Genomic DNA, 57,671 nt, shown 5'->3' with positions numbered 1-57,671 from the left:
TTCTCCGGCGCGGCGATCGCCCGCACGATCGTGTCGGAGGCGATCTCGCCTCCCGTCAGCTCCGCGACGTGGCGGCGGTCGCGCACCACGATGACACGGTCCGAAACGGCGATGAGTTCGTCGAGCTCGGAGGAGATGACGAGGATCGCCATCCCCTTCTCCTCGGTGACGGCCTGGATCAGGCGCAGGATCTCGGCGTGGGCGCCGACGTCGATGCCCCGGGTCGGCTCGTCGAGGATGAGGAAGCGCGGGTTCATGGCGAGCCATCGCGCGAGGACGGCCTTCTGCTGGTTCCCGCCGGACAGCTCGCCGATCGGCTTCTCGGCACTGGATGTGCGGATGTCGAGCCTGGCGATGTACTCGTCCGCGAGCCGCTGCTGCTCGGCGCGGGGGATCGGCCGCGCCCACCCCCGCCGCGCCTGCAGCGCCAGGACGATGTTTTCGCGCACCGAGAGGTCGGCGACGATCCCGTCGGCCTTGCGCTCCTCCGGCGCGAAGCCGAACCCGGCGGCAATGGCGGCCCGCGGCGAGGAGAGGTCGAGCGGCCCGGACGCATCGCGCGCGGTGCCGGAGTGGGCATGTGCGACACCGAACATGAGCTCGGCGGTCTCCGTCCGCCCCGAGCCCAGGAGCCCCGCGAGGCCCAGCACCTCCCCGCGCCCGACAGTGAGGTCGAACGGTTCGACATGGCCGCGGCGGCCGAAATTCTCGAACCGCAGCAGCTCGGGGCGCGTCACGCTGGCGTCGTGGGCCTTGGCGTGGTCCGTCACCTCCTCCTCGAGGGCGCGGCCGAGCATGTGCTCGATGAGGCGGACACGGTCGAGGTCGGCGGTCCGCTCCGTCGCTACCTTGCGCCCGTTGCGCAGGACCGTCACCCGGTCGGTCAGCGCGAACACCTGGTCGAGGAAGTGCGACACGAAGACGATGCCGAGTCCACGCGCACGCAGCCCCCGGACCACGTCGAACAGCATCCGCACCTCTCGCGCGTCGAGGCTCGCGGTCGGCTCGTCGAGGATCAGCACCTTGCCGGACAGCGCGACGGCGCGGGCGATGGCGACGATCTGGCGGATCGCCACCGAGTAGGCCGACAGGTCCCGCCGAACGTCAATGTCGAGGCCGTAGCCCTCCAGCATTGCCTCCGCCTGGCGGCGCTGGGCCCCGGCGTCGACCATGCCGAAGCGCGTCGGCTCGCGGCCGAAGGTGAGGTTCTGCGCCACCGTCAGGTTCGGCAGGAGGTTCACCTCCTGGTAGACGGTGCCGATGCCGAGGTCCTGCGCCTCCGAGGTCGAGCGCGGCGAGATCGGCTCGCCGTCCAGCACGATCTCGCCCGCGTCGCGGCGGTAGGCGCCGGTGAGGCACTTGATGAGGGTGGACTTGCCCGCCCCGTTCTCGCCGAGCAGCGCGTGGATCTCGCCCGCCGCCAGGTCGAAGTCGACCCCGTCGAGGGCGACGGTGCCGGGAAAGGTCTTGGTGAGCGAGCGGATGGTCAGGAGCATGGCGTCACTCCGCAGAGGGGGCGGGGTTGTGGCGCGGACGAGATCGCCCGCGCCGGCGCGTCAGTAGCCGAGACCCTTGCGGGCTTCGTACTGGCCCTTCGGGTCGTCCGAAGCGGTGTAGAGTTTCGATTCCGTCTGGATGAACTTCTCCGGCGCCTCGCCGCTGTCCCAGTAGGTTTTTAGCGCGTCGAAGGCGGGGCCGGCCATGTTCGGCGTCAGCTCCACCGTGGCGTTCGCCTCGCCGTTCGCCATCGCCTGGAAGATGTCGGGCACGGCGTCGATCGAGACGACGAGGATGTCCTCGCCCGGCTTCAGCCCGGCTTCCTTGATGGCCTGGATGGCGCCGACGGCCATGTCGTCGTTATGGGCGTAGAGGGCGCAGATGTCCTTGCCGCCGTTCTCGGCCTGCAGGAAGCTCTCCATCACCTCCTTGCCCTGGGCGCGCGTGAAGTCGCCGGTCTGGCTGCGGATGATCTCGATGTTGTCATGACCCTTGATGGCGTTCTCGAACCCGGTCTTGCGGTCGATGGCGGGCGAGGAGCCGGTCGTGCCCTGCAGCTCGACGACGCGGCAGTCCTTGCCGTCGACGGCGTCCACCAGCCACTGCCCGGCCACCTCGCCCTCGTGGACGAGGTCGGAGCCGACGGCGGTGAGGTAGAGGTCGTCATCCGAGTCCACCTGCCGGTCGAGGAGCACCACGGGGATCTCCGCGTCCTTGGCCTCCTCCAGCACGCTGTCCCACCCGGTGGCGACGACCGGCGCCAGGAGGATGGCGTCGACGCCCTGGGCGATGAAGGAGCGGATGGCGGCGATCTGGTTCTCCTGCTTCTGCTGCGCGTCGGAGAACTTGAGGTCGATGCCGCGCTCGTCGGCCTGCTGCCTGGTGATGGTCGTCTCGGCCGCGCGCCAGCCCGATTCCGAGCCGATCTGCGCGAAGCCCACGGTCTGGGCCGACGCCGCGGCGGTCCCGAACGCGAGAGCCGCAACCGTCGTCATGAACAGTGATTTCATTGTTTTCTTTTCCTCCCGGTTGCTGGCGGCGCAGCGTTCGCCACCGCCCCGCCCCCGGCACCGGACCACCCGGCACCGGTATTCGTGCCCCGTCGCCGCCGGATCGACCTGGTGTCGCCAATCCGGAGCGCCGTGGGATGTTCAGGCCGCACCACCGCTCGCGTCGCAGCGTCGTGCCCGTCGCCGGGCCGTGCCCGGACCGCCCTGCGCCACGATCCCGGTCCCTCCGACCGCGCGGCGATGACCGCCGGCGGCGTCCATGTCAGCGGTCCCCGGCGAGGGCGGGATCGACGAATGCGGGCGCGTCCACCCGCCGGCCGAGCGTGAAGGCGTCGGCGACGAGGACCATCGGGCGGAGGTCCACTTCACAGGTGCGCGCCGCCAGCAGCTCCGCAAATCGCGCGTAGAGCGACGGGTATTCGCCCTCGATGCCGGGCGCGGACCACGCCTCGCCCTGCTGCGCCCCGCCGTCGACGCTCATGATCGCCCCGCCCTGGTCGAGGGTGAGCGTGCCGGCGTCCGTCTCGACCACCTGCCGCCACATCGGATCGCCCTCGTGGAGGAAGTCGAGAGCGGCGAGGACCCGTTCGCCGCGCGGGCCCGCCATCTCCACCTCGGCGGCAATCGGTGTCTCGCAGTTCACCGGAAAGCGAAGCTCGGCGGCGGTCACGTGGACCGGCACCGGCAGGATCTCGGTGAGGATGGAGAAGGCGTTGATCGCCGGGTCGAAGACGCCGAGGCCGCCCGCCTGCCAGATCCACTGCTGGCCGGGGTGCCAGACGCGGACGTCCTCCTTCCAGTCGATCCGCACCAAGCGGATCCGCCGTCCCGCCAGGAACGCCTTGGCCGCCGCGACCGATGCCGCATGGCGCGAGTGCCAGGTCGCCTGAAGGGTGAGCCCCCTCGCCTCGGCCAGCGCCGCGAGGTCGTGGACCTCCGAGAGGCTCGCGCCCGGCGGCTTCTCCAGCATCACGTGCCGTCCGGCCTCGAGGGCGGCGCGGGCGCCCGCGTAACGGACCTGCGGCGGATTGCAGAAGCTGATCGCCGGGATGTCCGGCCGCGCGGCGAGGAGCGCGTCGAGGGTGGCGAAATTGTCCACCCCGTCGACGCCGCCCGAGCGGCTGACGGTGGCGGCGAGGCGGAAGTCCCCGCTCGCCTCGATCGCCGGGACATGCTGGTCGCGGGCGATCTTGCCGACACCCACGATCGCGACGTCAGTGACTGTCACGGGGGACCTCCCGGCCGCGGCAGCCCTTCAGGAAGTCGAAGTCCGCTCCGGTGTCCGCCCCCTCGACGTGGTCGACGTAGAGCCGCGTGTAGCCGCCGTTGGCGCCCGGCGGGGTCGGCGGCGACCAGACCGCGAGGCGCGCGGCGATCTCCTCTTCCGGCACGTCGAGGTGCAGGCGCCGCGCCTCGACGTCGAGCTCGATCATGTCGCCCGTCCGCACCACCGCGAGCGGCCCGCCGGCGGCGGCCTCGGGCGTCGTGTGGAGGACGACGGTGCCGTACGCGGTGCCGGACATGCGCGCGTCGGAGATGCGCACCATGTCGGTGATGCCCTTCTTCAGCACCTTGGGCGGCAGGCCCATGTTGCCGACCTCGGACATGCCGGGATAACCCTTCGGCCCGCAGTTCTTCAGCACCATGACGCACGTCTCGTCGATGTCGAGCGCGTCGTCGTCGATCTTCGCCTTGTAGTCGTCGATGTCCTCGAAGACGACGGCGCGGCCGCGGTGCCGCATCAGTGCCGGCGTCGCGGCGGAGGGCTTCAGCACCGCCCCGCCGGGCGCGAGGTTGCCCTTCAGCACCGCGATGCCGCCGGAGGCGGTGAGCGCCCCGTCGGCGGGACGGATGACGTCCTCGTTCCAGTTCACCGCGTCCTTCACCTCCTCCCAGATCGGTCCGCCGGAGACGGTGATGGCGTCCTTGTGGAGCATCCCCGCCTCGCCGAGCCGCTTCAGCACCACCGGAAGCCCGCCGGCGTAGAAGAACTCCTCCATCAGGTACTTGCCCGACGGCATCAGGTTCACGATCGTCGGCACATCCCGCCCCAGCCGGTCCCAGTCGTCGAGCGAGAGATCGACCTCGACGCGGCCGGCCAGCGCCAGCAGGTGGACCACGGCGTTGTTAGAGCCGCCGATGGCCCCGTTGGTGCGGATGGCGTTCTCGAACGCCGCCTTGGTGAGGATGTCGGACGGCTTCAGGTCGTCCTTCACCATCTCCACGATCCGCCGGCCGGAGAGTTGCGCCATCACCCGCCGCCGCGCGTCGACGCCTGGGATCGCCGCGTTGCCGGAGAGCGCCATGCCGAGCGCCTCGGCCATCGAGGCCATCGTCGAGGCGGTGCCCATCGTGTTGCAGGTGCCCGACGAGCGGCTCATCGCCTGCTCGGCCTCGAGGAAATCGGCCTGCGTCATCTTCCCGGCCTTGATGTCCTCGCTCATCTGCCAGAGCGCGGTGCCCGAGCCGACGCGCTCGTTGCGGAACCAGCCGTTCAGCATCGGCCCGCCGGTGACGACGATGGACGGGATGTCGGTGGAGGCCGCGCCCATCATCAGCGACGGGGTGGTCTTGTCGCAGCCCACGAGCAGCACGGCGCCGTCGATCGGCTGGGCGCGCATCGTCTCCTCGACCGCCATCGCGGCGAGGTTGCGGTACATCATCGCCGTCGGTCGGTAGGTGTTCTCCGACGCGGAGAAGACCGGCACCTCGAGCGGAAAGCCGCCCGCCTCCCAGACCCCCGCCTTCACCTTCTGCGCCAGCTCGCGAAGGTGGCCGTTGCAGGGGGTCAGCTCGGACCATGTGTTGAGGATGCCGATGACCGGCCGCCCGTCGAACAGGTCGTGCGGATAGCCCTGATTCTTGAGCCAGCCGCGGTGGTAGATGTTGTCGCGAGAGGTGCCGCCGTACCACTCCTGCGATCTCAGACGGCGCGGCCATTCGGCTTTCTTGAAGGTCATCGTTCTCTACAGGGCCCGGATTTCGGTGCGCGGCTCCGCCGTGCCGCGCGGGGTGAAGACGAGGGCGTTGCGCAAGGGCAGCCCGAATGGCGCGGCCTCGATCTCGAACACGTCCCCGTCGCGCGCCGTCACGCCCTCCGAGAAGGAGATCGTCGCGGTGCCGAACATATGGACGTGCAGATCACCCGGCTGGCGGAACAGCGGGTATTTGAAATGATGGTGCTCGAGGTTGGCAAGGCTGTGGCTCATGTTCGCCTCGCCCGACAGGAAGGGCTTCTCGAAGATCACCGCCGCGCCGCGGCGGATGCGCGAGACGCCCTCGACATGCCGCGGCAGCTCGCCGACGAGAAGCTCCGGCCCGATGGAGGCCGGCCGCAGCTTGGAATGGGCGAGGTAGAGGTAGTTGCGCCGCTCCATCACGTGGTCGGAGAACTCGTTGGCGAGCGCAAAGCCGAGACGCACCGGCGTCGTGTCCGGCGCGATCAGGTAGACGCCGGCGATCTCGGGCTCCTCGCCGCCGTCCTCGGCGAAATCCGGCGCGGTCAGCGGCGCGCCGGGCGCGGCGAGCGCGGTGCCGTTGCCCTTGTAGAACCATTCCGGCTGCACGCCCGCATGCCCGTTCGCGGGCTTGCCGCCTTCGAGGCCCAAGCGGAACATGCGCATCGAATCGGTCTCCCCGCCCGCCGCCGTCCGGTGCATCTCCGCCCGGGTCGAGGCCGATCCCACGTGGGTGAGGCCTGTCCCGGTGAGGTGCAGGTGCGCGGGGTCCGGGTGGGTGACGGGCGGCAGCAGCCGGCCCGCCGCGTAGATTGCCTCGAGGTCGACGGCGGAGCCGAGCCCCAGCGCCAGGATCCGCTCCTTGAGCGTCGCCCCCTCCTCGATGCAGCGCTGCGCGAGGCGGTAGAGGGTGTCGCGGGTGCGCACCTCGTAAGCCTCCGTGCCGTGGCGCGCGATGATCTGCACGCCCCCGTCCTCGCGCCGGCATTGGGAGAGGAGCATCGGCCCTATCCCTTCTTCTTGTTCATCACGTCGAAGATGACGGCGGCGAGCAGCACGAGGCCCTTGATGACCTGCTGCCAGTCGATGCCGATGCCGAGGATCGACATGCCGTTGTTCATGACGCCCATGATGAAGGCGCCGACCACGGCCCCGACGACGGTGCCGACGCCGCCCGACATCGACGCGCCGCCGATGAAGACCGCCGCGATGACGTCGAGCTCGAAGCCGATGCCGGCCTTGGGCGTCGCGGTGTTGAGCCGCGCGGCGAAGACGAGGCCGGCGAGCGCGGCCAGCATCCCCATGTTGGCGAAGGTGAGGAAGACGAGCCGCCTCGAGTTGATGCCCGACAGCGACGCCGCCTTCTCGTTGCCGCCGATGGCGTAGATGCGCCGGCCGAGCGTCGTGCGGCTGGTGATGAAGGAATAGACGGCGATGAGGAGCGCCATCACGATGAAGACGTTCGGCAGGCCGCGGAAGTCCGCCATCAGCCACGACATGTAGACGAGCGCGGCGAAGATCACCGCGTTGCGGGCGACGAACAGCGCGAACGGCTCCTCCACGAAGCCGGCCTTCTGCTGCCGCTGGCGCTGCCGCACGCCGAGCCAGACGAGGATCGTCGCCACGGCGACGCCGGCGAACAGCGAGAAGAGGTTGAGGCCCGATCCGCCGAAGATATCCGGCACGAAGCCCGACGCGATCAGCCGGAACTGCGGCGGGAACGGGCCGACCGACTGCCCCTCCAGCAGGCCGAGGGTCAGCCCCTTGAAGACGAGCATGCCCGCCAGCGTGACGATGAACGAGGGGATCCGGAAATAGGCGACCCAGAACCCCTGCGCCATGCCGATCATCGCGCCGACGCCGAGGCACAGGACACCGGCGAGGAGCCAGGGCATGTTCCACTCGACGATCATCACCGCCGCCAGCGCGCCGACGAAGCCCATCACCGAGCCGACCGAGAGGTCGATGTGGCCGGAGACGATCACCAGCAGCATCCCCACCGCCATGATGACGACGTAGGAGTTCTGCAGGATGAGGTTGGTGAGGTTCACCGGCTTCAGCAGGATGCCGCCGGTCGCGATCTGGAAGAAGGCCATGATCACGACCAGCGCGATCAGGATGCCGTATTCCCTGAGGTGGCCCTTCAGGAATTCGCCGAGGGACTTGCCGGCGGGGCGTTCGGGATGGCCCGCGACGGCGGTTGTCGTTTCGCTCATGCGGGTTCTCCCGACTTGATGATGGTGGCCATGATCCGCTCCTGGCTCGCCTCGGCGGTCGCCATCTCACCGACGAAGCGCCCCTCGTTCATGACGTAGAGGCGATCGGTGATGCCCAGGAGCTCGGGAAGCTCGGAGGAGATGACGATGATCGCCTTCCCCTGCGCCGCGAGATCGCGGATGACCGTGTAGATCTCGAACTTGGCGCCGACGTCGATCCCGCGCGTCGGCTCGTCGAGGATGAGGATGTCCGGGTCGGCGAACAGCCACTTGGACAGGACGACCTTCTGCTGGTTGCCGCCGGAGAGGTTGACCGTCGCCTGCTCGATGGAGCTCGACTTGATGGCGAGGCGGCTCCGGTAGGTCGTCGCCACCTCCGCCTCGCGGTGGCGGTCCACCACGCCGTTGTTGGCGATCGCCTCGAGGTGGGCGAGCGGGACGTTGCGGCGGATCGTGTCGTCGAGGATGAGGCCCAGCGTCTTGCGGTCCTCGGTGGCGTAGGCGAGCCCGGCGTTGATCGCGCTCCGGACGGAGGAGAGGTCCGCCCTGACGCCGTTGATCGTCACCTCGCCGGAGATGTCGCGACCGTAGCTGCGGCCGAAGAGGCTCATCGCGAGCTCCGTCCGCCCCGCGCCCATGAGGCCGGCGATCCCCAGCACCTCGCCGCGGCGCACGGTGAAGCTGACGTCGTCGACGACGCGCCGCTCGGAGTGCAGCGGGTGATGGACGGTCCAGTTGCGGACCTCCATCACGACCTCGCCGGGGTCGTGCGGGACCCGCGCCGGGTAGCGGTCCTCAAGCGAGCGGCCGACCATGTTGCGGATGATCTCGTCCTCGTCGACACCGGCACCCTCGGCGGCGGCACCCGGGGCATCTGCGCCGGCGCCGCCGGCATCCGCGTCGCGGCGGCGGCAGTCCATCCGCGCCACCGCCGCGCCGTCACGCAACACGGTGATGGTGTCGGCGACCTTCGCGATCTCGTTCAGCTTGTGGGAGATGAGGATCGAGGTGATCCCGCGCTTGCGGAAGTCCAGCAGGAGCTCGAGCAGCTTGGCGCTGTCGGTCTCGTTGAGGGAGGACGTCGGCTCGTCGAGGATGAGGAGGCGCACGTTCTTCGACAGCGCCTTGGCGATCTCCACGAGCTGCTGCTTGCCGAGGCCGAGCTCGTCGACCAGCACCTCGGGGTTTTCCTTCAGCCCCACCCGCGCCATCAGCTCGGCCGCCCGGTCGTGCGTCTCGTGCCAGTCGATGATGCCGCGGCGCGCACGCTCGTTGCCGAGAAAGATGTTCTCGGCCACCGAGAGCAGCGGGATGAGCGCCAGCTCCTGGTGGATGATGATGATGCCGAGGTCTTCGCTGTCGCGGATGCCGCGGAAGGCGCGCACCTTGCCATCGAAGACGATGTCGCCGGTGTAGGTGCCGTGCGGATAGACGCCGGAGAGCACCTTCATGAGGGTGGATTTTCCGGCCCCGTTCTCGCCGACGAGGGCGTGGATCTCGCCCTCGGCCACCGACAGGGAGACGTTGTCGAGCGCCTTCACACCAGGGAATTCCTTGGTGATCCCGCGCATCTCCAGGATGACGGACATGAGTGTGCCTCGCCTAGAATGAAAGGCCGCCCGCCGGATCCGGACCGGCGGACGAGGTGGGCCGGCGCGTCAGGCGCCGGCCGCGGGAGGAACGGTCAGTCGATCTGGCCCTTGTCGTAGTAGCCGCTGTCGACGAGCACCTTCTCCCAGTTCTCGGCGGTCACCGGGACCGGCTCCAGGAGGTAGGACGGGACGACCTTGACGCCGTTGTCGTAGGTCTCGGTGTCGTTGATCTCCGGCTCCGAGCCTTCGAGCAGGGCGTCGACCATGCCGACCGTCACGCGGGCGAGCTCGCGCGTGTCCTTGAAGATGGTCGAGTACTGGTCGCCGCGCAGGATCGCCTTGACGGACGGCACCTCCGCGTCCTGCCCGGTCACGATCGGCATCTTCTGGTCGCCCGAGCCGTAGCCGACGCCGGTCAGCGAGGAGATGATCCCGATGGACAGTCCGTCGTACGGCGAGAGCACGCCGTGGATCGTCTTGTCGGTGTAGTTGGCGGAGAGGAGGTTATCCATGCGCGACTGGGCGACCGAGCCGTCCCAGCGCAGGGTGCCGACGGTGTCCATGCCCGTCTGCCCGGAGGGAATGGCGATCTTGCCCTCGTCGATGAGCGGCTGCAGCACGCTCATGGCGCCGTTGTAGAAGAAGTAGGCGTTGTTGTCGTCAGGCGAGCCGCCGAACAGCTCGACGTTCCAGGGCGACACGTCCGGGAAGCGCTCCTTCAGCCCGTCCACCAGGGTCTGCGCCTGCTGCACGCCGACCTTGAAGTTGTCGAAGGTGGCGTAGTAGTCGACGTCCCCCGAATCGCGGATGAGGCGGTCGTAGGCGACGATCTTGATGTCGGCCGCGGCCGCGTTCGCCAGCGCGTCGGAGAGCGTGGTTCCGTCGATCGCCGCGATCACCAGCACGTTGACGCCCTTGGTGATCATGTTCTCGATCTGGGCGAGCTGGTTGGGAATGTCGTCTTCGGCGTACTGGAGGTCCGTGGTGTAGCCGGCCTCCTCGAACTGCTTGACCATGTTGTTGCCGTCGTCGATCCAGCGGGCCGACGACTTGGTGGGCATGGCGATGCCGACATATCCCTTGTCCTGGGCCAACGAGGGCGTGGCGATCAACAGGGCGAGCGCCGTCGCGCCCAGAACACGTCTGGTGAAACGCATGGATTGTCCTCCCTCAGCCGGACGCTCGCCCCCGTCCCGGGATGGCCGCGCCGACGATTATTTTCATGTCCCGCAACTGATGCGTGCGAGCGGTGGTGCCCGACCTTGCGCCGTTGCGCTATACCGAGCAAATAAGAATTTGTGGCTGTGATATAGCAATTTTGGGATAACACCTATGGATGTCGCATCCGGCGCGGCCCGTGGACACCTGCTGCGGGACGAGTTGCTGCGCCGCGGATTGCGCCTGCCGCAGCTTCGCCTCCTGGTCGCGCTGCAGGACACAGGACAAGTGTCCGGCGCGGCGGCGCAGATGTCGATGACGCAGCCTGCCGCCTCCCGCCTGTTGTCGGAGCTGGAGCGGATGGTGGACGCCCGCCTCTACGACCGCCACGCCCGTGGCGTGACCCTGACGCCGGCCGGCGAGACCCTCGCCGCCCGCGCCCGCGAGATCCTCTACCGCCTCGACCAGGTGCAGACCGAGATCGCCGCGCTGACGAGCGGCGTGCACGGCCTGGTGCGCATCGGCAGCGTCACGGGTCCCGCAGTGGACCTCATCCTGCCGCTCATCAGGGACCTTCGCATCGCCTATCCGGAGATCGAGCTGTCGGTCCATGTCGACACCAGCGACAAGCTCGGCGAGGCGCTCCTGTCGCGCGATCTCGACTTCTACATCGGCCGCGTGATGGAGGGGGTGGACCGGCGCGCGATCCGGCTCGAGCCCATCGGGCCGGAGCCGGTGTCGCTCATCGTGCGCAACGGACACCCGCTCACCCGGCGCGAGGACATCACCCTCGCCGACTGCCTGCACTACGACTGGATCATGCAGGAGGAAGGCGGCCTGCTGCGGCGCACCGCGCGCGACTACCTGCTGAGCCACGGCTATGAGCAGCCCAAGCGCATCCTCAGCACCTCGTCGACGCTGCTGACGCTCGCCATCATCAGCGAGACCAACGCCATCGCCCCCATCGCCACCGCGGCGAGCAACTTCTACGCCTCGCCGAGCGCGTTCGGCGGCGGCATCCACCGCCTGAAGGTGGCGCAGGACATGGTGGTCGACCCCTACTCGCTGGTGCTCCTGCGCGACCACGAGGCCTCGCCCGCGATGCTGCGGGTGCTGGACCTCCTGCGCCAGAAGATCCGCCGCCGCTATGGCGGGGACGGAACGCTCCCCGCCACCGGCGACCTGATCGCGCCCGCTACATGATGAAGTCCGACGCGGTCACCTCGGCGATCACCGTGTCCTGAAGCGTGATCGAGACGCTGTCGGCGACCGCGTCGCCGTCGAGGTCGACCGTATCGGCCACCAGGTTGCGGTCGAAGTCGAACTCGATCACCACGTCGCTGCCGGAGGTGGTGAGGAGAAGGTCGGCCATCTTGATCGCCCCGCCCTTCACCGCGCGGAAGGTGCCGAGGTTGATCTGGTCGCCGTGCAGCATCGAGACGATCGTGTCGTGCCCGAAGTCGCCGGAGAACATGTAGATGTCCTTGTGTGCGCCGCCGTCGAGCGTGTCGTCGCCGGCAGCGCCGGTGAGCGTGTCGAGGCCGACGCCGCCGAGGAGCACGTCGTCGCCCTCCCCGCCGTCGAGCCGGTCGTTGTCGCGCCCGCCGTCCAGCGTGTCGCCGCCGCCGCTGCCGAGAAGCTGGTCGCGTCCGTCGTCGCCGAAGAGCAGGTCGTCGCCGTCCTCGCCGTCGACGATGTCGTTGTCGCGTCCGCCGGAGAGGCTGTCGCCGTCCGCGCCGCCGAGGATCCGGTCCGTGCCGACGCCGCCGTCGACGGTGTCGCTGCCGGCGCCGCCGTCCAGCGTGTCGTTGAACGTTCCGCCGAGGATGAGGTCGTCCCCGTCGCCGCCCTCGCACAGGTCGTAGCCGGCGCCGCCGTCCAGCGTATCGTTGCCGTCCTCGCCGTAGAGCCTGTCGTTGTTCTGGTCGCCGGTGATGCTGTCGTCGCCGGCGCCGCCGTAAAGCGTGTCGTTGCCGGAGTAGCCGACGAGCGTGTCGTCGCCGCCCAGCGCGCTCGCCACGTCGTTGCCCGCGCCGGAGTTGATCATCTCGGACGAGGTGGTCCCGGTGAGCGCGTCGGACCCCCGCCCGCCGATGATCGGCGCAGGTGTCGGATCCGGAGCCGGATCCGGCGTCGGGTCGGGGTCGGCGGCGAAGAGGTCGGTCGTCAGGTCGATGCTTCCGCCGCCGCCCGCGGACCAGACGATGGACCCGAAGCCGGCGCCGCCGGCCTGCGCCGTGGCCCATCCCGCAAGCAGGATCGTCCCGCTCTGCGTCGTGCCGCCGGAGCCGCCCGCCACCGTCACCAGCAGGTCGTCGTTGTTGGCCGCGAGCGCCGTCGTGATCATCGCCTCGGTGACGAGGCTGCCGAAGCTGATGACGTTCGCCGTCTCGCCGAGGTCGGCTGCGCCGGAAAGCGTGTCGTTGCCGAAGACGCCCTCGAAGGTGAACGTATCGGTCCCGGATCCGCCGTCGAGGACGTCGTCGCCGGCATCGCCGACGAGCGTGTCGTTGTCGGCCCCGCCGCTGATGCTGTCGCCGTCCGCCCCGCCGTCCAGCGTGTCGGCGCCGGCTCCGCCGAGGAGCGTGTCCGCGCCCGCGTCGCCGGCGACACTGTCCGCCCCGCCGAGCCCGGAGAGCGCGTTCGCCGCGCCGTTGCCGATGATCGCGTCGTCGAGGCTGCCGCCGGTCGCGTTCTCGATGACGACGCCGTTGGCGATGGTGAAGCCGCCGAACACCCCGTTGGCGTACGACACGAAACCGCCGCCGCCGACCTCGTCACCGAGGGTCGCCGCGCGCAGGTCGATGAGGTTTGCAACGCTCGCCGCGCCGACGATCTCGTCCGTGCCACCCGCGTCCCAGATGCAGGAATAGTACGTGCCGGCGACGTTGGAGCCGGACAGCGTATAGGTGTCGTCCCCCGTCGCCGTCGTCATGTTGGCGCCGTACATGAGCTGCAGCGCGGCGATGTCGAGCGCCATCGGCGTCCCCTCCCAGCCGAGATCGGCGTAGTAGGAGCTGCCGGCCGGGGCGGTCTGCCAGCCGTCGTTGTAGGACATCATCGTGTAGACGCCCTGGTTCATGTCGTAGTCGCCGTAGTCGCCGAACGGGCCCGACACGCTCGGGAAGATGCTCGACAGGCCGGCATTGTCGTGCGGGTGCGCGAGGCCCAGGGCGTGGCCGAGCTCGTGGATGAAGGTGATGTAGTCGTAGCCGCCGACCTCGATCGCCGGGCCGACATAGGCGTCCTGGTTGACCGTGATGACGCTCTGGTAGTCGCCGTGGATCGAGCTGTAGGCGCCGCCGGGAAAGTTGGCCCAGCCGAGCGCGCCCTGCCCGTCCACGTTGTCGACGCACGCCCAGATGAGGTCGGCGTCCGCCTGGCTCGCGACGGCCGTGAAGGTGATGTTGCAGACGTCGGCGATCATCGACATCGCCTCGTTCATCGCATCGATCTCAGCCTGCGTGATCGAATCCTGCGCGGTGATGCTCTGCGCGCCGTGGGTGAGCGTCTCGTCCCCGCTCGTCCCGGCGATGTAGACGCTGATGGTGGTCGGGGAGCCTCCGGAGGACCACTGCACCCCGGAGAGAAGGCCGCTGAGCCAGGTGTTGCCCGACGACGGGCCGTTGGTCGGCGTTGCTGTTCCAGCCATGATCTACTCGTTACTCGGTACACGTTACGCTGCCGGTGGGACGACGGGTCGCCGCCGGGCGGCCCTCGGAGCGGCGACGGCCGCGCGTCAGGGCATCCGCACGAGAGTGTCAGGCGAGGCTGGGACGGGACTGGCGGGGCTGCCGGCGACGCTCTGTCGCTTCTGCAGCAGCCCCTTGCGCGGCGGCGGTCAGACCGCCTCGACGCTGCGGCGGAAGGCGAGGCGCATCTGCTTGTCGGTCTCGATCAGCGCGAGATAGACGGCGCCGACCGCGACGATGAGCACGCCGTCGAAGAACGGCACCGCCGTCGTCCCGAACAGCGTCTGCATCGGCGGCAGGTAGGTGATCAGGAACTGCCCGAGCGTCACCACGACGACGCACAGCCACACCACCTTGGTGCCGCGCGCCGCATCCCATCGCAGCGACGCGCCGTAGATGTTGCGCACGAAGAAGAGGTGGAAGATCTCGAGCACGACCAGCGTGTTCATCGCCATCGTCTGCGCGAGCGCCAGCGGATAGCCCTGGCCGAGGGCGTAGACGTAGATCCCGAACACGCCGCACAGGAAGAACGCGGACGCCAGCGCGATGGACCATATCTGCCCGCCGTCCAGCAGCGGCGCATGCCGGGCGCGCGGCGGCCGGCGCATGGTGTTGGGCTCGGACGGCTCGAACGCGAGCGCGACGCCGAGCGTGACGCCGGTGATGAGGTTCACCCACAGGATCTGCACCGCCGTGATCGGCAGCGACATGCCGATGAAGAGCGCGATCACGATGGTCATCGCCTCGCCCGCGTTGGTGGGCAGCGTCCAGATGATCACCTTCTTGATGTTGTCGTAGACCGTCCGGCCTTCACGCACGGCCGCGACGATGGAGGCGAAGTTGTCGTCGGCGAGGACCAGCTCGGCCGCCTCCTTGGCGGCCTCGCTCCCCTTCTGGCCCATGGCGATGCCGGCGTCCGCGCGCTTCAGCGCCGGCGCGTCGTTCACCCCGTCGCCGGTCATCGCGACGGTCAGGCCGCGCGCCTGCAGCGCCGTCACGAGGCGCAGCTTGTGGGCGGGCGAGGTGCGGGCGAAGACGTCGGTGACGAGCGCCGCCTCCGAGAGCTCGGCGTCGTTCATCACCTCGATGTCGGCGCCCGTCAGCACGCTGTCGGTGTTGGTGAGGCCGATCATGGCGCCGATGGCGCGCGCCGTCGCGCTGTGGTCGCCGGTGATCATCTTCACGCGGATGCCGGCGGCATGGCACTCGGCGACCGCGGCGATCGCCTCCGGCCGCGGCGGGTCGATCAGGCCGACGAGGCCGATCAGCGTGAGGTGGTGGGCGAGGTGGCCGGGGTCGAGGGCCTCGCCGTCCGGCGCGGCGCGGCGGACGGCGAGGGCAAGCACGCGCTGGCCGTTCTCGGCCAGCCGCTCCACCGTCTCGTGCCAGGCGGAGGGGTCGATCGGCGCGGTCCCGGCGGCGCAGAGCTGGTCGGCGCACATGGCGATCAGCACCTCCGGCGCGCCCTTGACGTAGATCGTGGCGCTGCCGTCGGTCTCCTCGTGCAGCACGGCCATGTAGCGGTGGGCGGCATCGAAGGGGATCGCGTCGAGACGGCGCCCGCCGGCGAACGGGCGCGCCCCCTCGCCCGAGACCTTGCCCGCGAACGCCATCAGCGCGCCCTCCATCGGGTCGCCCTCGATGCGCCAGTCCGTCTCGCCCTGCGCGAGGACCGCGTCGTTGCAGAGGGCGGCGGCGCGGGCGAACTCGGCGAGGATCGGATGGCTCGCAGCGTCGACCGTCTCGTGGCCGACCTGGATGACGCCTTCCGGCGAATAGCCGTCGCCGTCGACCGTGTAGATGGCGTCGGAGGACGCCAGCGCGGCGACCATCATCTCGTTGCGCGTCAGCGTGCCGGTTTTGTCCGAACAAATGACAGAAACCGAACCGAGGGTCTCGATGGCCGGCAGCCGGCGCACGATGGCGTTGCGACGCGCCATCGCCTGGACGCCGACCGCGAGGGTGATCGTCAGGACCGCCGGGAGCCCCTCCGGGATCGCCGCCACCGAGAGGCCGACGACGGCCATGAAGAACTCGGCGAAGCCGCGGTGGTCGACGAAATAGCCGTAGGCGAGGAGGAGCGCGGCGAGGAGCAGGATGAAGATGCTGAGCCAGCGGGCGAAGACGTCCATCTGGCGCACCAGCGGCGTCGTCAGCGTCTCCACCTCGGCGAGCATGCCGCTGATGTGGCCGATCTGCGTGTGGACCCCCGTCGCCGCGACGACGCCGCGCGCGGTTCCGGCGGCGACGAGCGTGCCGCTGAACAGCATCGAGGTGCGGTCGCCGAGGGCAGCGTCCGCTGCCACCGGCCCACTGCTCTTCTCCACAGGGACGGACTCGCCGGTAAGAATTGCTTCCTCGGCCTTCAGCCCGCGTGCTTCGATCAGGCGCAGGTCCGCCGGCACCCGGTCGCCGGCCTCGACCAGCACGATATCGCCGGGGACGAGGTCGTCGGCGTCCACGCTCTGGCGTGCCCCGTCGCGCAGGACCGCCGAGTGCGGCGCCAGCATGCCGCGGATCGCCGCCATAGCCTCCTCGGCGCGCCCCTCCTGGATGTAGCCGATCAGCGCGTTGACGATGACGACGGCGAGGATGACGCCGGTGTCGATCCAGTGCGCGAGTGCCGCCGTCACCACCGCCGAGCCGAGCAGGACGTAAATCAGGACGTTGTGAAACTGGGAAACGAAGCGCAGCAGCGCGCTGCGCTTCGGCGGCTCCGGAAGTCGGTTCGGCCCGTAGGTCGCCAGCCGGCGCCGCACCTCGTCGCTGGCGAGACCGTCCGGCGAGGCGCCTGTCGCCGTCAGGGCATCCTGGACCGTCAGGGCGTGGGTTTCGGGAAGCTGAGGGTCCGTTGCCATGGCGAGCCGTCCTGTCGTTTATCCGGCGCTCAATTTCACACTCTCGTTTATCGCGAGGATGAAGACGCCGGTTCAAGTCTCGCCGAAGACCACCGCGGCGGCGCTGCTTTAGATCAACCGATCATGCAGGAATATAAGCCGATGATAGCCTCGCGGGTTTGCATGCCCATGCGGCATTCACTATAATGCCGGCCTATATTGATCCAAAGATTGGGGAATAGTGCCATGCGCCTCTCGTCGAATGGCTTTCGGCGAGCGCTTGCGGCCCATGGGCAAGTCTCACGACGCACCGTGCTGGCGTCTGCGGTCGGGGCCCTCGTCACCGCGTCCGCGGTGAAGGCCAGGGCGCAGGCGCCTCGCGTTCTCCATGTCGACAGCTACCATCAGGGCAACGAGTGGAACGACCGGATCGCCGCCGAGTGCCGCCGCATCATCGAGGGCGCGGGCGGGCAGTGGCGCATCTTCCACCTCGACGCCAAGCGCCGCCCCGCGCCGGAGCAGATCGAGGAGGCCGCCCGCCGCGCCACCGAGATCGTCGCCGAATGGAAGCCGGACGTGCTGACCACCTCGGACGACCCGGCCGCCGAGTACCTCATCATGCGCTACTACCGGGACGCCGACCTGCCGGTCGTCTTCTGCGGCGTGAACTGGGACGCCTCGGTCTACGGCCTGCCCTACACCAACACCGCCGGCATGGTTGAGGTGTCGGCGATCCCGCAGATCATCTCGCTGATGCGCCCGCTGGCGAAGGGCGACCGCCTCGGCCTCATCACCGAGGAGACGCCCACCAAGCGCAAGGAGATGAAGGAGCACATCCGCCTCTTCGACCTGCACTACGACAGGACCTGGTTCGTCTCCGACTTCGAGGCGTGGACCGAGGGCTTCCTCGAGGCGCAGGAGCAGGTGGACATGCTCCTCCTCCTGGGCGTCGGCGCGGTCACCGACTGGGACGACCGGGCGGCGCGCCGGCTGGCGCAGACGCGCACCGCGATCCCCACCGGGACGGACTTTCCGTGGCTGATGCCCTACGCCCTCCTCGGCGTCGGCAAGCGGCCGGAGGAGCAGGGCCGGTTCGCCGCCGAGACCGCGCTCGCCATCGCCGCCGGCACCGATCCTCGCGACATCCCGATCGCCTACAACACCGAGGGCGACCTGCTCTTCAATCCGCTCATCGCGCGCCACCTCGGCGTCGCCAAGATCCCTCCCCTCGCCACGCTGGTGGACTAGCGTGACCGCCGCGAGGGTCCGCATCACCACGGCACGACCGGTCGCCCGGCCGTGCGCGCGGACGAGCTTGCCGGCACCGGTCAGCTCGACCGCACGTTAGGCGCGCGCCCGTGGGCTGGGCGGGTTTCGGCACGATCTTCCCGCGGCGCAACTCGCTCGCCGCACGCACGCTGGCGCGCGTTGCGACGCGGATCGCCATCGTCGTCCTCATCGGCGCGGTGATCACCTCCTACAAGGTGCACAGCGGACTGGAGTCGGAGGCGGTCGCCGGCCTCGAGCGGTACGCCCTCGAACGGCGCGCGCGGGAAAGCCAGGTGCTGCTCGAGGCCGAGGACGGCGTGGCGATGTTCGCGCGCGAGTACCGCGCTGCCTACCTGAGGACGGCCGACGACGGCGACCGCTTCTCCGCGCTCTTCGCGGCGGGGGAAAACGGCGCGACCCGCACCCGACCGGAAGTGTTCGAGAGCGACGCGGTGAGCGGCTTCATCGGCCGCCGCGTGCGCATCGACGACGATACAAGGCGCACCCTTCTCGCCGGTTACGAAGTGCTGCAACGCTTCGCACCGGCATGGCGCAACCGCTTCGCCAACGCCTACGTGGTGACCCCGCAGAACGCGGTGCTGATGTTCTGGCCCGGCCGCTCCTGGGCCGCCGAGGGCAGCGAATGGGGCATCTACGGCAAGATCGACCTCATCCAGGGCGGCACGTCGCCGTCGGCCGCCACCGAGGACGAGCGCGACCACCCGCACTGGTCGCGCCTCTATTTCGACTACGGGATGAATGAGTGGGTCGTTTCCGTCACCCAGGCCGTCTGGGACGGTGACCGCTACGTCGCCCTCGTCGGCCACGACCTCCTCCTGGCGGAACTGATCGAGCGCGTGGTGAGCGAGGACAAGTCGGGCATCTACAACCTGCTGTTCGACCCCGAGGGCAACCTCCTCGCCCATCCCCGCTTCATGGAGGCGATCCAGGCCAGCGGCGGCGCGCTCCCCGTCCGCGAGACCGAGGACGAGCACCTCAAGGCGGTGTTCCAGTCCGCCGCGCGTCTGGCGCCGACGTCCGGCATCGCCGAGCTGATCGGTCACAACGAGATCATCGCCGCCTCGGTGCTCAACGGCACCGGCTGGTACCTCGTGACCATCTTCCCGAAGGCGATCATCAACTCGCAGGCGCAATGGATCGGCTGGCTGGTGCTCGCCCTCGGCTTCGGCGCGCTCCTGATCGAGCTGTCGATCCTCTCCACCATGCTGAGCCGGCACGTCGGCGAGCCGCTCGCCGCGCTGGTGCGCACGGCGGACAAGCTGCGCCTCGGCCGGTCGGAGGCGGAGGGCGCCCTCACCGAGCTCGACCCGGAGCGGCCCGACGAGCTCGGCACCCTGTCGCGCGCCTTCCGGGGCATGGCGCGGGCGCTGGAGAAGCGCGAGGCGGACCTCTCCAGCGGCAACGCCGAGCTGACGCGCCTCGCCGCCGAGCTCAGGCGCGAGTTGGCCGAGCGCGAGCGGGCCGAGAGCGAGCTCGCCCGCCAGCGCGACTTCGAGGCGCTGCTCAACAGCGTCGACCACGGCGTCCTCTTCCTCGACGCCAACCTCAACGTCCGGACGGCGAACCCGGCCTACAGGCGCATCTGGCAGACGCCGGCCGACTTCTACGACGTGCCGCGCACCCTGCGGGACGACATGGAGCAGAGCCGCAACCAGGGCCTCTACATCCAGTCCGACGAGGTATGGCCGGCGTGGCGGGAGAAGCGGATCGAGCGGGTGAAGGCCGGCGACATTCCCGCCTACGAGCTCGAGCTCTCCAACGGCACCGTGCTCGAATACCAGTGCATCGCGCTGCCGGACGGCGGGCGGATGCTGACCTACTACGACATCACCGCGCTCAAGAACTCCGCCTCGCGGCTGCGGACCTTCCTGCACGGCATGGAAGCCTCGATGGACGGCATGGCGCTCGCCGACAGCGCCGGCTGCTACCGCTGGGTCAACGAATCGCACGCCCGCGTCTACGGCTTCGCCCGCGAGGAGATGATCGGGATAAGCTGGACGGAGCTCTACGACCAGTCCGAGCTGAAGCGCTTCCAGGAGGACATCATGCCGGCCCTCAGCAGCGCCCGGACCTGGCGCGGCGAGGCGACCGGGCGGCGCAGCGACGGTTCGCTCTTCCCGCAGGACCTCTCGCTCAGCGTGACCGAGGACGGGGGCATCGTGTGCGTCGTGCGGGACGTGACCGAGCGCAAGACGCGCGAGCGCGCGCTCGACCGCGCGCTCGCCGAGGCGGAAAGCTCCAACGCCGCCAAGTCGCGTTTCCTGGCGGCCATGAGCCACGAGCTGCGCACCCCGCTCAACGCGGTCATCGGCTTCGCCCGGATCGTCCACCGCAAGACCGAGGGCATGATTCCGCAGCGGCAGGCCGAGAACCTCGAGAAGATCCAGCTCAGCGGCGAACACCTCCTGAAGCTGATCAACGAGATCCTCGACCTGTCGAAGATCGAGGCCGGTCGGATGGACGTCGCGGTCGCGCCCTATTCCCCGGCCGGCATCGTCGAGGAGTGCATGCGCACGATCGAGCCGATGGTGGCGACGGGCGTGAAGCTCGTCTCCGAGATCGACGCCGCGCCGCCCGAGGCGATCGGCGACGCCGCGAAGCTGCGGCAGATCCTTACCAACCTGCTGAGCAACGCGGCGCGGCACACCGAACAGGGCCAGATCACCGTGACGGCCGCCAGCCACAAGGGGAACCTGAGATTGACCGTCGCCGATACGGGTCCCGGGATCCCTGAGGAATTCCGCGGCCTGATCTTCGAGGAGTTCGGCCAGGTCGGCGGCCCGCACGGCCGCCCGTCGGGCGGGACGGGACTCGGCCTCACCATCAGCCGCCGCCTCGCCCGGCTGATGGGGGGTGACCTGCGCGTGCGCAGCACCGTCGGCGCAGGCTCCACGTTCATCGTCGACCTGCCGCTGCAGATGCGCGGTGCGGTCGACGACGTCGTCGAGGTCGCCTCATGACCGGGCGTCACCGCATCGCCGTCATCGAAGACATCGAGATGAACCGCGACCTGCTGGTGCAGCTACTGGAGGACCGGGCCGACATCCGCTGTGCCGTCGACGGCGAAAGCGGGCTCGCCCTGGTGCGCGCCTGGCGCCCGCACCTCGTGCTGCTGGACCTCTCGGTGCCGCTGATGGACGGCTGGACCGTCGCGCGCTGCATCAGGGACTGCCCGGAGCTGTCGGGTACGTACATCGTCGCGTTGACTGCGCATGCGATGGCCGGAGACCGCGAGCGCGCGCTCGACGCCGGCTGCGACGAGCACATGACCAAGCCCATCGACGAACGGGCGCTCTTCGCGCTCCTCGACCGGAATTTGGGACCATGACCGAACCTGCCCGGATCCTCATCGTCGACGACACGGCCTACAACCGCGACATCCTCATCGAGGAACTGGAGGACCTCGGCCACCGCACCCAGACCGCGGTGGACGGGTTCGACGCGCTGGAGCGCATCGCCAAGGCGCCGCCCGACCTCATCCTCCTCGACCTGATGATGCCGCGGCTCGACGGCTTCGGCGTCCTCACCGCGCTGCGTGACCGGCGCGAATACGCCGACATCCCGGTGATCGTCGTCTCCGCGCACCACGAGATCGACCGCGTCGTGCGCGGGATCGAGCTCGGCGCGGTAGACCACCTGCCCAAGCCCATCGAGCCCGCCATCCTCGGCGCACGGGTCAACGCCTGGCTGGAGCGGAGCCGCGCCCGGGTGCGCGAGCGGGCCTACATCGCCGAGATCGAGCACCAGCGGGCGCGCGGCGACGCGCTGCTCGAGGCGATCCTGCCGCGCGAGGCGATCCGCGAGCTGAGCACCACCGGCCGGGTCGAGCCCCGCGCCCACTCGGACGTGGCGATCCTCTTCATCGACGTCGCCGGCTTCAGCAGGTTCACAACCGCGACCGACCCGCACGAGGTGGTCGACGTCGTCAGCATGCTGTCGGACGCGGCGGAGCGCTCGGCCACCGCCGAGGGCGTCGAGAAGCTGAAGATGGTCGGCGACGCCGCGGTCATCACCGGCAACCTGATGCGCCCGCACGAGGCGCCGGTCGCCGCCTGCATCGCCTGCGCGAAGGCGCTGATGGCCGAGCCGTGGCTGAAGAAGTACGACCTCGGCCTCCGGGCCGGCCTCACCTACGGGCCCGTCCTCTCCGGCATCACCGGACGCACCCGGATGGCGTTCGACATCTGGGGCCAGGCGGTCAACACCGCCGCGCACCTCTCAGGCCTGCCGGGGCGGGACGTCATCTACCTTGACGGCCGGGCCGCCGCCCTCGGCGCGCCGGCCGCCGAGCCGATCGGCCCCATGCAGCTGAAAGGGGTCGCGGCGATCGACGTCTACCGCCTCTGCTGCGAGCCGGCCGGTCCGGTCGGCTGATCCATGACCGGAGCCGTCGCCAGGGCCCCTGCGCTCAGGCTGCGGCCTGCTTCGGCGTGAACTTCAGCGGCGGATGGCGCGCGGCCGACCGGGAGGTTTCCAGAACCGGGCCCAGCACCTCGCACAGGAACGGGTCCTTCGGCTCGGAGCTGATGATCGGCCGGGCCGCGAGGATCACCTGGACAACCGCCGTATGCACATGGTCGGCGCCGGCGAGATCGACCAGCGACGTCCGCCGCCGGGCGAGCCACGCGCGCAGCGGCTCCGCCTCGTCCGCGCCGCAGTCGCCCTCGCAGAGGGCCATCGCATTCAGGAAGCGGATCGGCATTCGGCAAGCTCCTTCAGATCGAGAACCACAATCACCCGGCCGTCGCTGGTGAGCGCGGTGCCGCGGTAGCCCGCGAACCCGGCGAGCATCCCCTCCACCGGCTTCACGACCACGTCCATCGCGCCGACGACCGCGTCGACGACGATCCCGACGCGCTCCCCGTCGAGGGATGCGACGAGCACGCTCTCCTCGGCCTCGGCCGGTGGCGCCGGCGCGTGCCGCAGCAGGTCCGCGAGCCGCACGATGGGATGGACCGCCTGCCGGTACGCGAAGACCTCGCGGTCGGCGACACGGTGCCGGTTGTCCCGCGTGACGAGGTCGGTCTCGCAGACGGCCTCCATCGGCACGCCGTAGAGCTGTCCGCCGCACTCCACCGCCATCAGCGGCGTCACCACCCGCGCGAGCGGCAGCGACAGGCGCACCGCGGTCCCCTCGCCCTCGACGGTCGCGAGCGAGACGCTGCCGCCGATCGCCTCGACCGCCGACCGCGCCCAGTCCATCGCGACGCCCCGGCCATAGGGGTCCGCCGCGGCCTCCCGGGCGGAGAAACCGCGCGCGAGGACGAGCCGCGCCACGTCGGCCGCGGGCAGAGTATCCCGATCGTCCACGCCGAGGATGCCGCAGGACACCGCCTTTTCCCTGACGCGGGCGAGGTCGAGGCCGCCGCCATCGTCCCGCACCTCGATCACGCAGCGATCCCCTTCGTGGCGGGCGGACAGCCGGACCGATCCGGTGGCCGCCTTCCCCGCCGCCGTGCGCACCTCCGCCGGCTCGATCCCGTGGTCGACCGCATAGCGGACGAGGCGGGCGAGCGTCGTCGCGAGCGGGTCGAAATGAAGCCTGTCGACCTCCGTTGCCGCGCCCTCCGCGACGATCTCCACCGCCTTGCCCGCGCCCCTCGCATACTCGCGCGCCGGGCCCGAAACGTGCTGCACGAGGTCGGCGAACGGCCGCATCCGCACGGCCAGGACGATGCCTTCCATGTCGCGCGCGATCCGGTCGAGAATCGCGTGGTGCGCCTTGATCGCACGCCCGACATCGCGTGCGCCGGGCACGTCGCCCACCCGCCGTGCGAGATGCGGCAACGCGTTGCGCGCCACGACGAGCTCACCGGCGAGCTGCATCATCCGCTCCACCTGCCCCGGGTCGACCCGGAGCCCACGCCCCGCCGCGATGACCTCCGGCGGCACCTCGGCGCCCGCGTCCGCGTCGCCGGTCTCCGCCGCCTCGGCCGCCGGCCCTTCGGCCGTGTCGCGCTCCGGGGCAGACGCCTCGTCGTCCGCCTCCTCCACGGTTTCCGATCCCGGCGCAGCGTCCGCTTCCCGCACGGCGTCCGGTTCCTGCGCCGGGGCGGGCTCCTCTCCGAGGTCCGCGTCCTGCGCGGAGACGGGCTCCCGATCAGCCTCGGGATCATCGGCCACGCCCTGCTCAGGGCCCGGGTCCTGCTCAACGTCCGAGTTCAGCCCGGCACCCGGATCCTGCACTGCATCCGGCTCCTGTCCTGCGTCCGGGTCAGGCTCGGCGTCCGGTGCCGGCAGGTCCCCTTCGTCGGCCCGCCCGCAGCGTTCCTCCGCGTTGTCCGGCGCCTGGAGGTCGGTATCCCGCGACGGGCTGTCAGCCTCATCGTCGCAGCCGTCCGCCTCCTCGCCCGTCACGCTCGGCAACGGGAGTTCGACATCCTGCGACACCTCGGCGTCCGGGTGAGCGGACGTGCCTGCTCCGTCGAGCGCGCCGTCGAACGGCGGCGGGTCGTCGTCCGGGCCCTGCTCGCCGCCCGGACGCCCGAACAGGTCCGCCTGCTCTTCGGCATCGTCGCGCGGTGCCCCCACATCCGTCGCCGCCTCGCCGCCCTCGCCGTCCGTCACCTCCGGTAGCTCGGCCGGATCCTCCGCCTCCGGCACATCGAGGTCCCGGGACGCTTCCCCGTCGTCATCGGACGCCGGCGCTGCCTCGCTGACGTCCTCGACCGGCGCGTCGGCATCCGGCGCGGCTTCGTCCATCGCCTGCATTTCCGGCGCTGGCGACGTCTCATCGTTCCCTGCAGGTGGAGGCGCGGCCACACCGCCGTCCTCAGCCGACGGCGCGTCCGCCGCAGATCCGTCCGGCAGCGGCGGTTCCGGCTCTGTCGACGGCTCCCCGTCTTCCACCGACGTCTGCGGTGCGGCGTCGGCTTCGTCGGCAAACTGCGCACCGGCATCCGGAGTGGAACCCGCTGACGGTTCCTCGTCATCTGTGGGCGGAGGCGCCTCCGCGATGACGGCTTCGGCCGGGGGCTCGCCGAGATCCGGCGATGCGTCGTCCGCCACATCGATCCCCGGCGTCCGCGCTGGTTCGGGCGAAGCAGGCGCCCCTTCCTGCTCGGCAAGGTCGGACTGCCCGGTCCCGGCGAGGGGAACGTTCGACTCCGCGCCGTCGCTCTCGTCGTCGTTCGAGCGCGGTGCGTCCGCCGTGGCGATGCCGTCATCAGGCAGCGCGTCGCTCGGAACCGCCGCACCGTCGACAGGTTCGCCGGCGGTCAGGGCCGCATCCTCGCGGGACAGAGCCTCGTGATCAGGTGCAGGAGCCTCGGCGTCCCCACCGTCCGGCACCTCGTCAGCATCGGCCTCGAACGCCGCCTCGGCCTCGGGGACGACGTCGACGCAGTCGGGCGCGGCGTCAGCTCCCGTATCGGCTCCTTCCGCGCTGCCGGCGTCGGCGTCCGGTTCGGTCAGGGTCGCCGCTTCGTCCGGATCCGGACGCCCGTCTTCGCCTTCCGCCTCCTCCGCGTCACCGCTGTCGGATGTGTCGGCGCCGGCGGACCCGTCGTCGAGCGCGGGCACAGGGTCCGGAGGGGACTGCGGTTCGGCATCCGCATCGACGACCGAGGGATCGCCGCCGGGATCGTCCAGCTGCTCCGGCGTGGCGTCGATGTCCGCCGCAACGGTCGCCGGAGCGGCGGCGCCGTCTTCCTCGGCGCCATCGGAGGGATCAGCCGCGCTTGCGGCGCCCGGCAATGCGTTCTCGTCGGGACTTTCGACCGGAACGGGCTCGGGATCGGCGTCCTCGTCGTTGAGACCGGCGGCGGCCGCCGCGTCCTCCGCCTCTGCGGGTTCCTCGCCGGCGTCGGTGTCCGCCTGCGTCGCCGTATCGGCGCCTTGCGGGTCGGTCCCGAGAACCTCGTCGAGGCCGGTTGCGGCGTCGGCAAGGGGCGAGTGAGCCTCCGGCTCGGCGTCGGCGGCGTGGTCCGGCGCGGTTTCCGGTTCCTCGATGTCCCCCGATGCTGCCTCCGTCCCCTCTTCGTCGGCCGGCACTTCGGCCGTGTCGACCGTCGCCGTTTCGAGCATCTCCGGCGAGGGGTCGTCAGGGGCACCACCCAGATCCGGATCTGTGACGGCAGCATCGGCTTCAACGTCCGATTCCGTCAGCACGGGCTCGGATGCAGCGTCCTCGCCGGCGGCGGCAGCATCGGCCGAAGCATCACCTCCGAAGTCGGCCTCGTCCGCCTCCGTGCCTTCCCCGACCTCTTCGACAACCGGAGCGATTGGGGCGTCTTCCGCCGCCGCAGACTCTTCGGCGCCGTCCGCGTCCGCGGTGCCGTCATCACCTTCGTCCGCCGTGGGGCCAGCCACGTCGGACCCGGTGTCGTCCTGCGCCACGGTATCGTCTTCGACGGGCGGTTCGACGGGCTCGATTTCGGACGCCGGGTCCTCCTGCGCGTCATCCTCGCGGGGCCGGTCGACGTCCGGCTCCGCAGTTTCCTCGTGCGCGACGGTGTCCGCCGGCGCGGGTTCGTCGGCGGCCGCGTCGACGGTCTCGACCGCACCGCCCTCCGGTTCGTCCCCGAGGTCGTCGGGCACCGCCTCGTCGGATGCCGCGGCGGCCTCCGCCACCAGATCCTCGGCCCCCTCGGCCACGGCGGCGGCCCCGTCCGCGGCGGTGTCGGCGGCGGCCTCCGACGGCGCGGCGTCGTCGTCCGACGGGCGGTCATCCGGGTCGGACGTGGCCGCGTCGTCGGCGATGATCGCCTCGTCGGCGCTCTCGTCCGCAGTCTCGATGACCTCGGCGTCCTCCCCGGCCAGCGACTCCTCGTCGGCGGAGACCTCCGGCCCGGTCGCCGCATTCGGGTCGTCATCCACGGCAGGGTCATCGCCGGGGGATGAGTTGCCGGCTTGCGCCTCCTCCTGCGAGGGTGCTTCTTCGGCGTACAGCTTGGCCGCGTCGGACGGGGCGCCTGCGGTGCCGGCCCAGTGGCGGGGGGAGCCGTTGCCGATGGCGCGGACGAGGCCTTCGAGCCAAGCCGGGGCTGTCGGCGGGACCGCGAGCGCGACGGCGAGACCGCGCAGCATCGCCGCCTCGCGCGCCGCCGCCGGAGTGCGCAGCAAAAGCGCCTGGGTCGCCGCGCGGAGGTCCTCCAGCGCGGTCTCCGGCGCATCCGCGAGACGCTCCAAGGCGTCGGCCGCGAAACGCTCGCAGGCGCCGCTGTCGGCGAGGTCGCCGGAGGGGCGGATCAGCGCCGGAGGCTCGACGGCGACGACCTCCACCTCAGCCGAGACGCTCTCGAACAGCGTCGTCAGCGTGTCGACGCCCGCCGTCGTCAGGACCTGGAAGACGAGATTGCAGAGCTGCGGGTCGAGCTCGGCGATGGCCGGCCACGGCGCCGCCGCGGTCACGGACGTCGCCAGCCGCTCCGGCACCTTGCCGACGAGGCTCAGGGGATCCTGGCCGGCGAGGAGGGCCCCGGCGCCCGGCGCGTAGCGCAGGGCCTGGATCGCGGCGCCCGTTTCCAGCGCATGCACCAGGGCGGCCAGGCGGTCGTCCTCGGAGAAGATGCCGAGCCAGTCCGGACCGGATCCGGCTGCGGGTGCGTCCGGCGGGGCACCGGCGTCGCTGCCGGCCGCGGCGCGCTCGACCATCGCCCGCAGGTCCGCGATTCGGGGGGCCGCGACGTCGGCGGCATCTCCGGGAAGGGCGCCGGTCGCCTCCAGTTCGGTCAGCCAGCCACCGACCTGCTCGAAGGAGGCCGTCATGACATCGAGGGCATCGGGCGTCAGCTCGAGCGTTGCCGAACGGGCCATGTCGAGCAGGTCCTCGCCCACGTTCATCAGCCCGGTCAGCGGGGTGAGTTCGAGCGGGCCCGACGCGTCCTTCAGGGCGCGAACGGCGTCGAAGACCGTGGCGATCAGGCTCGCATCGTCCGGGTCCCGCTCCAGCGCCTTGAGCGAGGCCGAGGACTCGTCGAGGAGGCAACGGGCGTCGGTGATGAACTGGTCGAGTTGCGCGTTCGTCATCTGTCGGCTCCGCGGGCGGCGGCTACTGCTGTGGGGCGGCGGAACGGACGCACATCGTCCGGCCTCACGGCCGCCGCGACGCCGGAGCGTCCGTCCGCTCCCGTCACCGGACCGGCGGATGCGCCGCTCCGGTGTGAACGGCATGGGGAAGCGGGCGTCGTAGATCCCGGGCGGCGCGACGTTTGGGGCATGGGACGGGCGGCTCCATCGCCAGTGGATGTTGGGTCCCTCCGCCGCTGAACGACGCGAGGGGCGGTCCGGCGCGCTACCGGCGATGCGGGCAGCAACGCGGATGACGGTCCCGCGCCGCCCGGCTGGTGCCGGCTCGCGGCGCGTCGCTCAGCGATACAGCCGCGTGCCTGCCCCAGGCTGGGCCGCAAAGGCGAGGCGCACCGGGGGGATGCGGCGCACCGCGCCGGCGGGAGCGTCAGCCGACCGAGCGGAGCTCGTCGGCGAGGAAGGCGATGGTCTTCGCCGACGCGGCGAGGACCGCGGCGTCCTGCTCCCTGGCCCGCGTCGCGGTCCCGGCCTCCTCCATGATGCGGGATGCGTCGGTCGCGGCGTTGGCGATCAGGGCGACGGCGGTCCTCGCCTCGCACAGCGCCGCGTCGCTCTCGGCGAGGTCGGCCGTCATCTGCCCGGCGCCGGCTTGGAGCGAGGCGATGTGGTCGGCGACGCCGTCGAGGCTCCGGAGCACCGCCCGCTGGATCTCGATCTCCGAGCCGATGGTCTTCGCGATCGCGTCGAGGTCGGCGCCCACGCGCCCGCAGCGTCCGAGCGCGGCCGTCAGGCGCTCCTTGATCCGCTCGGCGCTCAGCACCGTGTCCCGGGAGAGGTCGCGCACCTCTGCGCAGACGCCGATGAAGCCCCGCGCGGACGGCCCGCGTGCGGCCTCGAGGGAGCCGTCGACGCCGAGCGCGCCGGTCTGCCCGGCGATCGCGATCGCGGACTCGACGATGCGTTCCGCGCGCTGAACGGCCTGCTCGAAGGCATCGAGCCGCGCTCGCGCCTTGCCGTTGTCGTCCAGCGCGCGGCCGAGACCGTCGGTGACGCCTCGGGCGTCGCGGGCGCAGTCGCGCAGCGCGGCCACCACCGCCGCAAGCTGATCGCGCAGTTCGGCGGCCGACCCGGAGTCGGGCCGTGGCGCGAGGAGGCTTTCCGAGGCCGTCTGCGCGGCGGCCAGCGCGGAGCGGCATGCGTGCCCGGCGGTCTCCACCGCGTCCAGAACGGTGACCGCGGCCCGCGTGCCCTCGTCGATTTCCGCAAGCAGCGCGTCGGCGGCGTTCGCGGTGTCCCTCGCGGGGTCGGCGATGCCGGCGGTATCGGCCGCCTCCGCCGCGGTCATGAGCGCACCGGACCACTCGTTCAGTGCGAGCGCGGCCTTGAAGCACTGGGCGACCGCCTCGGTCTGATGCTGCGCCTCCCGCAGGGTCTGGCGGCAGACCGCGGACTGCGCGTCGATGCTCGCTGCTAGCCCGTCGACGTCCTTGAGCGGCGGCGCGATGGCGGACAGGTCGTTCGACGTCGCCGCGAGAACGGCGTCCGTCGCGTCCCGCGTTTCGGCCATGTCGGCGCCGGCGGCGCCGAGGCGCTGCACGACATCGCGGCCGCGCTCGACGTCGCCGTCGCTCGCCTCAACGGCGGCGGCGAGATGACCGGTGGCCCGTGCGGCCTCCCCGCCCGCCTCGGCCAGTTGGGATCCGGCCTTCGTTGCGGCGCCGAGGGCAGCGTCGGCGAGGGTGCGGATCTCCTCGGCGACGAGGGAGAGGCCGAGGCCTTCCCTCCCGGCGTGTGCCGCCTCGACGGAGGCGTTGAGGGAGAGAATGCGCGTCTCGCCGGCGATCTCGGCGACGAGGTCGACGAGCTGGCGGATCTCGCCGGCCTCGCCCTGCAGCGCCGTCCCCTCGCGGATGGCGTCGGCGTGACGCTTGGCGGCGCTGGCGACGGCGGCGAGCGAAGCCTCGATCTGCCCGCGGATGGATTCGTTGAGCTCCTCGAGCGTGCTGAGCTTGGCGGCCATCAGGTCCGCGGCGTCGCGCGCCGCCGTGGTCCTGTCGTCGAACCGCTGGAGTGCGCGCTTCGACGCCTCGGCGGCGCTTCTCGCCTGCGCCTCGCCGTCGGCGACGGTCTTCAGCGTGGCCTGCTGCGCCTCGACGGCGGCGAGAGTCCCGGCGAACTCCCCGGCGATGTGCGCCGACGCGGCGGTGATGCGCTCGGCGGCGGTCTGGCGGTGCTGGATGAGGAGGCGGCGTGACCGGCCGGGATGCGCGATGCGCTCGAACAGGCCCACGGTCGGGGCCGGCGGAAGGCCGGCGCCGTCGCTCCGGACGGCGGCCTCCTCGGAGTTGACGAGCGCCATGGTCATGTCCCCCGCTTCTATGTCGCTGGGGGATCGGCGGAATTGCGGACACCCGACCAGCATGCTGTGGCAACGCTGGCTGATGTGGCATCGCAAGCTTGCGCGTGGCTCGCCTGGAGCCGTGCGTCAGGTGGCGGGGGTCCCGGCGCCGCCCCTGCCGCGGGGTGGCGCGGCGGAGGCTGCCGGGCGCTGGACTACGCGGCCCAGATCGCGTCTTCGTTGGCGAAGCCCTTCACCTCGATCGGGTTGCCGGCGGGGTCGTGGAAGAACATCGTCCACTGCTCGCCGGGCTGCCCCTCGAAGCGCACCGTCGGCGGGATGACGAATTCGACGCCGGCCGCGGTCAGCCGGTCCGCCAATTCGCGCCACAGGGTGAGCGGCAGCACCGCACCGAGGTGCGGCATCGGCACCATGTGGTCGCCGACCTTGCCGGTCTTCGCCGAGGGGAACGGCGCGCCGCGGTGCAGCGAGATCTGGTGGCCGAAGAAGTCGAAGTCGACCCAGGTGTCGGTGCTGCGCCCCTGCTTGCAGCCGAGAAGCTCGCCATAGAACCGCGTCGCGGCGTCGAGATCGTCGACATGGTAGGCGAGATGGAAGAGCGGCTTGAACGTCATCGGGGGCTTTCTCGGCGGGGGTTGGGCGGCGACGGCGGAGGCGTCACCATTTCACGAAGGTCCGTTCCGCCAGGCGCATCAGCTGCTCCACCACGAGGAGGACGATGATGAAGAGCATCAGCCAGGCGAGAAGGGTCTGGATGTTGTAGATGTCGTAGCTCGTCTTCACCTGCCAGCCGATGCCGTTCGGAAAGCCGAAGATCTCCGACAGGAACGCGACCTTCCACGACAGGGTGAAGCCGATCCGCCCCGCCGCCAGCAGCGGCGGGATGAGGAACGGCAGGTACATCCCCGTCACGCGCTGCCACAACCCCACATGATAGGACCGAGCCATGCCCGAGAGGTCGTCGTCGAAGTCCCCCATCGCGTCGCGGATGTAGGTGCCGACCACCGGCATCACGACGAGGCCGATGAGAAGGATGATCGTCCCGTTGCTGCGCCCGAGCGAGATCAGGAACAGGAAGATGAGGATCAAGGTCGGGGTGAAGATCGCGATCTGCAGGAGCCAGCGCGTCAGCTCCGCGAAGGTGCGCGAGAGCGCCGCGGCGATCCCGTAGGTGGTGCCGAGCAGGATCGCCAGCACGAAGCCGAGAATGGTGCGGCCGAGCGTGTTGCCGAGCGGCTCGAACGCGCGGCCGCTGGCGACGAGGTCGGCGAGCGTGCCGAACACGGCGAAGGGCGACGGCAGCGCGCTCATGTTCACCACCGCCGAGGCGATGGCCCAGACGATGACGATGAAGACCAGTGAGGCGATCTGCGCCGAATAGGCGGTGAGCCGGGTGATCATGGCGTCAGAAGCGGATGCCGGCGCGCTCGGCGAAGGCGTGGCGCAGCTCTTTTTCCAGCCCGATCACCTCGTCCGAGTCGAGCTGCCGCGGCCACGCGAGGTCGACCTTGCGGCGCAGGCAGATCGACGACGGCGCGGGGGTGAGCATCACGATGTCGGTCGCGAGCTGTGCCGCCTCGGAGATGTCGTGCGTGACGAAGACGATGGTGCGCTTGGTCTCCTCGCTGGCCCACAGGTCGATGAGGATGCGCCGCATCTCCGCCGCGGTGATCTCGTCGAGGTGGCTGAACGGCTCGTCCATCAGGAGGATCTGCGGCTCGTTCACCCACGCGCGCACGATGGACGCGCGCTGACGCATGCCCCCCGACACCTGGTGCGGATAGAGGTGCATCGCGTCCCTGAGGCCGACCGCGGTGAAGTACTTCTCGATCAGCTCGTCCCATTTCGCCTTCGGCTGCACGCCGAGGCCCTTGAGGCCGAACCTGGCGTTCTGGGCGAGTGTCTTCCAGCGCAGGAGCCGCGGCCCCTGGAAAACGTACGCCATCTGCCGCGAGAGGTCGGGCTTGCGGCGCAGGTCCTCCCCGTCGATGACGATGCCGCCGGCGCGGGTCGGCTTCAGAAGCCCGTTGATGATGTTGAGGAGCGTCGACTTCCCGCAGCCCGACGGGCCGAGGAGGACAGTGAAGCTCCCCTCCTCGATCTGCAGCGAGAAGTTCTCGTAGATCACCTTGCGCGTGTCGCTGCCGGCCGGACCGGGGAACGAGAGGTCGATGTCCTCGAGGGAAACCTTGGTGGTCATGCGGCGGTACCTTGGAACGTTACGCGGGCGGCACGGCGGACGGGCGGCCGGGCCACTAGTCCGCGCTCTCCTGGCGGATGCGGCGCTGGAGCGGGGCGAAGACGAGATGGTCGATCGCCATGCCGGCGGCCATCAGGATGATCCCCCAGGCGACGATCGGCGCCATGTAGAGCGTGTCCGACCAGTAGGCGACGAGGATGCCGACGCCGTTGGGCAGCCCGATCACCTCGGCGATCAGGACGATGCGGATGCCGAGCGCGAAGGAGACGCGCGCGTTGGCGACCATGTAGGGGGCGATCGACGGCAGGTAGAAGTGCACGAGGCGCTGCCACCGGCCGACATGGAAGGAATCGCACATCTCCACCAGGTCGGGCGGTGTCGCGCGGACGCCCTCCGCCGTGCCGAGGAAGACCGGCGCCGAGAGCAGCATCACCAGCGCCGAGATCGGCACGATGTTGTCGATCCCGAACAGCACCAGGAAGATGAAGACCCACACCACCGAGGGGACCGCCATCGCGATCCACACGGGGTTGGCGAAGAAGTCGAACACCACCCGCTTGCGTCCGGCGAGGACGCCCAGCAGCGTCCCGAACACGAACGCCAGCGCCCACGACACCAGGAGACGCATCAGCGTCGACGCGGCGTGGACGTAGGTCGAGCCGAGCGGACCCTCGTTGGAGAAGATCCGCACGATCTCCGTCACGACCGCGGCCGGCGTCGGGTAGAGGCGCGGCTGGACCAGGACGAAGGTGGTGAGCGCCCACCAGATCCCGATCCCCACCACCACGGGCGCGGCATTGAGAAGGAGGCGGTGGGACCGGGACATGGTCGTCATCAGGAAGGGACGTCGCCTTTATTCGGCGGCCGGCAGCGAGCCGGGGGCGAGGAAGGCGTCGTCACGCGCCGGCAGGGTCTCGACGAACTCGCCCTTCTCCAGAAGGTCGTAGATCGCGCCGATCCAGTCGTCGGTGTAGGCGTCGGACGTCAGGTACCACTTGCCCTCCTTGATGAGGGTGAGGACCGTCTCGGCGGTCTCCGGGCCTGCGAGCCAGCCGGCGTCGCGGGCGAGGTCCGCGTACTCGCCGCCCTCGGCGAAGGCGTCCGGGTTCTCCTGGATCCACCGCGTCGCGGCGTCGAGGCCGGCGACGATCCGGGCCGCCGTCTCGGGGTTCTCCTCCAGCCACGTGGCGGTCGCGACGGCGCCGTTGATGACGAGCGGCTCGCCCGCGCTCTCCTGCATCGCCTCGGTGAAGGAGAAGATGGTCTTGAACTGCGGCAGCGACCGCGCGGCGGCCGAGGAGCCCGAGAAGAGGAGCGCCGCGTCGACCTGGCCGCGCTCCACCAGCGCCAGCAGCGCGCCGGACGAGGCGGTGACGACGTCGAACACGGTCGTCGGGTCGTCGACGCCGTAGTAGGCCTTGGCGAAGGCGCGGAAGGCGGCCCAGGTGCCGGTGCCGAAGCCCGGGATGCCGAGGCGCTTGCCTTCCAGGCTCATGACGTTCGGGTACTCGCCCGCCTCGTCGGCGCGCACCACGATGCCGTTGTACATGTTCTGCGCGCCGGCGGTGGAGAAGTAGCGGAAGTCCGACCCTTCGGCGACGAACTGCACCGTCTCGATCGGCGAGATCCAGGCGACGTCGGTGTCGCCGGCGACGAGGAGGGCCTGCACCTGGTCGTAGCCGACCTTGGAGACCTCGACGTCGAGGTCGCCGAAGAGGCCGCGGTCCTTGGCGACGAAAGCCGGGATGGCGCTCGCCTCGACGGTCATCGACACCGTCTCTGCGGCGGCCGGCGCGGCCGCGGCCAGCGCCAGGGCACCGGCGACGAACCCGCGGACGATGGGCATCGGAAGGTGGGGGAAGTCCATGGTGAGATCTCCTCTCGGCGTGACGGGGGTCGGCGTGACGTGACGTGACGGGGCGGGACGGCGGCCTGGTTCAGGTGCCGACGCGCAGCGGGGCGGTCATCTTGCGGAGCGCGGCGAGCACGGAGAGCGCCGTGATGCGTCCGGTCTTGGGGTTCTCGCTGGGGATGTTCTCGATCGCCATCGAGAAGCTGGCGCTGTCGGCGTCGACCTCGATGCGATGCGTGTTGCGGGTCAGCGCGGGGTCGGCCCAGATCTCGATGGTGGTGGCGTCCGGACCGACGCCCGCGAGCGCCAGCGCGGCGCCGACGTTGAGGTTGGCCGGGAAGCCCTTCGCCGCCTCGCGCGCGGTGCCGCTGAACACCTTCACCGGCTCCGTCGCGGCGGCGATGTCGATGCCGTTCTCTTCGAGGTACGGCGCGCCGAGGAGGCCCTTCACGGGCTTGCGGGTGATCATCTTGATGGAGTGGATCGTGCCCTCGGCGGCGGCCGTCACCGCGTCGAGCGCCAGGAGCGCGCCGGAGGGGGCGATGATCTGCCCGCCGGTGCGGCCGGCGAGTTCGATGAGATCGCCGTGCGTGAGGAGCGCGCCGATGGAGAGGACGACGGCCTTCTTCCCGTTCGCGACGAACGGCCCGACGATCTCGCCGAAGAGCGCCGCCGGGGCGCACTCGACGACGATGTCCGCCAGGGGCTCAAGCTCGGCGATGGGAACGACCGGCACGTCCGGCGCGACGGGCGCGAGGCGCGCCCTCGCGGCCTCGATGTCGCGGGCGGACACGGCGGCGATGGTGAAGCCCGGCAGGCGACCCGACTGCACCGCCTCGACGACGGCCATGCCGATGGCCCCGAGGCTGGCGACGGCGAGGCGGATGGGCGCGCCGGGGGTGGACGTTGATGGCGGCAAGAGAAGCGGCCCCTCGAATGAACTCATCGGTCATCCGCGACCGCGGCGCTCCGCCCGGCCGGTGGCCGGTGCGTCCGCGATCCTGCGCGAATGTTCAGCTATGAGTTTAGGGAACGCCGAACTCGTCACACAAACCACAAATCGGCAGCGATGGATGAGGTAACCTCATGCGTGACGTTACCCGCCCCGCGCCTAGGGTGCCGCCGCTTTAGCCGAAGCCGCAAGGGAACTGGCCGATTCTTCGGCAATCCACTCCCGGAATGCCTTAATCATCGGCAGGTCGTACTGATGCTCGCGGCACAGAAGGTAATAGCTGCCGGCGCTGCGGACGGTCTGCGGAAGGGCTGCGACAAGACGCCCGGAGGCCATGTCCTCCTCCACCAGGACGTGCGGCACGACCGCGATGCCGTCCCCCCGCCGTGCCGCCGCCAGCACCATGAAGTAGTGCCCGAACTTCGGCTCCTCCGGCATGACGTCGACGTGGACGCCGACGCCGCGCAGGAAGTCCGCCCACGCGTAGCCGCGCGTCGCGTTGTGGAGGAGCGGGTAGGACAGGAGGTCCTGCGGGCCCGCGATCGGCGGGCCCGCGCGCATCAGGTCCGGCGAGGCGATGGCGATGAGCTCGTCCGCCATCAGCCGGTGCGCCTTCAGGGCGCCGTGGCCCTCGGTCATCTTGAGGTCGATGCGGGCGGCGTCGGCAGGGTCGTCCGAGCCGTCGATGCGGCCGACGCGGATCGCGAGGTCGACGTCGTCGCGCGAGAAATCCACCGCGCCGATCGTGGTGACGAGATGCACCTCGATGGTCGGATGGCGCGTGGAGAAGTCCTCGAGGCGCGGCATCAGCCAGTTCATGGCGAACGTTGGCAGCGCGCTGACGGTGAGGACGCCGGCGGCCTTGCGCCGGTCCACCTTGGCGACGCTCCGCTCCAGCTCGTCGAGCGCGGCGCGCACACCGGGGTAGAGCGCCGCTCCGTGCGGCGTCAGCTCGACGCGGCGGACGTGGCGCACGAACAGCGGGACGCCGATCTCCTCCTCCAGCGCCTTGATCTGGCGGGAGACGGCGCCCTGGGTCACGTTGAGCTCCGCCGCGGCGTCGGTGAAGCTCATCGCCCGCGCGCACGCCTCGAAGACGCGCAGCGCGTTGAGGGAGGGCAGCCTGCGGCGCACTCCGCCCCCCGTTCGGTGCCCTTACGCGTTCTCAGCGGCGCGCTCGGCCTTCTTGCGGTCGTTCGGGTCGAGGTGGACCTTGCGCAGGCGGATGTTCTTCGGCGTCACCTCAACGAGCTCCATGTCGTTGATGTAGCTGAGCGCCCGCTCGAGGCTCATGCGGATCGGCGGGGTCAGCTTCACCGCCTCGTCCTTGCCGGACGCGCGCATGTTGGTGAGCTGCTTGCCCTTGATCACGTTGACCTCGAGGTCGTTGCCCCGGGTGTGCTCGCCGATGATCATGCCGCGGTAGACCTTGATGCCCGGATCGATGAACATCGGACCGCGGTCTTCCAGGTTGAACATCGCGTACGCCACCGCATCGCCGTCGCCGTTGGAGATGAGAACGCCGGTGTGCCGGGTCGGGATCGCGCCCTTGTGCGGCACGTACTCGTGGAACACGCGGTTGAGGATGCCGGTGCCGCGCGTGTCGGACAGCAGCTCGCCCTGGTAGCCGATGAGGCCGCGGGTCGGCGCGTGCATGATGATGCGCGTGCGCCCGGCGCCCGACGGGTTCATCTCGACGAGGTCGGCCTTCCGCTCGGACAGCTTCTGGATGACCGTGCCGGAGTGCTCGTCGTCGACGTCGATCGTGACTTCTTCGATGGGCTCGAGGCGCGTGCCGTCCTCGGCCTGCCGCATCACGACCTGCGGGCGCGACACGCCGATCTCGAAGCCCTCGCGGCGCATGGTCTCGATGAGGATGCCGAGCTGCAGTTCGCCGCGGCCCGCGACCACGAAGGCCTCGCCGCCCTCGGTGTCGGTGACGCGCAGCGCGACGTTGCCCTCGGCCTCGGACATCAGCCGGTTGCGGATGACGCGGGACTGGACCTTGTCGCCCTCGGTGCCGGCGAGCGGCGAGTCGTTGACGCGGAAGGTCATCGCCAGCGTCGGCGGGTCGATCGGCTGGGCCGGGATCGACGTCGTCACCGCGGGGTCGACGATGGTGTCCGCGACGGTGCCCTTCAGGAGGCCGGAAATCGCGACGATGTCACCGGCGCGGCCCTCCTCGATCGGCTGACGCTCGATGCCGCGGAAGGCGAGCACCTTGGAGACGCGCCCGGTCTCCACGACGCTGCCGTCGCGGCGCAGGACCTTGACCGTCTGGTTCGGCCTCACGGTGCCGGAGGTGATGCGCCCGGTCAGGATGCGGCCGAGGAAGTTGTCCGCCTCGATCGTCGTGGCGAGCATGCGGAACGGCCCCTCCTCCACGCGCGGCTCGGGCACGTGCTTGACGATGAGGTCGAGGAGCGGGGCCATCGAGGGCTTCGCCGACGGGGTCGGCTCAAGGCTCATCCAGCCGTTCTTGGCCGAGCCGTAGACGATCGGGAAGTCGAGCTGCTCGTCGTCCGCGCCGAGCGCGTCGAAGAGGTCGAACACCATGTCGACCACTTCCTGGTGCCGCTCTTCCGGCTTGTCGATCTTGTTGATGGCGACGATCGGCCGGAGGCCCATCCTGAGCGCCTTGCCGAGCACGAACTTGGTCTGCGGCATCGGCCCTTCGGCGGCGTCGACGAGGATCACCGCGCCGTCCACCATGTTGAGGATACGCTCCACCTCGCCGCCGAAGTCGGCGTGACCCGGCGTGTCGACGATGTTGATGCGGGTCGGCGGCGTCGCCTCGCTCTCCCACTCCACCGACGTGACCTTGGCCAGGATGGTGATGCCGCGCTCCATCTCGAGCGCGTTGGAGTCCATGACGCGCTCGGCCACCTTCTGATTCTCGCGGAAGGCGCCGGACTGACGCAGGAGGACGTCAATCAGGGTCGTCTTGCCGTGGTCGACGTGCGCGATGATCGCGACGTTGCGCAGCGCGCGGGGTGCTGTGGTCATGAAGCCGGCCAGTGTCTGGGAGCGTGAAGGGGCTGACTGCCATGACCGAGCGCTTATGGCTAGCCCCAATCGAGCATGACAGTACTGCCGTAGCGCGAGGCGTCGCCCTCCTTGCACGGGAACGTTGCCGCACCGTCCGGGTTCATCCTCCCGTAAACGGAGACCGAAATGCGCCTGCCTCACATTTCCATGATCACCGCCGCCGCCCTCATCATCGTGCTGATCATCGTCCTGACCTGACCCGCCGTCGCCTCGATCGGGGCGTGACGGGGACGGGGCGCCCCGCCCGCTTCATCGCGGCACGGCGGCCTCGACGCGCGCCGGGACGGGCCGGCCGGCGCGCGGCGTGCGGCGCTTGAGCGCCAGGAACGGCCGCTCGATCACGCGCCAGGAGACCTCCGCGATCAGGACCGTCAGGCCGAGCCAGATGACGGTGCGCAGGATCGCCCAGGCGCCGACGTCGAGCGCCTGGAAGCCGGGAATGTAGGTGTAGCAGAACTGGGGCACGAAATAGTGCCAGACATAGAGCCCGTAGGAGATGCGTCCGACATGGACCAGCGCCGGGTGCGCCAGGATGTCGAACCGCCCGTCCGCCGCGATTGCGGACCGCACCGCGCAGAGGGCCGTGACGTTGACCAGCACCGGCAGGAAGACCCAGCGCAACACCCCGGACCCGCCGGTCCAGCCGACGACGTCCCCGAAGCTCCCCGTCGTCATGACGACGGCGACGAGCGATCCCCACAGGAGGGCGCGGCTGCCCGCCACCCTCTCCATGAACGCGAGCCCCGCCGCCCGCCCGCTCATCGACACCGCCAGGAGCGCGCCGGCCGCGAGGCTGTCGATGTTGCCGGGCAGGAGGACGATGGCGAAGGTCGTCCCCTCTATCGCCATGATCGCCCGATAGATCGGGGCCAGGATCACGCAGCCGGCGATCACCGGCAGCAGCCACCGCCGCGGCGCGAGCGCCACCAGAGGGAACCAGAAGAGGTAGAACTGCTCTTCCGTCGCCAAGGTCCAGAAGTGCCCTGCCCCGGTCCAGCGCTCCTGAAGCGCGATCTGCACGTTGCTCAGGTAGAACGCATGCCACGGCCATTCCTGGCGCATCGCGGCGAGCGCCAGGAGCGCGGTGAGGAGGATCGCCGCGTAGTAGGCGGGCGCCAGCCGCAGCGCCCGCCGCAGGTAGAACCGCGTCGCCAGCACCCCGGCAGGAGCCGTCCCGCGCTCCTTCAGAAGGATCGAGGTGATGAGGAAGCCGGACAGAACGAAGAACGACTTCACGCCGATCAGCCCGGGCGCGAACCCGCGGACCATCTCGTTGTAGGTGAAATGCTCGACCAGAACCAGGCACGCGGCGACCGCCCGCAACCCATCGAGCTTCGGATAGTACGGCAGGCTGCGCCCGGACGCGTCAGTCATGCCCGGCCACCCCGCTGCCGCATTGCGGGGGCACAGGCGTGATCACGTCCCATGCGAGCTGGGTGACGCTGCGCGACACCGTGCGGCGGAACGGCCCCCTCGTCGCGCTCATCATCGTGCTCGGCTTCGTCAGCGCGACACTGGAAGGTCTGGGCATAGGCCTCGTGATCCCGTTGCTGTCGATTATCGTCGGACCCGACGGCGCCGAGGGTGCCTCCGGTCTGTCGGCGCTCTTCAGTGGCATCGGCGCGGGTCTCGATCCCGGGACACGCCTCGTCGCGATCAGCGCCGTCATCTTCGCGCTCATCCTGATGAAGAACGCGGTCGGCTTCGCGAACGGGGTGATCAGCGGCTACGTCTACGGCAAGGCGAGCCACGCGATCCGGATCCAGCTGGCCGAGCGCCTCCTCAGAGTGGGCTTTCCATTCCTTCAGAAGCAGGATCCGGGGCGGCTCCTCAATATCATTTCTAATGAATCCTGGCGCGTGTCCGACGCGATCCAGACGACACTGTCGATGATCGTCAGCGCCTCCTGCGCCCTCGTCCTGACCATCTTCCTGCTGCTGCTGTCCTGGCAGATGACGCTGTCGGTCGCCCTCGGGCTCGTGGCGATCCAGGCGATCCACGCCCTCGTGACCGCCCGGGTGAAGGCGCCGAGCCGCGCCCTCACGGCGCGCAACAACACGATGGCCGCACGGATGCTGCACGTGGTGCACAGCGGCCAGCTCATCCGCATCTTCCGTCAGGAGGAGCGCGAGCGGGACGCCTTCGCGCGGACGTCGGACGACCTGCGCCACGCCGCGTTCGTGCTGCACCGGCGCCTGTCGGTGCTCCCGGTGCTGACCGAGGTGATGTTCGCCGGTCTCTTCCTGACGCTGGTGGTCAGCGCGTGGCTGGCGAACGTCAGCTTTCCGGTGATCGCGACGTTCGTCGTCCTCCTCTACCGCCTGCAGCCCTATGTCCGCGGCCTGCAGGGAGCGTGGGGGCAGCTGCGCGGCTGGTCCGGCTCCATCGAAGCGGTGCAGTGGCTGCTCGACCCCGCCGGAAAGCCCGAAGCGCCGGGCGGCACGCAGGACGTCGGCCCGATCACCGAGCGCATCGCCTTCCGCGACGTGCGCTTCGGGTACGGCGGCGAGACCGGCGGCGACGGCCTCGTGCCGGTCCTGCGCGGGGTCAGCTTCGACCTCAAGGCGGGGCGGTCGACGGCGCTCGTCGGGCGGTCGGGCGCCGGGAAGACGACGATCATCAGCCTCCTGTGCCGCCTCATCGAGCCCGACCGGGGCACGATCCTCGTCGACGACAAGCCGCTGTCGACCATCGACCCCGCCGCGTGGCGCAGCCGCATCGCCGTCGCCAGCCAGGAACTCGAGCTCATCGACGGCACGATCGCCGACAACATCACCTACGGAAAGCCGGGGGCGACCCGCGCGGAGGCGATGGCGGCGGCCCACCTGTCGGAGGCGGCCGAGTTCATCGAGGCGACGCCGGAGGGCTACGACACGCTGATCGGCTACCGCGGCGTCAACCTGTCCGCCGGCCAGCGGCAACGCATCGCCCTCGCCCGCGCGCTGCTCCTCGACCCGGACCTCCTCATCCTCGACGAGGCGACCAACGCCATCGACGGGCTGTCCGAGGCGGCGATCCTCGACACGCTCCGGGCCCGCAGCGGGCGCAAGACCACCGTCGTCATCAGCCATCACCGCAAGACGCTGTCGTCCTGCGACGACGTGATCCTGCTGCGCGACGGGCGCGTGGTGGACGAACTGCCGCTCGAACGGGTCGCGACGCTCGACATGGAGGCGCTCTACGACCTCGGCGCCGACGAGGCCTGCGACTGACGCGGGTCGGTCTGACACGGGCCGATCGGTCGGCGGCCGGACCGGGGTTCCGTGCCTCACGCCTCGCGGGGGCCGACCAGCTCGCGCCAGGCGCGGCGGCGCAGCGACGCCTCGCCGGCCGCCCGGCTCTCGTTCACGGAGGCGGTCCCGCTGGCCCACGCCCGCTTCAGCCGGCGCCGCCACGGACCACCGAGCACCCGCGGCCCGCTGTCGAGGTCGCCGCCCGCCATCGACGCGCGCACGAACGCTGCGATCCCCCGCACGTTGGCGACCGCGATCCGCCGGTTCGGGATGCGGAGGGCGCGGTCGAACGGCGCTCCGCCGCCGACCTCGCGCACCGAGCCGAAGAGCGTCCAGCGCACGTGGTTCATCAGGAACGGGGCGCGGCGCAGATGCTTGGTGTAGAGCGCCCCGTTGCCGAAGGCGTACGCCACGACCGCCTCGATCGCCGCCTCCCGGGTGCGCCGTCCGTGGCGGTGGCGCACCACCACGTCCGGCACGTACTCGACCGGGACGCCGTGCAGGAAGCTGCGCACGAGGTAGTCGGTATCCTCCGCCGAGCGGAAGCGGGCGCCGGCGCCAAAGCGCTCGTCGAAGGCGCCGATGTCGTGGACGACCTCGCGCGGGATCGTCATGTTGCAGCCGTGGATGAAGCCGCCCGGCGGCGTCTTGCGGTCGAGCCGCTCGACCTTGCCGGACAGCTTCAGCGTGACCGGCATGTCCCGCTCGTCGGCGAGCTCGACCCGGCCGCCGCGCACGACCGGCTCGCGGTCGTTCGCATAGTGGCGGCGCAGCCTTCGGAAGAAGTCGGGATGGAGTTCGCAGTCGTCGTCGACGAAGACCAGGAGGTCCCCCGACGCCAGCTGGAGCGCGGCGTTGCGCGCCCGGGCGAGGCCCTGCCGCGGCTCGGTGACGGTGACGACGCGGAACGGCGCCGCGTCGGCGAAACGGGCGATCACCGCCGGCGTCTCGTCGATGGACCCGTTGTCGACCACCACCACCTCGATGTCCCGCTCCCGTCGCTGGTCCGCCGCCGCGCGCAGCGCCGCGAACGCCTGCGCCAGCGCGTCGGCGCGGTTGCGGGTACAGATGATGACGCTGATGCGCCGGTGCCGGACCGGCCCGTAGGGGGACTGCGGCATCAGGGAGCGCATGCCGCCCGTCATGTGAGCGCCACCCCGCCGGCCGGGGTCCGGACCGGCCGCGCCCGCGCCGCGTCGATGCACCAGTCCATCATGTCCGACGCCGCGCGCGAGGCCGAGACGAGCGCCGGATAGCGGCTGAGCCCACCATAGATCGCCCGCTCCCGGCGGCGGATCAGCGACCAGCCCGCCGTCCGGTCGAGGAAGGCGGGGACGATGCGCGGGTTGTCGTGGTCGCACATCGTGCCGAACAGGAAGTAGAAGAACGTCCGCAGCCCGGCCGCGTAGGAGGCCGACGTCTCCGGCGGGCGCAGCGCGGCCTGCCGGCCGATCGCCTCCAGAAAGTCCGCGATCGGCGCGACCGACCCCGGTTCGACCTCGCTCGCCGCCGCCGCGAAGGCGGCGAAGTCGGCGTCGAAGCCGTCCGCCGCCAGCGTCTCGGTGACGATGCGCACGTGGGTCCGCCGCATCTCCGTCTTGTGCCGCTGCGACACGCTCCCCTCGTGGAGGCGGTAGGCGATGAGGCTCTCCTCGATCATCAGGGCGGGGACCTGCCCGGTCAGCCGGCGAAAGAGGTCGAAGTCCTCCGCGTGCGGGTAGGCCGGATCGTAGGCGAGCGCGGAGCCGGCCACGGCGCGGTCGAACATCACCGTCGGATGGATGAAGACGGTGAAAAACAGCGACAGGATGCCGAGGTCGCAGCGCCGGAACATCGGGTCGAGGTGGCGCTGCCGGAGCCGGTCGCGGCGGATCGTGTCGAACCCCGAGCCGCAGATGCCGAGCCCGGGCCGCGCCGCGAAGGCGGCGAGCTGGCGCTCGATCCGGTGCGGATAGGCAATGTCGTCTGCATCCATGCGCGCCACGTAGCGGCCGGTGGCGCGCCCGAGGCCCTCGTTCAGCGTGGCGACGAGGCCCCTGTTCTCGCGCGACACGAGGACGATCCGCGGATCCTCCGCCGCGTGCCGGCGCAGGATCGCCGGCGATCCGTCCGTCGAGCCGTCGTCGATGGCGATGATCTCGAGCTCGCGATGGGTCTGGTTCCGAAGGCTCCGCAGCGCCGCGTCGATGTAGGGGTGCGCGTTGAAAACAGGCAATACGATGGAAACGAGAGGCTGAACCATTTGCTTCCCCGACCTGCACAAGGCGCACGCGTGCGCACGTTGACCCGTCGAACGACGGACAGCGGGGAGTGAAATTTACTGATGAATGTGCGGAAGTTCGGCCTGAATTATGGAAAGTCTATGCCCATTCGAGGACGGCATTTTCAGAATGATGAACGCCGCCTCGGCAAGAATGCTTCGCATTCCGGGTGATTTAGAACAATCGCTCGATCAGGAGCCCGAGACCACCACCAAAATGCAGCCATCTTCCGAGAGACGCCGGACCTGGTGCGGCAGGTCCCCCCTGAACTGGGCCGAGTCGCCGGTGGCGAGTTCGACGACGCGGTCGGGAAAGCGCACCTCCACCGGACCGCGCACCACGTAGAGCAGTTCGTCGCCCCGGTGCTCCACCTTGTGGTCCTCGGGGAATTCCAGCGGCGGGAACATCAGGAACACCTCGAGGCCGGTCGACGAGGCGGCGCGGGTGAGGACTTCGATGTGGTACTCCTGATCCTCGACGGTAAGCCCGGCACGGTTGCCGGCGCGGGTCAGAAACACCGCCTCCTCGTTCTCGGCCGCGCCGAAGAGCTGGGCGGCGGACATGTCGAGCGCGCTCGAGATCCGCAGGACGACGGCGACGGACGGCACCTTCAGCCCCCGCTCCACGCGCGAGAGATAGCCCTTGTCCACGGCGGCGGCGAGGGCGAGCTGGGAGAGGGACATCCCCCGCTCGATGCGCGCCGCGCGTATGGCGCGGCCGAGACCCGCGGCGCTGGGCGCGGTGGAGGCGGTGGCGGGAGGGGTGTTGGCGGCGGCGTCGGACATCGGATCAGGCTGGTGCGGCGGCGGTTTCGGCGAAAAATGCGGTTCGGCGTGATGCGGGACCGTGCCCCGGGCCGGCCGGACGCCGCTCGGAGCACGTGACCGGGGAGGATATCCCGGCGCGACGGGGAGCGATCCGGTGGACACGAGGGAACACGGAGCGCTCGAACGGGCCGTCCGGCACGCCGGGCGCGGCATGCGGCGGGCGGGCCTCGCGGTTCCCGGCACCGCCGCATCGGCGAAGGGCTAGCGGCCCGCGGCTCACAGGTCCAGCGTGAGGCGGGGCGACCTTGAGCCGCCGACACAGATCATCATCGCCTCCGCCCGCTCGGACGGCTTCAGGACCCGGTCCGCATGGCGCGGCTCGCCGGACAGCACGCGGGTGCGGCAGGCGCCGCAGATGCCACCCTCGCAGGACGCGTCCACCGCGACGCCGGCGGCGCGGACGGCGGCGAGGACGGTCTGGCCGGGCTCGACCGTGAGCACCATGCCGGAGCGTGCAAGCTCGACCTCGAAGGGACCCGCGTCCGGCTCGATCTCCACCGGCGGCGGGACGAAGTACTCGCGGTGAACCCGGGCCGGGTCGAGCGCGGCGGTCGCCGCGTCGTAGTCGTCCAGGAAGCGGGCCGGGCCGCACGCGTAGAGGTGGGCCCCCTCGTCGGCCGCCTCGGCGGCGACGGCGGCGGCGATGCTGAGCCGCTCCGGCCCCGGGAGATGAAGGCTGGCGCGTCCCTCGCCCGCGAGCCGCGCGACGTCGGCCGCGAACGGCGCCATGTCAGCGGCGCGCGCCCAGAGATGGAGGTGAAAGTGCGCCCCCGACCGCTCCAGGTCGGCGACCATCGCCAGGAAGGGCGTGACGCCGATCCCGGCGGCGAGGAAGACGTGGCGCCGCCCGTCCGCCGCCAGCGGAAAGTTGTTGCGCGGCAGCGAGCAGGCGACCGTGTCGCCGACGGCGAGCGCGTCGTGGAGGTGGGCGGACCCGCCCCGGCTCTCCACCTCGCGCAGCACGGCGAGGCGCCAGCGGGTGGCCGCCTGCGGATCGCCGCACAGCGAGTAGGAGCGCGTCAGCCCGTTGGGCAGATGCAGGTCGACGTGCGCGCCGGCCCGGAACGGCGGCAGCGGCCAGTCGTCCGGGTCGGCGAGCTCGATGAGGCGCACGGTGGGTGTCAGCGCCTCGATGCGCCGCACCACCGTCTCGATGTGACGCGCCATCAGACCGGGGTGACGGTATCGCCCACGCGAACGGTGCCGCCCTCGAGGATCATGCAGTTGAGCCCGGAGCGATGGACGAGGCTGTCGAACGCGTCCTTGCCGGTGATCTCGTCGAGGTGCTTGCAGGGGAAGGAGAGCCGCGTCGCCTCCAGGAGGCACGAGCCAAGGCGGAACTGGCGGTTTACGAGGTGGTTCAGCGGCACGTCCTTCACGGTGACGTTGCGGCGGTGCTCCTCGGGGGCGAGTTCGATGTCGAAATCGCGCTTCAGCGCCGCCAGCGTCTCGATCTCGAAGAGGGTGATCTGGCGGCCGATCTCCGGCTTGTCGGAGTAGAAGCCGGTCTCCAGCATGTAGCGGTCGCCCTCGATGCCCTTGCCGGCGACGAGGGTGATCTCCTGCCGCGACTGCATCGGCAGGAACGCGCGCGGACACACGTGCAGGTGCAAGACTTCGCCGCTGAACATCGGCCATTTCTCCATCGTTGCCTTCGTTGCCTAGAAAGCAACACGTGGGCCAGTTGTCCAGCGTCAATGCGAGACAACCGTTGCCTAGAATTCCTCCAATGTTTGCGGCTTGGCACGCCTGTTGCGACGTATTTCAACGCGAAACGCCGGTGGCCACCGCTCAAGCCGCTCGCGGATTTGCTCATTAGGCAACTGTTGTCCAAACCTGGGGCAACCCGATCAGGGAGACGGCACATGACCGCTCTGAAGACCCTCTGGCGGCGCACCGCGATCGCCCTCGCCGCGACGGCGACCCTTTCGACCGCAGCGCTCGGCGACGAGGTGCACTGGCAGATGGCCGGCACCTTCCCGAGCTCGCTGCCCCAGCTCGGCACGCTGGGCAAACGCCTCGAGACGCAGATTGCCGAGATTTCGGGCGGCGAGATCGAGATCCGCTTCTACGAGCCGAACGCCCTGGTCCCGCCCCTCGAGGTCTTCGACGCGGTCTCCGTCGGCGCCATCGACTCGGCCTTCTCCACCCCCGGCTTCTGGGCCGGCAAGGTCCCCGGCCTGCAGGTGTTCGGCGCCCTCCCCTTCGGTCCGGCCGCGCCGGAGTACATGGCCTGGTTCTATTTCGGCGGCGGCAAGGCGATCTTCGACGAGATCTACGCCAAGCACGGCATCCACTCCGTCATGTGCGGCATGCTCGCCCCCGAGGGTTCCGGCTGGTTCCGCGAGGAGGTGCCGAACGCCGAAGCGATGGCCGGCATGAAGCTGCGCTTCTTCGGCCTCGGCGCCAAGGCGCTCGAGAAGCTCGGCGTCTCGGCCCAGCTCCTCGCCGCGCCGGACGTCTACCCGGCGCTGGAGCGCGGCGTCATCGACGGCCTCGAGTTCGTGCAGCCGGCCATCGACCTCAACATGGGCTTCTGGCAGATCGCCAAGCACTACTACTTCCCCGGCTGGCACCAGCAGGCGACCTTCTTCGACCTGATGATCAACCAGCAGCGCTGGGACGCCCTGAACGACATGCAGAAGGCGCAGATCGAGAGCGTGTGCGGCGACAACGTGCGCTACGGCATCGCCGAGGGCGAGGCGATCCAGTTCGACGCGCTGAACGAGCTGCAGGCCAAGGGCGTGACGCTGCACCGCTGGTCGGACGAGGACCTCGCCAAGTTCAAGGCCGCCGTCGACGAGGTGTTCGCCGAGCAGGCCGCCGCCGACCCGGACTTCAAGCGCGCCTTCGAGAGCTTCACGGCGTTCCGTGAGAACTACAAGATCTGGCGCGACCTCGGCTACCTGAACTGACCGTGGCCCGTCTCCTTGCCGTTGCCGGCGCGCTGGACCTCCTGGTCCGGCGCGTTGGCCAGGTCGCGGCCTGGCTCGCCGTCGCCCTGATGCTGGTCATCGTCTTCGACGTCATCACCCGGCACTTCCTGGTGCTCGGCTCCACCAAGCTGCAGGACCTCGAATGGCACCTGCACGCCGCCCTCTTCCTGCTGACGCTCGGCTACGCCTATGTCGAGGGCGCGCACGTGCGCATCGACATCCTGCACGCCCGCTTCGGCCCCCGGACGGCCGCATGGGTCGAACTCCTCGGCGCGACGCTGATGCTGGCGCCGTTCTGCCTCGTCGTCCTCTACTACGGCTACGCCTTCTGGGAGCGCTCCTTCATGATGGACGAGGGCTCGGCCTCGCAGACGGGGCTGCCGCATCGCTGGGTCATCAAGGCCTTCCTGCTGTTCGGCTTCGGCTTCCTCTTCCTGGCGGCACTTGGCGCGGCCTCGCGCAGCCTCGCGATCCTCCTCGGCGCCCCCGCCGGACCGACGCACCCCGAGCATCAGGAGGTCGGCCTATGATGGCGATGGCCCAGTACGGCCCCGGCCTGTCGCTCTCGATGCTGGCGGTGCTGATGGTGCTCCTCTTCACCGGCTTCCCGGTGGCCTGGTGCCTCGCCGGCGTCGGGCTCGTCTATGCCGGGCTCGGCATGCTGCTCGACGTCTTCAACCCCATGCAGCTCTTCCTTGTGGTGAGCCGCATCTGGGGCGGCGTGGCGGAGAACCTCGTCCTCGTCGCCGTGCCGATGTTCATCTTCATGGGGGTGATGCTGGAGCGCTCGGGCGTCGCGCGCAGCCTCCTCGAGATCCTCTCGATCCTGCTGCGGCGCGTGCCCGGCGGCCTCGCCCTCGCCGTGGTGCTGATGGGCACGATCATGGCGGCCACCACCGGCATCGTCGGCGCCTCGGTCGTGATGCTGGGGATGCTCGCCCTCCCCGTGATGGCCGAGCGCGGCTACGACAAGCCGACGACCGCCGGCGTCATCGCCTCCTCCGGCACGCTCGGCATCCTCATCCCGCCGTCGATCATGCTCGTCATCATGGCGGACCTGCTGGCGATCCCGGTCGGCGACCTCTTTACCGGCGCGGTCTTCCCGGGGCTCGTGCTGGCGGGGCTCTACGCGATCTACATCATGGTCGTCGGGGTCCTGCGCCCGCGCGCGATGCCGCGCGAGACGGAGCCGTGGCGGGGGTCCGCGGGCGAGCTCGTCGTCCTTCTCCTCAAGGGCTTCGTGCCGCCGACCCTGCTTGTCGCGCTGGTGCTCGGCTCGATCGTCATGGGCTGGGCGACACCGACGGAGGCCGCCGGGGTCGGCGCGTTCGGGGCGACGGTGCTGGCGATCGTCAACCGCTCGCTCACCCCGCGCCTTCTCACCGAGGTGGTCTGCGAATCGGCGCTCACCAACGCGATGATCTTCGGCATCCTGTGCGGCGCGGCGATCTTCTCCTACGTCTTCCGCGCGATGGGCGGGGATGACGCGATCCTGGAGACCATCGCGGCGCTCGACCTCCACGACTGGCAGCTCCTCGCGCTGCTGATGGGCATCATCTTCCTGCTCGGCTTCTTCTTCGACTGGCTGGAGATCACGCTCATCATCCTGCCCGTCTTCCGGCCGATCGTGATGATGCTCGACCTCGGGACCATGGTGCCGGCGGAGAGCCTGCTGTTGTGGTTCGCGATCATCGTCGCGGTGAACCTGCAGACGTCGTACCTGACGCCGCCCTTCGGTCCGGCGCTCTTCTACCTGCGCCAGGTGGGCAAGGACACGCTGACGCTCGGCGAGATCTACCGCGGCATCATCCCGTTCACGCTGCTGCAGCTTCTGGCGCTGGTCCTGTGCATCGCCTTCCCGGCGCTGGTCCTGTGGCTGCCCTCGGTGTCGAACTAGGCAGCGCCGCGAGGGGCGCCGCTCTGCCGGGCAGTACCCCGCCCGGCTATTCGGCGGCGGGAGCCTCCGGCGCCGCTTCCGCCGGCCCGGGCGCCGCGTTCGCCGGCTCGGGCGCCGGTCCGTCGCTGCGCGCGGCGATCGGCTTCGGGGCGGACCCGTCGTCCGTCCCGTCGGCGCCGCCGTCCAGCCGGCCCATCCAGTCCAGCGAGGAGAACCAGTAGGCGCGCGCGGCGCCGAGGCGCCCGTTGGCGGTGTTCTCGGCGACCCAGGCGTTCAGCACGGAGAGGAGATCGTCGGCCCCCGGCGCGACGGCGAACCCCTCGACGGTGCCGAACAGCGGATCGCTGCCGATGCCGTATTTCTCCGGATCCTGCGCCAGCAGGAAGTTCGGGTAGGGATCCGGCAGGATGGCGCCGTCCACCTCCCCGTCCCGGAGCGCGTCGCGCACGGCGTTGTCGTCGCCGAAGCGCACGATACGGGCGTTGCTGAAGACCCCGGCCGCAAACGTCGCCGCGGGCGAGCCGCCGGTCACGCCGACCGACATCTCGGACACGTCGTACTCGCCGTCGATGGCATCCGGCGGCAGCGCGTCCATGTCGACTACGAGGAAGTAGTCCGTCGAGCCGTAGGGGTCCGAGAAGCGCACGCTGCGGGCCCGCGCGGCGGTGATCGAGTAGGCGGAGACGACGACGTCGCACTGCGCCTCCGCGAGGCAGCGGGGAAGCTCGTCGTACGGCACCTCGACGAACTCAACCGCCACGTCCAGCGCGGCGGCGACGTCCGACGCGACGTCCACCTCGAAGCCGAGGAGGTCGCCGTCCGCGTCGCGGCCGAGCCAGGGCAGGAACGTCTCCTCGGCGACCGCGACGCGGATGGAGCCTCTCGCGCCGATGTCCCCCAGCGTCCCGTCGGTCTGGGCGGCGGCCGGAGCGCCGGCCCCGGCGAGGGTCGGCAGGAGGACGAGCGCCAGCCGGGCGGCGGCGCGATGGGGCGCGATCATGAGACTCCTCGCGTGTTCAGGCGGTGAACGTCACCGCTCGCGCCGGCCGCCCCCTCCGTGGGGTGGCCGGAAGGCTTCCGGACGGCCGCGCGAACCGCTGTCCGCGCGCCGTCCCTCCCGGTGCGAGCGCGGCGGAACGCGGCCCGATTGCGGAGCGCGTCGTCCGGACCGTTCCGCCCGGGTCCGGCGATCGGGCCGCCCGGCGTGGGGCGGACGGTCCCGGCCCGGACGCCCTGCGTGGGGCGGGCGCCCCCCGTCCGGGCGTCCCGCATGCGGGGGCCGGCCCCCGTGCGGCGGTCGTCCGGCGTGGGGAGGCCGTCCTCCATGCGGCGGCCGGCCGGCGTGGGGAGGCCGTCCTCCATGCGGCGGCCGGCCGGCATGGGGCGGGCGTCCACCGTGCGGCGGCCGGCCGGCATGGGGCGGACGCGGACCCGGTCCCCAGTGGGGCGGTCGGTGCCCCGGAGGCGGACGCCAGCCCGGCGGCCGGTGATGCGGCGGACGATAGTAGGGCGGACGGTCATTCCAGTATCCCGGCCCCCGGTAACGCGGCGCACGATAGATCGGATAATTGTCCCAGAACAGGGGAACGCCGATCACCGTCGCGATACCCGGCAGCGCGTTGCCGTAGTAGCGCCCCTGCACCGCGTACTGCAGGTAGTTGCCGGAGACGTAGCCGCGGTAGTCCGCGTAGCTGACGTCACACCAGGAATAGCCGCTGTTGCAGGAATTGACGAACACCTCCGCACCGAACGGGACGGTGAGCATCACCTGATACCCCGTCCCCGGTCCGGTTCGCATGTTCACGTTCGCAGACGTTGTCGCCCGGGCTGCGGCCAGTGCATCGTCACTCACGAAGCCAGCCAACGCCAACGCAAGAACTGCCCGTGCCATTTGACGCATACTGAACCCTTACACCTTGTATCCAGGCCCCTTAGATATGCGCGACATCGGCGCGGTGCAACGGCGGGCGCCCCGGGGAACCCGCTGTAATACTTGTATTGACGCCGACATGCGGAAATAAAAACTTGGTAACGCCGAGCTTTATTCAGCGGCAGTTCAGATAAGCTGGAGGACCTTCCGACGGGTCACGCGCCGACGCGCCCCCGGGGCCGCGTCGGGCACGTCCGTACCGAATGGGCCGCCGGTGGGCGGAGGCCCGGCGCCTCAGTCGGCCGACTTTGCCGGTGTCGCCGGCGCCGCCGCCGGCTCCGGCATGGGCATCGGCACCGCGGCCGGGTCGAAGGCGGACGGATCGTCGATGAGCTGGAGCAGCACCGGGTAGGAAATCGATGGATCGGCTCCCGGCTCCTCGGGATCGATGATCTCGTGGCCCAGGCCGAATTTGGCCGGGAAAGTGTAGCTCGTCACGTCCGCCCCGTCGGCGATCCAGCGGTCCACCACGCGGTCCGTCACGCGGTTGGAGACCGCCGTGTCGGCGTCGTTCATGACGACCACGATGTCACCCGCCGCGGGCGAGCCCTTCGCCGCCTGCTCGGCCACCGCTTCGCCGAGGCGCATGATCTGCCCGGTGCCGCGGGTCGACTGGCGCACGTAGGCGTGGGCCATCCCGCCCTGGAAGTTCTCGCGCTGGGCCGGGTCCTTCCAGATCGTGAAGTCCGGCAGCACCAGCATCGCCCGCATCGCCGCCGAGTTGGTCCACGGCCCGGTGCCGCCGAGGCCGAAGAACGGCGCGACCAGCACGGCACGGTCGACGTCCGACCGGTTCTGCGCCACCCACCCGGCGATGGTGCCGCCGGCGGAGATCCCGAGGAAGACGACCTCGTCGCCCAGCCCGGCGGCAGTGTCGACCACCTTGTCGGCGAACTCGGCCAGCTCCTCGGCGGTGATCTTGCCGAGCGTGTCGGACGCGCGGTCGGCGTAGCCGTTCTGCGGCATCCGCACGACGAGGACGTTGTCGCCGCGCTCGTGCAGCAGCGGCGCGAAGTCGACGTAGGCGTGCGGGCAGCTCGACACGCCGTGGAGCAGGACGACCACCCGCTTCGTCTTCTCGCCGTGGCTGAGGACGTAGGGGTCGCACAACGGGTTCAGCGGCTGGGACGAGGGCAGCAGCTCGGTCTCGAACGTCTTCATCGCCGCCTCGTAGTCGGCGGCCGGGGCGGGGTGGGAGACCAGCCTGGACGTGCCGAGCGGCATCAGGAAGAGGGCGACGACGGCCAGCGCCACCAGTGCGACGCACACCCCGAGCGAACGCAGCCAGCCGAGAAAGATCGCCAGGACGCCGACGACCACCAGGAACGCGATCGCCGCGCCGGCCAGCCCCATCGCCGTGCGCTGCTCGACGGACAGGGGTCCGATCCACTCCATAATTTCGGTCATGATCGGAACACCGCGCGGATAGAATTGAAGGCCTGGGCTTGCGGGCGGCACTATGCGGCACCGCCGACTGTGAGCCTACCCGATTCTGATCTTGCGCACCGCTGCCTGCTGGGACGAAGGTGCGACCGTGACGAGGCGACAACGACAGGACGCGCCAGTGGATCCCGACACCGACGCGCCACGCGCCATTTCCCCGGCGTCACGGGCCGAGAAGAAGGCACCGCCGGTCTTTTCCGGTTGGGGCATCCTCGTCGGCTCCCTCCTCGCCTCCGCCTCTCTCACCCCGTCGCTGGTCCCGCGCGACGCGCTGATGCAGGGCCTCGTCGCCGGGGCGGTGTTCGCCATCGGCTACGGCGCGGCCATCGCCTGCCTGATGCTGTGGCGCTGGCTGGAGCTCTACGAGCCGCCCCGGCGCCACTCGCTGCGCTGGGCGGTGCTCGCCGCCGTCATCGGCATCGCCGTCTACGCCTTCACCCTCTACAAGACGACCGAATGGCAGAACGCCATCCGCGCGCTGATGCAGATGGCCCCGGTCGAGGAGCGCCACCCGCTCGTCGTCAACGGCATCGCCATCGGCACGGCGGCCGCGCTGTTCCTCGTCATGTGGCTGCTGCGGCGCGTGTTCTTCATGGTCTCGCGGCGGCTCCACGTCGTCATCCCGCCGCGGCTCGCCATGGTGATCGGCCTCGTCGCGGCCTTCGGCGCCGCCTTCCTGGTGGTCGACGGCGTCGTCATCCGCTTCGCCTTCCGGTCGCTCGACCAGACCTACGCCGCGCTCGACCAGCTCATCGAGCCGGACTCTGTCCGCCCCGGCGAACCCTGGCGCACCGGGAGCGCCGAATCCCTCGTGCCCTGGACGACGCTCGGCCGCGACGGGCGCCGCTTCGTCGACGGCCTCACCATGGAGGCCGACCTCGCCGCCTTCTGGAACGGTCCGGTGAAGCAGCCGCTGCGCGTCTACGTCGGCCTCGGCTCGGGCGACGACCCGACGGAACGGGCCCGGCTCGCCCTCAGGGAGCTCCAGCGCGTCGGCGCGTTCGAGCGGGACGTCCTGATCCTCGCCCTTCCCACCGGCACCGGGCACATGGACCAGGGCGCCATTTCATCGCTGGAGTACCTGCGCAAGGGCAACGTGGCGACGGTCGCCATCCAGTACTCCTACCTGCAGAGCCCCTTCTCGCTGATCTTCGAGCCAGAGGCCGGCGCCTCCACCGGCCGCGCCCTGATGCGCACGGTCTACGACTACTGGACGGACCTGCCGGACGAGACGCGGCCGAAGCTCTACCTCTACGGACTCTCCCTCGGCGCCCTCTCCTCGGAGCGTTCGGTGCGCCTCCACGAGGTGATCGGCGACCCGTTCAACGGCGCGCTGTGGTCCGGCCCGCCGTTCCTCGGCCCCATCCACCGCGAGATCGCAGAGTACCGCGACCCCGGCTCGACCCAGTGGCTGCCCGCCTTCGAGGAGGGCGCGCTGGTGCGCACCATGAACCAGTTCGAGGTCACCACGCCCGACGCACGCTGGGGTCCCTTGCGGATCATCTACTTCCAGCACGCCAGCGACCCGATCGTCTTCTTCGACTATTCGCTGTTGTGGCGCCGGCCGGACTGGCTCGACGCGCCGCGCGGGCCGGACGTCGTCGGCACCATGAACTGGTACCCGATCGTCACCGCGCTTCAGGTCGCCGCCGACATGGCCGTCTCGACCCACGTCCCGCGCGGCTTCGGCCACGAGTACGCGGCCAGCCGCTATGTCGACGCCTGGACCATGCTCACCGACCCGGACGTCTCCGCCGACGACATCGCCCGGCTGAAGGCGCACTTCGATGAGTGAGGCCGCCGCGAAGGGCATGCGGGCGCGCTGGCGTCGCGCCCGCCGGTGGCAGCGCGTCCTGGCGCTCGCGGCGGCGACGGTCGTCGTGCTGGTGCTGGCGCTCGGCGTCCACACCTTCGGGCGCCTGCAGGGCTGGTTCACCGAGCGGGTGACGCCGCAGCGGCTGAGCGCGCTGCTGTCGCCTTCCTACGTGATCGCCAAGCCGGACGGCGCCGGCCCGTTCCCGACCGCGCTGCTCTACCACGGCTGCGACGGCGCGAAGGACAACATGGAGCGCTGGTCGAGGGCGCTGGTCGAGCATGGCTGGGCCGCGGTCGTGGTCGACAGCAACACGCCCCGTCACTACACCGACTTCGCCACCTGGCGCCTCGTCTGCGCGGGCCAGCTCCTGCCGGGGCCGGAGCGGGCGGGCGACATCCTGGTCTCCATGGCCGACGCCATGGAGCTGCCGTTCGTCGACGCCGACCGGATGGCGCTGATCGGCATGTCCCACGGTGGCTGGTCGATCATGGAGCTGATGACGCTCGACCTCGGCCGCGAGCGCCCCACCAACCTGACGCGCCTGCCGGAGCCCGGCGCCTCGATCCTCGACGGGGTGAAGGCCAACATCCTCGTCTACCCCTGGTGCGGCCTCGCCAATCAGGCGCGGTTCGACACCTGGCGCAACGGTGCCCCGGTGCTCTTCATCCTCGCCACCGCCGACATCATCGCGCCGATGATAGAGTGCCAGTTCGTCGCCGACAGCCTGAAGGCCGCGGGCCATCCGGTGGAGACCGTCGTCTTCCAGGGGGCCACGCACGGCTTCGACCAGCAGGACCGGTCCGAGTTCAGCCCCCTCGTCTTCGATCCCGAGGCCACCGCGGACGCCATCGCCGGGGCGCTCGACTTCCTCGACCGGGCGATCGCGGATCCGGCCTCCTGAGCCGGTCCGGGGCGCGGCCGGCCCCGGTCCGCGCCGCCGCCGTCCGCCACCAACGAACGCGGAGACAAGACGTCCCGCGATGAGCTAAAGCCCTTCCCATGAGCGCACATTTCACCCATCTCGCCGGGCCGACGATCGTCACCGCCGACCCGACGAACACCGTCTACGAGAACGGCGACCTCTGGATCGCCGACGGCCGCATCGCCTACGCCGGCATCGAAGGCGAGTTCAGCCCTCCGGACGATGCCACCGTCACGACGATCGACGCCACCGGCCGCGTCGCGATGCCGGGCCTCGCCAACTGCCACACCCACTCCTACGCGGCGCTCCTCAAGGGCACGGTCGACACCGACCCGCTCGACGTCTTCATGGTCCAGGCGATCCTCGCCGCCGGGGCCCGCTCGGCGCGCGATGTCTACGTCTCGGCGCAGATCGCCGCGCTCGAGATGCTGAAGACCGGCACCACCGCCTGCCTCGACCACTACTCCCACCGCCCGCGCCACACCCCCGAGGCGCTCGACGCCGTCTGCCAGGCGTACGCCGACGCGGGCGTGCGCGCGGCCGTCGCGCCGATGTTCTCCGACCGCCCCTTCCTGGAGACGGTGCCGCTGGAGGGCGAGCTCGACGAGGACCTAAGGGCCCAGCTTCCCGCAACGCCCCAGGACCCAGACCCGTTCTTCGAGATGATGGCGGGCGCGCTCCCCCGCTGGAACGCCCACGACCGGGTGTCCCTGATGCTCGGCATCGACAGCCCGCAGCGCTGCTCGGAGAGCCTGCTGCGCCGCGCGGGCGCCTTCTGCGCGGAGTGGGACATCGGCAACCACACGCACCTGCTCGAGGCGAAGACCCAGTACGCGATGTCGGCAGACCGGCCGGAGGGCTTCGTCGCCTACCTCGCCGACTGCGGCCTCGCAGGGCCGAAGTCGTCCTTCGCCCACTTCATCTGGTTCACCGACAAGGACCTCGAGGCGACCGCCGAGGCGGGCGTCAACGTCGTCCACAACCCGGCGAGCAACCTCATTCTCGGCTCCGGCCTCCAGCCGCTCCTGAAGCTGATCGACGCCGGTGTCCCCGTCGCCTTCGGCTCGGACGGCCTCAACGCGGGCCATATGTCGATGTTCGAGAAGGTGCGCCTCGCCGCCCTCCTTCCGCGCATTTCCGAAGCCGACCCTGACCGCTGGCTGAAGGCCCCGGCGGCCCTGCGCATGGCCTCGGTCAACGGTGCTCGTGTCCTCGGCCGCGCCGGTGAGGTGGGCGAGCTCGTCGCCGGCCAGCTCGCCGACATCACGCTCCTCGACGGCAGGTCCCTCGCCCTCAGTCCCCGCGGCCACATCGCGCCGCAGATCGTCTTCTACGAGACCGGCGCCGGCGTTACCGACGTCTTCATCGCCGGCGAGCACGTCCTCAAGGACGGCAAGGCGACCCGGTTCGACGGCGACGCCATCCTCGGCGAAGCCCATGAGACGGCCGCCCGGCTCGCCCGCGACAACGCCGCAGCCCTCGAACGGGCCGAGAACTTCCGCCCCGGCCTGACGAAGATGGTGAAGCGCATCATGACCGACGGCTGCGGGCCCTGCCGCATCGCCACCCTCTCCTGACCCGCGGCACTCCCGGGAACGGCGGCGACGGCGCCGCCTCAGATCACCCAGCCGCCGTCCACCGCGAGGTCCTGGCCGGTGATCTGCCGGGACTTCTCGGAGGCGAGGAAGACGACCGCGTCGGCGACGTCCTGCGCCGTCGAGACGCGCTTCAGCGCATAGTCGGCGGCGTGGTTCGCCTTCGCCTCGTCGAGGGAGAC

At 70.4% G+C, this 57,671-nt stretch carries 43 protein-coding genes (2 of these 43 cut by a window edge); 12 read left to right on the top strand and 31 right to left on the bottom strand.

From position 1 onward, the window contains the following. The 8 genes from DLJ53_RS25740 to chvE form a co-directional block, all read right to left on the bottom strand. Positions 1-1,496 carry the 5' portion of a sugar ABC transporter ATP-binding protein gene (locus DLJ53_RS25740; protein ID WP_111350592.1) on the bottom strand. Its footprint begins 28 nt before the window's first position, so only the first 1,496 of its 1,524 coding nucleotides appear in the window; the start codon lies at positions 1,494-1,496; the stop codon falls past the left edge of the window. 60 nt (positions 1,497-1,556) lie between these two features. After that, positions 1,557-2,507, bottom strand: a complete 951-nt coding sequence (gene ytfQ / locus DLJ53_RS25735; protein WP_111350590.1) for a galactofuranose ABC transporter, galactofuranose-binding protein YtfQ — start codon at positions 2,505-2,507, stop codon at positions 1,557-1,559. A gap of 262 nt (positions 2,508-2,769) precedes the next feature. Then, positions 2,770-3,735, bottom strand: coding sequence for a Gfo/Idh/MocA family protein (locus tag DLJ53_RS25730; RefSeq protein WP_111350588.1), 966 nt, complete (start codon positions 3,733-3,735; stop codon positions 2,770-2,772). Next, positions 3,722-5,467 carry an L-arabinonate dehydratase gene (gene araD / locus DLJ53_RS25725; RefSeq protein WP_111350586.1) on the bottom strand — a complete coding sequence of 582 codons (1,746 nt, stop codon included), beginning with the start codon at positions 5,465-5,467 and terminating at the stop codon, positions 3,722-3,724. The genes DLJ53_RS25730 and araD overlap by 14 nt, the downstream gene beginning before the upstream one ends. Before the next feature lie 6 nt (positions 5,468-5,473). Further along, on the bottom strand, positions 5,474-6,466 hold the full coding sequence (gene araD1, locus DLJ53_RS25720; protein WP_111350585.1) for an AraD1 family protein: 993 nt from the start codon (positions 6,464-6,466) through the stop codon (positions 5,474-5,476). Positions 6,467-6,471: 5 nt separating this feature from the next. Further along, entirely contained in the window at positions 6,472-7,680 is a 1,209-nt protein-coding gene (gene mmsB / locus DLJ53_RS25715) for a multiple monosaccharide ABC transporter permease (RefSeq protein WP_111350583.1), read from the bottom strand. Beyond that, entirely contained in the window at positions 7,677-9,269 is a 1,593-nt protein-coding gene (gene mmsA, locus DLJ53_RS25710) for a multiple monosaccharide ABC transporter ATP-binding protein (RefSeq protein ID WP_111350581.1), read from the bottom strand. Before mmsA ends, mmsB begins: the two co-directional genes overlap by 4 nt. A gap of 95 nt (positions 9,270-9,364) precedes the next feature. Then, positions 9,365-10,429 carry a multiple monosaccharide ABC transporter substrate-binding protein gene (gene chvE / locus DLJ53_RS25705; protein ID WP_111350579.1) on the bottom strand — a complete coding sequence of 355 codons (1,065 nt, stop codon included), beginning with the start codon at positions 10,427-10,429 and terminating at the stop codon, positions 9,365-9,367. Between the two features lie 175 nt (positions 10,430-10,604). Between chvE and DLJ53_RS25700 the strand changes: the two genes are divergently transcribed. Then, entirely contained in the window at positions 10,605-11,633 is a 1,029-nt protein-coding gene (locus tag DLJ53_RS25700; RefSeq protein ID WP_111350577.1) for a LysR family transcriptional regulator, read from the top strand. Here the strand turns inward: DLJ53_RS25700 and DLJ53_RS25695 are convergent. Then, positions 11,626-14,082 carry a matrixin family metalloprotease gene (locus DLJ53_RS25695; RefSeq protein ID WP_111350575.1) on the bottom strand — a complete coding sequence of 819 codons (2,457 nt, stop codon included), beginning with the start codon at positions 14,080-14,082 and terminating at the stop codon, positions 11,626-11,628. The two genes, DLJ53_RS25700 and DLJ53_RS25695, sit on opposite strands and share 8 nt — an antisense overlap. Before the next feature lie 189 nt (positions 14,083-14,271). Further along, positions 14,272-16,980, bottom strand: coding sequence for a cation-transporting P-type ATPase (locus DLJ53_RS25690; protein WP_111350573.1), 2,709 nt, complete (start codon positions 16,978-16,980; stop codon positions 14,272-14,274). A 291-nt stretch (positions 16,981-17,271) separates the two neighbouring features. Here DLJ53_RS25690 and DLJ53_RS25685 point away from each other — a divergent pair, with 291 nt between their 5' ends. From DLJ53_RS25685 to DLJ53_RS25670, 4 genes are all read left to right on the top strand, one after another. Continuing rightward, entirely contained in the window at positions 17,272-18,207 is a 936-nt protein-coding gene (locus tag DLJ53_RS25685) for an ABC transporter substrate-binding protein (protein ID WP_111350571.1), read from the top strand. A gap of 110 nt (positions 18,208-18,317) precedes the next feature. After that, a complete protein-coding gene (locus tag DLJ53_RS25680; RefSeq protein ID WP_111350569.1) occupies positions 18,318-21,209 on the top strand; it encodes an ATP-binding protein in 2,892 nt (963 codons plus the stop codon). Then, positions 21,206-21,577, top strand: a complete 372-nt coding sequence (locus tag DLJ53_RS25675; RefSeq protein ID WP_111350567.1) for a response regulator — start codon at positions 21,206-21,208, stop codon at positions 21,575-21,577. Before DLJ53_RS25680 ends, DLJ53_RS25675 begins: the two co-directional genes overlap by 4 nt. Beyond that, the gene (locus DLJ53_RS25670) at positions 21,574-22,623 is read left to right on the top strand and encodes a response regulator (RefSeq protein WP_111350566.1); all 1,050 of its coding nucleotides are present in this window, start codon (positions 21,574-21,576) and stop codon (positions 22,621-22,623) included. The genes DLJ53_RS25675 and DLJ53_RS25670 overlap by 4 nt, the downstream gene beginning before the upstream one ends. A gap of 34 nt (positions 22,624-22,657) precedes the next feature. Here DLJ53_RS25670 and DLJ53_RS25665 read toward each other — a convergent pair whose 3' ends face one another. The 12 genes from DLJ53_RS25665 to DLJ53_RS25610 form a co-directional block, all read right to left on the bottom strand. Beyond that, positions 22,658-22,951, bottom strand: coding sequence for a hypothetical protein (locus DLJ53_RS25665; protein ID WP_111350564.1), 294 nt, complete (start codon positions 22,949-22,951; stop codon positions 22,658-22,660). Then, complete coding sequence (locus DLJ53_RS36435) at positions 22,933-28,218, bottom strand: chemotaxis protein CheW (protein ID WP_146620087.1); 5,286 nt, start codon at positions 28,216-28,218, stop codon at positions 22,933-22,935. The genes DLJ53_RS25665 and DLJ53_RS36435 overlap by 19 nt, the downstream gene beginning before the upstream one ends. A 427-nt stretch (positions 28,219-28,645) precedes the next feature. Beyond that, entirely contained in the window at positions 28,646-30,583 is a 1,938-nt protein-coding gene (locus DLJ53_RS25655; protein ID WP_111350560.1) for a methyl-accepting chemotaxis protein, read from the bottom strand. 188 nt (positions 30,584-30,771) lie between these two features. Further along, on the bottom strand, positions 30,772-31,191 hold the full coding sequence (locus DLJ53_RS25650; RefSeq protein WP_111350558.1) for a VOC family protein: 420 nt from the start codon (positions 31,189-31,191) through the stop codon (positions 30,772-30,774). Positions 31,192-31,234: 43 nt separating this feature from the next. Beyond that, the gene (locus tag DLJ53_RS25645) at positions 31,235-31,978 is read right to left on the bottom strand and encodes an ABC transporter permease (protein WP_111350556.1); all 744 of its coding nucleotides are present in this window, start codon (positions 31,976-31,978) and stop codon (positions 31,235-31,237) included. 4 nt (positions 31,979-31,982) lie between these two features. Continuing rightward, the gene (locus tag DLJ53_RS25640) at positions 31,983-32,777 is read right to left on the bottom strand and encodes an ABC transporter ATP-binding protein (RefSeq protein WP_111350554.1); all 795 of its coding nucleotides are present in this window, start codon (positions 32,775-32,777) and stop codon (positions 31,983-31,985) included. Between the two features lie 55 nt (positions 32,778-32,832). Then, positions 32,833-33,603, bottom strand: coding sequence for an ABC transporter permease (locus DLJ53_RS25635; RefSeq protein ID WP_162409546.1), 771 nt, complete (start codon positions 33,601-33,603; stop codon positions 32,833-32,835). Positions 33,604-33,630: 27 nt separating this feature from the next. Further along, a complete protein-coding gene (locus DLJ53_RS25630) occupies positions 33,631-34,644 on the bottom strand; it encodes an ABC transporter substrate-binding protein (RefSeq protein WP_111350550.1) in 1,014 nt (337 codons plus the stop codon). Positions 34,645-34,714: 70 nt separating this feature from the next. After that, positions 34,715-35,575, bottom strand: a complete 861-nt coding sequence (locus DLJ53_RS25625; protein WP_111350548.1) for an aspartate dehydrogenase — start codon at positions 35,573-35,575, stop codon at positions 34,715-34,717. Positions 35,576-35,740: 165 nt separating this feature from the next. Then, positions 35,741-36,715: a transcriptional regulator GcvA gene (gene gcvA / locus DLJ53_RS25620; RefSeq protein ID WP_111350546.1), complete on the bottom strand. Its 975-nt coding sequence runs from the start codon at positions 36,713-36,715 to the stop codon at positions 35,741-35,743. Between the two features lie 21 nt (positions 36,716-36,736). Further along, positions 36,737-38,587, bottom strand: a complete 1,851-nt coding sequence (gene typA, locus DLJ53_RS25615) for a translational GTPase TypA (RefSeq protein ID WP_111350544.1) — start codon at positions 38,585-38,587, stop codon at positions 36,737-36,739. Positions 38,588-38,878: 291 nt separating this feature from the next. After that, positions 38,879-40,003 carry an acyltransferase family protein gene (locus tag DLJ53_RS25610; RefSeq protein ID WP_111350543.1) on the bottom strand — a complete coding sequence of 375 codons (1,125 nt, stop codon included), beginning with the start codon at positions 40,001-40,003 and terminating at the stop codon, positions 38,879-38,881. 38 nt (positions 40,004-40,041) lie between these two features. Here DLJ53_RS25610 and DLJ53_RS25605 point away from each other — a divergent pair, with 38 nt between their 5' ends. After that, the gene (locus DLJ53_RS25605) at positions 40,042-41,841 is read left to right on the top strand and encodes an ABC transporter ATP-binding protein (RefSeq protein ID WP_202913348.1); all 1,800 of its coding nucleotides are present in this window, start codon (positions 40,042-40,044) and stop codon (positions 41,839-41,841) included. Positions 41,842-41,897: 56 nt separating this feature from the next. Here DLJ53_RS25605 and DLJ53_RS25600 read toward each other — a convergent pair whose 3' ends face one another. The 5 genes from DLJ53_RS25600 to DLJ53_RS25580 form a co-directional block, all read right to left on the bottom strand. Further along, positions 41,898-42,995, bottom strand: coding sequence for a glycosyltransferase family 2 protein (locus tag DLJ53_RS25600; protein WP_202913347.1), 1,098 nt, complete (start codon positions 42,993-42,995; stop codon positions 41,898-41,900). Positions 42,996-43,003: 8 nt separating this feature from the next. Further along, positions 43,004-44,104 (bottom strand): glycosyltransferase family 2 protein, encoded by a 1,101-nt coding sequence (locus DLJ53_RS25595; RefSeq protein WP_111350541.1) that lies wholly within the window; start codon positions 44,102-44,104, stop codon positions 43,004-43,006. 210 nt (positions 44,105-44,314) lie between these two features. After that, complete coding sequence (locus tag DLJ53_RS25590; protein ID WP_162409544.1) at positions 44,315-44,908, bottom strand: helix-turn-helix domain-containing protein; 594 nt, start codon at positions 44,906-44,908, stop codon at positions 44,315-44,317. 258 nt (positions 44,909-45,166) lie between these two features. Further along, positions 45,167-46,117: a PDR/VanB family oxidoreductase gene (locus DLJ53_RS25585; RefSeq protein ID WP_111350537.1), complete on the bottom strand. Its 951-nt coding sequence runs from the start codon at positions 46,115-46,117 to the stop codon at positions 45,167-45,169. Beyond that, positions 46,117-46,581, bottom strand: coding sequence for an MOSC domain-containing protein (locus tag DLJ53_RS25580; protein ID WP_202913346.1), 465 nt, complete (start codon positions 46,579-46,581; stop codon positions 46,117-46,119). The genes DLJ53_RS25585 and DLJ53_RS25580 overlap by 1 nt, the downstream gene beginning before the upstream one ends. Positions 46,582-46,815: 234 nt before the next feature. Here DLJ53_RS25580 and DLJ53_RS25575 point away from each other — a divergent pair, with 234 nt between their 5' ends. The 3 genes from DLJ53_RS25575 to DLJ53_RS25565 are packed head-to-tail and all read left to right on the top strand — an operon-like array spanning position 46,816 to position 49,783. After that, positions 46,816-47,865, top strand: a complete 1,050-nt coding sequence (locus tag DLJ53_RS25575) for a TRAP transporter substrate-binding protein (protein WP_111350533.1) — start codon at positions 46,816-46,818, stop codon at positions 47,863-47,865. Between the two features lie 2 nt (positions 47,866-47,867). Continuing rightward, positions 47,868-48,416 (top strand): TRAP transporter small permease subunit, encoded by a 549-nt coding sequence (locus DLJ53_RS25570; protein ID WP_111350532.1) that lies wholly within the window; start codon positions 47,868-47,870, stop codon positions 48,414-48,416. Further along, on the top strand, positions 48,413-49,783 hold the full coding sequence (locus DLJ53_RS25565) for a TRAP transporter large permease (protein WP_226577186.1): 1,371 nt from the start codon (positions 48,413-48,415) through the stop codon (positions 49,781-49,783). Before DLJ53_RS25570 ends, DLJ53_RS25565 begins: the two co-directional genes overlap by 4 nt. A 46-nt stretch (positions 49,784-49,829) precedes the next feature. Here the strand turns inward: DLJ53_RS25565 and DLJ53_RS25560 are convergent, their stop codons facing one another. From DLJ53_RS25560 to DLJ53_RS25550, 3 genes are all read right to left on the bottom strand, one after another. After that, the gene (locus DLJ53_RS25560; protein ID WP_111350530.1) at positions 49,830-50,783 is read right to left on the bottom strand and encodes a substrate-binding periplasmic protein; all 954 of its coding nucleotides are present in this window, start codon (positions 50,781-50,783) and stop codon (positions 49,830-49,832) included. Between the two features lie 30 nt (positions 50,784-50,813). Further along, positions 50,814-51,581: an SH3 domain-containing protein gene (locus tag DLJ53_RS36715; RefSeq protein ID WP_162409542.1), complete on the bottom strand. Its 768-nt coding sequence runs from the start codon at positions 51,579-51,581 to the stop codon at positions 50,814-50,816. Positions 51,582-51,947: 366 nt separating this feature from the next. Then, positions 51,948-53,120 carry an alpha/beta hydrolase gene (locus DLJ53_RS25550; protein ID WP_111350527.1) on the bottom strand — a complete coding sequence of 391 codons (1,173 nt, stop codon included), beginning with the start codon at positions 53,118-53,120 and terminating at the stop codon, positions 51,948-51,950. 157 nt (positions 53,121-53,277) lie between these two features. On the opposite strand from DLJ53_RS25550, the gene DLJ53_RS25545 reads away from it, so the two are divergent. The 3 genes from DLJ53_RS25545 (at position 53,278) to DLJ53_RS25535 (ending at position 57,471) form a co-directional block, all read left to right on the top strand. Next, positions 53,278-54,951: an alpha/beta hydrolase gene (locus tag DLJ53_RS25545; protein WP_111350525.1), complete on the top strand. Its 1,674-nt coding sequence runs from the start codon at positions 53,278-53,280 to the stop codon at positions 54,949-54,951. After that, positions 54,944-55,873, top strand: coding sequence for a dienelactone hydrolase family protein (locus DLJ53_RS25540; RefSeq protein ID WP_111350524.1), 930 nt, complete (start codon positions 54,944-54,946; stop codon positions 55,871-55,873). Before DLJ53_RS25545 ends, DLJ53_RS25540 begins: the two co-directional genes overlap by 8 nt. 98 nt (positions 55,874-55,971) lie before the next feature. Further along, positions 55,972-57,471: an amidohydrolase family protein gene (locus DLJ53_RS25535; protein WP_111350522.1), complete on the top strand. Its 1,500-nt coding sequence runs from the start codon at positions 55,972-55,974 to the stop codon at positions 57,469-57,471. Between the two features lie 38 nt (positions 57,472-57,509). Here DLJ53_RS25535 and DLJ53_RS25530 read toward each other — a convergent pair whose 3' ends face one another. After that, positions 57,510-57,671: the 3' portion of an SDR family NAD(P)-dependent oxidoreductase gene (locus DLJ53_RS25530; RefSeq protein ID WP_111350521.1), read on the bottom strand. Its footprint extends 618 nt past the window's final position; 162 of the gene's 780 nt are visible here — the last part of the coding sequence; the start codon falls outside the window, past its right edge; its stop codon occupies positions 57,510-57,512.

Source organism: Acuticoccus sediminis (genome assembly GCF_003258595.1).
Taxonomy (GTDB): Bacteria; Pseudomonadota; Alphaproteobacteria; order Rhizobiales; family Amorphaceae; genus Acuticoccus; species Acuticoccus sediminis.
This window is presented reverse-complemented; position numbering and strand designations above follow the sequence as displayed.

Excerpts from the sequence above, each read along its gene's own strand:
- DLJ53_RS25575 (WP_111350533.1), top strand. The coding sequence starts at position 46,816 with ATGACCGCTCTGAAGACCCTCTGGCGGCGCACCGCGATCGCCCTCGCC.
- DLJ53_RS25630 (WP_111350550.1), bottom strand. The coding sequence starts at position 34,644 with ATGGACTTCCCCCACCTTCCGATGCCCATCGTCCGCGGGTTCGTCGCC.
- DLJ53_RS25650 (WP_111350558.1), bottom strand. The coding sequence starts at position 31,191 with ATGACGTTCAAGCCGCTCTTCCATCTCGCCTACCATGTCGACGATCTC.
- DLJ53_RS25625 (WP_111350548.1), bottom strand. The coding sequence starts at position 35,575 with ATGAGTTCATTCGAGGGGCCGCTTCTCTTGCCGCCATCAACGTCCACC.
- ytfQ (WP_111350590.1), bottom strand. The coding sequence starts at position 2,507 with ATGAAATCACTGTTCATGACGACGGTTGCGGCTCTCGCGTTCGGGACC.
- araD (WP_111350586.1), bottom strand. The coding sequence starts at position 5,467 with ATGACCTTCAAGAAAGCCGAATGGCCGCGCCGTCTGAGATCGCAGGAG.
- DLJ53_RS25565 (WP_226577186.1), top strand. The coding sequence starts at position 48,413 with ATGATGGCGATGGCCCAGTACGGCCCCGGCCTGTCGCTCTCGATGCTG.
- DLJ53_RS25645 (WP_111350556.1), bottom strand. The coding sequence starts at position 31,978 with ATGATCACCCGGCTCACCGCCTATTCGGCGCAGATCGCCTCACTGGTC.
- DLJ53_RS25640 (WP_111350554.1), bottom strand. The coding sequence starts at position 32,777 with ATGACCACCAAGGTTTCCCTCGAGGACATCGACCTCTCGTTCCCCGGT.
- DLJ53_RS36715 (WP_162409542.1), bottom strand. The coding sequence starts at position 51,581 with ATGCGAACCGGACCGGGGACGGGGTATCAGGTGATGCTCACCGTCCCG.
- DLJ53_RS25695 (WP_111350575.1), bottom strand. The coding sequence starts at position 14,082 with ATGGCTGGAACAGCAACGCCGACCAACGGCCCGTCGTCGGGCAACACC.
- DLJ53_RS25655 (WP_111350560.1), bottom strand. The coding sequence starts at position 30,583 with ATGACCATGGCGCTCGTCAACTCCGAGGAGGCCGCCGTCCGGAGCGAC.
- DLJ53_RS25670 (WP_111350566.1), top strand. The coding sequence starts at position 21,574 with ATGACCGAACCTGCCCGGATCCTCATCGTCGACGACACGGCCTACAAC.
- chvE (WP_111350579.1), bottom strand. The coding sequence starts at position 10,429 with ATGCGTTTCACCAGACGTGTTCTGGGCGCGACGGCGCTCGCCCTGTTG.
- DLJ53_RS25550 (WP_111350527.1), bottom strand. The coding sequence starts at position 53,120 with ATGACCGAAATTATGGAGTGGATCGGACCCCTGTCCGTCGAGCAGCGC.
- mmsB (WP_111350583.1), bottom strand. The coding sequence starts at position 7,680 with ATGAGCGAAACGACAACCGCCGTCGCGGGCCATCCCGAACGCCCCGCC.
- DLJ53_RS25600 (WP_202913347.1), bottom strand. The coding sequence starts at position 42,995 with ATGCGCTCCCTGATGCCGCAGTCCCCCTACGGGCCGGTCCGGCACCGG.
- DLJ53_RS25580 (WP_202913346.1), bottom strand. The coding sequence starts at position 46,581 with ATGTTCAGCGGCGAAGTCTTGCACCTGCACGTGTGTCCGCGCGCGTTC.
- DLJ53_RS25590 (WP_162409544.1), bottom strand. The coding sequence starts at position 44,908 with ATGTCCGACGCCGCCGCCAACACCCCTCCCGCCACCGCCTCCACCGCG.
- DLJ53_RS25665 (WP_111350564.1), bottom strand. The coding sequence starts at position 22,951 with ATGCCGATCCGCTTCCTGAATGCGATGGCCCTCTGCGAGGGCGACTGC.
- DLJ53_RS25585 (WP_111350537.1), bottom strand. The coding sequence starts at position 46,117 with ATGGCGCGTCACATCGAGACGGTGGTGCGGCGCATCGAGGCGCTGACA.
- mmsA (WP_111350581.1), bottom strand. The coding sequence starts at position 9,269 with ATGTCCGTCATCCTGGAGATGCGCGGGATCACCAAGGAATTCCCTGGT.
- DLJ53_RS25560 (WP_111350530.1), bottom strand. The coding sequence starts at position 50,783 with ATGATCGCGCCCCATCGCGCCGCCGCCCGGCTGGCGCTCGTCCTCCTG.
- typA (WP_111350544.1), bottom strand. The coding sequence starts at position 38,587 with ATGACCACAGCACCCCGCGCGCTGCGCAACGTCGCGATCATCGCGCAC.
- DLJ53_RS25535 (WP_111350522.1), top strand. The coding sequence starts at position 55,972 with ATGAGCGCACATTTCACCCATCTCGCCGGGCCGACGATCGTCACCGCC.
- DLJ53_RS25635 (WP_162409546.1), bottom strand. The coding sequence starts at position 33,603 with ATGTCCCGGTCCCACCGCCTCCTTCTCAATGCCGCGCCCGTGGTGGTG.
- DLJ53_RS25610 (WP_111350543.1), bottom strand. The coding sequence starts at position 40,003 with ATGACTGACGCGTCCGGGCGCAGCCTGCCGTACTATCCGAAGCTCGAT.
- araD1 (WP_111350585.1), bottom strand. The coding sequence starts at position 6,466 with ATGCTCCTCTCCCAATGCCGGCGCGAGGACGGGGGCGTGCAGATCATC.
- DLJ53_RS36435 (WP_146620087.1), bottom strand. The coding sequence starts at position 28,218 with ATGACGAACGCGCAACTCGACCAGTTCATCACCGACGCCCGTTGCCTC.
- DLJ53_RS25595 (WP_111350541.1), bottom strand. The coding sequence starts at position 44,104 with ATGGTTCAGCCTCTCGTTTCCATCGTATTGCCTGTTTTCAACGCGCAC.
- DLJ53_RS25675 (WP_111350567.1), top strand. The coding sequence starts at position 21,206 with ATGACCGGGCGTCACCGCATCGCCGTCATCGAAGACATCGAGATGAAC.
- DLJ53_RS25540 (WP_111350524.1), top strand. The coding sequence starts at position 54,944 with ATGAGTGAGGCCGCCGCGAAGGGCATGCGGGCGCGCTGGCGTCGCGCC.
- DLJ53_RS25700 (WP_111350577.1), top strand. The coding sequence starts at position 10,605 with ATGGATGTCGCATCCGGCGCGGCCCGTGGACACCTGCTGCGGGACGAG.
- DLJ53_RS25690 (WP_111350573.1), bottom strand. The coding sequence starts at position 16,980 with ATGGCAACGGACCCTCAGCTTCCCGAAACCCACGCCCTGACGGTCCAG.